The organism is Variovorax sp. 22077, from assembly GCF_052044195.1.
In the GTDB taxonomy this organism is placed as follows: Bacteria; Pseudomonadota; Gammaproteobacteria; order Burkholderiales; family Burkholderiaceae_C; genus Variovorax; species Variovorax atrisoli.
The window spans coordinates 80202-134555 of the sequence record NZ_JBQEQC010000018.1 but is presented as its reverse complement, the minus strand read 5'-3'; the positions used below and the strand labels follow the sequence as shown (position 1 = coordinate 134555).

At 68.9% G+C, this 54354-nt stretch carries 53 protein-coding genes and 1 pseudogene (2 of these 54 running past the window's edge); 25 read left to right on the top strand and 29 right to left on the bottom strand.

The annotated features are described in order from the left end of the window. The 4 genes from ACTJLF_RS24040 to ACTJLF_RS24025 form a co-directional block, all read left to right on the top strand. Window positions 1-115 carry the 3' portion of a DinB family protein gene (locus ACTJLF_RS24040; protein WP_126183553.1) on the top strand. Its footprint begins 386 nt before the window's first position, so only the last 115 of its 501 coding nucleotides appear in the window; the start codon falls outside the window, past its left edge; it ends in the stop codon at window positions 113-115. Between the two features lie 15 nt (window positions 116-130). After that, window positions 131-730 carry a cob(I)yrinic acid a,c-diamide adenosyltransferase gene (locus ACTJLF_RS24035; RefSeq protein WP_126183552.1) on the top strand — a complete coding sequence of 200 codons (600 nt, stop codon included), beginning with the start codon at window positions 131-133 and terminating at the stop codon, window positions 728-730. Beyond that, window positions 727-1086 carry a hypothetical protein gene (locus tag ACTJLF_RS24030; RefSeq protein WP_026346282.1) on the top strand — a complete coding sequence of 120 codons (360 nt, stop codon included), beginning with the start codon at window positions 727-729 and terminating at the stop codon, window positions 1084-1086. The genes ACTJLF_RS24035 and ACTJLF_RS24030 overlap by 4 nt, the downstream gene beginning before the upstream one ends. Before the next feature lie 213 nt (window positions 1087-1299). Beyond that, window positions 1300-1827 carry a class IV adenylate cyclase gene (locus tag ACTJLF_RS24025; protein WP_132755699.1) on the top strand — a complete coding sequence of 176 codons (528 nt, stop codon included), beginning with the start codon at window positions 1300-1302 and terminating at the stop codon, window positions 1825-1827. Here ACTJLF_RS24025 and ACTJLF_RS24020 read toward each other — a convergent pair. Further along, a complete protein-coding gene (locus ACTJLF_RS24020; RefSeq protein ID WP_132755701.1) occupies window positions 1805-2443 on the bottom strand; it encodes a GDSL-type esterase/lipase family protein in 639 nt (212 codons plus the stop codon). The genes ACTJLF_RS24025 and ACTJLF_RS24020 overlap by 23 nt on opposite strands. A 164-nt stretch (window positions 2444-2607) precedes the next feature. On the opposite strand from ACTJLF_RS24020, the gene ACTJLF_RS24015 reads away from it, so the two are divergent. The 6 genes from ACTJLF_RS24015 (at window position 2608) to ACTJLF_RS23990 (ending at window position 9126) form a co-directional block, all read left to right on the top strand. Further along, window positions 2608-3792 (top strand): ABC transporter substrate-binding protein, encoded by a 1185-nt coding sequence (locus tag ACTJLF_RS24015; RefSeq protein ID WP_019653596.1) that lies wholly within the window; start codon window positions 2608-2610, stop codon window positions 3790-3792. Between the two features lie 151 nt (window positions 3793-3943). Then, a complete protein-coding gene (locus ACTJLF_RS24010; RefSeq protein WP_126183549.1) occupies window positions 3944-5773 on the top strand; it encodes an ABC transporter permease in 1830 nt (609 codons plus the stop codon). Between the two features lie 157 nt (window positions 5774-5930). Beyond that, entirely contained in the window at window positions 5931-6509 is a 579-nt protein-coding gene (locus ACTJLF_RS24005) for an OsmC family protein (RefSeq protein ID WP_440884042.1), read from the top strand. After that, on the top strand, window positions 6493-7356 hold the full coding sequence (locus ACTJLF_RS24000; protein ID WP_440884041.1) for an ABC transporter ATP-binding protein: 864 nt from the start codon (window positions 6493-6495) through the stop codon (window positions 7354-7356). The genes ACTJLF_RS24005 and ACTJLF_RS24000 overlap by 17 nt, the downstream gene beginning before the upstream one ends. Beyond that, window positions 7353-8216, top strand: coding sequence for an ABC transporter ATP-binding protein (locus ACTJLF_RS23995; RefSeq protein WP_260310513.1), 864 nt, complete (start codon window positions 7353-7355; stop codon window positions 8214-8216). Before ACTJLF_RS24000 ends, ACTJLF_RS23995 begins: the two co-directional genes overlap by 4 nt. Window positions 8217-8244: 28 nt before the next feature. Continuing rightward, the gene (locus ACTJLF_RS23990; RefSeq protein ID WP_080647828.1) at window positions 8245-9126 is read left to right on the top strand and encodes a VOC family protein; all 882 of its coding nucleotides are present in this window, start codon (window positions 8245-8247) and stop codon (window positions 9124-9126) included. Window positions 9127-9184: 58 nt separating this feature from the next. On the opposite strand, the gene ACTJLF_RS23985 is transcribed toward ACTJLF_RS23990, so the two are convergent. Next, on the bottom strand, window positions 9185-9607 hold the full coding sequence (locus tag ACTJLF_RS23985) for a winged helix-turn-helix transcriptional regulator (RefSeq protein WP_440884040.1): 423 nt from the start codon (window positions 9605-9607) through the stop codon (window positions 9185-9187). Between the two features lie 142 nt (window positions 9608-9749). On the opposite strand from ACTJLF_RS23985, the gene ACTJLF_RS23980 reads away from it, so the two are divergent. Continuing rightward, window positions 9750-10346 (top strand): dihydrofolate reductase family protein, encoded by a 597-nt coding sequence (locus ACTJLF_RS23980; RefSeq protein WP_440884039.1) that lies wholly within the window; start codon window positions 9750-9752, stop codon window positions 10344-10346. Between the two features lie 123 nt (window positions 10347-10469). Continuing rightward, window positions 10470-10895 (top strand): RcnB family protein, encoded by a 426-nt coding sequence (locus ACTJLF_RS23975; protein WP_019653588.1) that lies wholly within the window; start codon window positions 10470-10472, stop codon window positions 10893-10895. 73 nt (window positions 10896-10968) lie between these two features. Here ACTJLF_RS23975 and ACTJLF_RS23970 read toward each other — a convergent pair whose 3' ends face one another. Both ACTJLF_RS23970 and ACTJLF_RS23965 read right to left on the bottom strand, forming a co-directional pair. Continuing rightward, window positions 10969-11238: a hypothetical protein gene (locus ACTJLF_RS23970; RefSeq protein ID WP_132755713.1), complete on the bottom strand. Its 270-nt coding sequence runs from the start codon at window positions 11236-11238 to the stop codon at window positions 10969-10971. Window positions 11239-11365: 127 nt separating this feature from the next. Next, window positions 11366-12310 carry a CysB family HTH-type transcriptional regulator gene (locus ACTJLF_RS23965; RefSeq protein WP_019653586.1) on the bottom strand — a complete coding sequence of 315 codons (945 nt, stop codon included), beginning with the start codon at window positions 12308-12310 and terminating at the stop codon, window positions 11366-11368. A gap of 180 nt (window positions 12311-12490) precedes the next feature. Here ACTJLF_RS23965 and ACTJLF_RS23960 point away from each other — a divergent pair, with 180 nt between their 5' ends. Further along, entirely contained in the window at window positions 12491-13093 is a 603-nt protein-coding gene (locus ACTJLF_RS23960) for a TetR/AcrR family transcriptional regulator (RefSeq protein ID WP_019653585.1), read from the top strand. A gap of 223 nt (window positions 13094-13316) precedes the next feature. Further along, a complete protein-coding gene (locus ACTJLF_RS23955) occupies window positions 13317-14231 on the top strand; it encodes an alpha/beta hydrolase (RefSeq protein ID WP_132755715.1) in 915 nt (304 codons plus the stop codon). Window positions 14232-14251: 20 nt separating this feature from the next. Here the strand turns inward: ACTJLF_RS23955 and ACTJLF_RS23950 are convergent, their stop codons facing one another. Then, window positions 14252-15187: a fatty acid desaturase gene (locus ACTJLF_RS23950; protein WP_132755717.1), complete on the bottom strand. Its 936-nt coding sequence runs from the start codon at window positions 15185-15187 to the stop codon at window positions 14252-14254. 182 nt (window positions 15188-15369) lie between these two features. Here ACTJLF_RS23950 and ACTJLF_RS23945 point away from each other — a divergent pair. Continuing rightward, window positions 15370-16349 (top strand): annotated as a pseudogene (locus ACTJLF_RS23945) (Bug family tripartite tricarboxylate transporter substrate binding protein). 28 nt (window positions 16350-16377) lie between these two features. Further along, entirely contained in the window at window positions 16378-18045 is a 1668-nt protein-coding gene (locus ACTJLF_RS23940) for a rhodanese-like domain-containing protein (protein WP_440884038.1), read from the top strand. On the opposite strand, the gene minE is transcribed toward ACTJLF_RS23940, so the two are convergent. From minE to ACTJLF_RS23915, 5 genes are all read right to left on the bottom strand, one after another. Then, complete coding sequence (gene minE / locus ACTJLF_RS23935) at window positions 18002-18280, bottom strand: cell division topological specificity factor MinE (protein WP_019653579.1); 279 nt, start codon at window positions 18278-18280, stop codon at window positions 18002-18004. The genes ACTJLF_RS23940 and minE overlap by 44 nt on opposite strands. A 3-nt stretch (window positions 18281-18283) precedes the next feature. Continuing rightward, window positions 18284-19099, bottom strand: coding sequence for a septum site-determining protein MinD (gene minD, locus ACTJLF_RS23930; protein ID WP_020723003.1), 816 nt, complete (start codon window positions 19097-19099; stop codon window positions 18284-18286). A gap of 72 nt (window positions 19100-19171) precedes the next feature. After that, window positions 19172-19930, bottom strand: coding sequence for a septum site-determining protein MinC (minC, locus tag ACTJLF_RS23925; RefSeq protein ID WP_019653577.1), 759 nt, complete (start codon window positions 19928-19930; stop codon window positions 19172-19174). Window positions 19931-20158: 228 nt separating this feature from the next. Next, window positions 20159-21442 (bottom strand): solute carrier family 23 protein, encoded by a 1284-nt coding sequence (locus ACTJLF_RS23920; RefSeq protein WP_132755721.1) that lies wholly within the window; start codon window positions 21440-21442, stop codon window positions 20159-20161. A gap of 162 nt (window positions 21443-21604) precedes the next feature. Further along, window positions 21605-22027 (bottom strand): hotdog fold thioesterase, encoded by a 423-nt coding sequence (locus ACTJLF_RS23915; protein ID WP_019653575.1) that lies wholly within the window; start codon window positions 22025-22027, stop codon window positions 21605-21607. 97 nt (window positions 22028-22124) lie between these two features. Between ACTJLF_RS23915 and ACTJLF_RS23910 the strand changes: the two genes are divergently transcribed. Further along, entirely contained in the window at window positions 22125-23495 is a 1371-nt protein-coding gene (locus ACTJLF_RS23910; protein WP_132755725.1) for a hypothetical protein, read from the top strand. Window positions 23496-23513: 18 nt separating this feature from the next. Here the strand turns inward: ACTJLF_RS23910 and ACTJLF_RS23905 are convergent, their stop codons facing one another. After that, window positions 23514-24299 (bottom strand): crotonase/enoyl-CoA hydratase family protein, encoded by a 786-nt coding sequence (locus ACTJLF_RS23905; protein WP_354423571.1) that lies wholly within the window; start codon window positions 24297-24299, stop codon window positions 23514-23516. 78 nt (window positions 24300-24377) lie between these two features. Between ACTJLF_RS23905 and ACTJLF_RS23900 the strand changes: the two genes are divergently transcribed. Further along, window positions 24378-25184: a PaaX family transcriptional regulator gene (locus ACTJLF_RS23900; protein WP_440884037.1), complete on the top strand. Its 807-nt coding sequence runs from the start codon at window positions 24378-24380 to the stop codon at window positions 25182-25184. A gap of 13 nt (window positions 25185-25197) precedes the next feature. On the opposite strand, the gene ACTJLF_RS23895 is transcribed toward ACTJLF_RS23900, so the two are convergent. From ACTJLF_RS23895 to ACTJLF_RS23880, 4 genes are all read right to left on the bottom strand, one after another. Continuing rightward, a complete protein-coding gene (locus ACTJLF_RS23895) occupies window positions 25198-27009 on the bottom strand; it encodes a feruloyl-CoA synthase (protein ID WP_440884036.1) in 1812 nt (603 codons plus the stop codon). A gap of 318 nt (window positions 27010-27327) precedes the next feature. Further along, window positions 27328-28275, bottom strand: coding sequence for a 3-hydroxyacyl-CoA dehydrogenase NAD-binding domain-containing protein (locus ACTJLF_RS23890; RefSeq protein WP_440884035.1), 948 nt, complete (start codon window positions 28273-28275; stop codon window positions 27328-27330). Then, a complete protein-coding gene (locus tag ACTJLF_RS23885) occupies window positions 28272-29486 on the bottom strand; it encodes an ABC transporter substrate-binding protein (protein WP_126183536.1) in 1215 nt (404 codons plus the stop codon). Before ACTJLF_RS23885 ends, ACTJLF_RS23890 begins: the two co-directional genes overlap by 4 nt. 38 nt (window positions 29487-29524) lie before the next feature. Continuing rightward, window positions 29525-30445, bottom strand: coding sequence for a 3-keto-5-aminohexanoate cleavage protein (locus ACTJLF_RS23880; protein WP_440884034.1), 921 nt, complete (start codon window positions 30443-30445; stop codon window positions 29525-29527). 145 nt (window positions 30446-30590) lie between these two features. Here ACTJLF_RS23880 and ACTJLF_RS23875 point away from each other — a divergent pair, with 145 nt between their 5' ends. Both ACTJLF_RS23875 and ACTJLF_RS23870 read left to right on the top strand, forming a co-directional pair. After that, window positions 30591-31298, top strand: a complete 708-nt coding sequence (locus ACTJLF_RS23875; RefSeq protein ID WP_019653567.1) for a Crp/Fnr family transcriptional regulator — start codon at window positions 30591-30593, stop codon at window positions 31296-31298. A gap of 25 nt (window positions 31299-31323) precedes the next feature. Next, window positions 31324-32220, top strand: coding sequence for an alpha/beta hydrolase fold domain-containing protein (locus tag ACTJLF_RS23870; RefSeq protein ID WP_440884033.1), 897 nt, complete (start codon window positions 31324-31326; stop codon window positions 32218-32220). 5 nt (window positions 32221-32225) lie between these two features. Here ACTJLF_RS23870 and ACTJLF_RS23865 read toward each other — a convergent pair whose 3' ends face one another. The 11 genes from ACTJLF_RS23865 to ACTJLF_RS23815 all read right to left on the bottom strand — a co-directional run bounded on the left by ACTJLF_RS23865 (window position 32226) and on the right by ACTJLF_RS23815 (window position 45760). After that, complete coding sequence (locus ACTJLF_RS23865) at window positions 32226-34028, bottom strand: NAD(P)-binding domain-containing protein (protein WP_440884032.1); 1803 nt, start codon at window positions 34026-34028, stop codon at window positions 32226-32228. A gap of 185 nt (window positions 34029-34213) precedes the next feature. Next, on the bottom strand, window positions 34214-36196 hold the full coding sequence (locus ACTJLF_RS23860) for a sigma-54-dependent Fis family transcriptional regulator (protein ID WP_440884031.1): 1983 nt from the start codon (window positions 36194-36196) through the stop codon (window positions 34214-34216). 165 nt (window positions 36197-36361) lie between these two features. Further along, window positions 36362-37063, bottom strand: a complete 702-nt coding sequence (locus tag ACTJLF_RS23855) for an ABC transporter ATP-binding protein (protein ID WP_019653561.1) — start codon at window positions 37061-37063, stop codon at window positions 36362-36364. Window positions 37064-37150: 87 nt separating this feature from the next. Beyond that, entirely contained in the window at window positions 37151-37897 is a 747-nt protein-coding gene (locus ACTJLF_RS23850) for an ABC transporter ATP-binding protein (protein ID WP_440884030.1), read from the bottom strand. Between the two features lie 124 nt (window positions 37898-38021). Further along, window positions 38022-38981 (bottom strand): branched-chain amino acid ABC transporter permease, encoded by a 960-nt coding sequence (locus ACTJLF_RS23845; RefSeq protein WP_440884029.1) that lies wholly within the window; start codon window positions 38979-38981, stop codon window positions 38022-38024. Then, complete coding sequence (locus tag ACTJLF_RS23840; protein ID WP_440884028.1) at window positions 38978-39850, bottom strand: branched-chain amino acid ABC transporter permease; 873 nt, start codon at window positions 39848-39850, stop codon at window positions 38978-38980. Before ACTJLF_RS23840 ends, ACTJLF_RS23845 begins: the two co-directional genes overlap by 4 nt. A gap of 149 nt (window positions 39851-39999) precedes the next feature. Next, window positions 40000-41172, bottom strand: coding sequence for an ABC transporter substrate-binding protein (locus ACTJLF_RS23835; protein ID WP_126183530.1), 1173 nt, complete (start codon window positions 41170-41172; stop codon window positions 40000-40002). After that, window positions 41169-41972: an alpha/beta fold hydrolase gene (locus ACTJLF_RS23830; protein ID WP_184605967.1), complete on the bottom strand. Its 804-nt coding sequence runs from the start codon at window positions 41970-41972 to the stop codon at window positions 41169-41171. The genes ACTJLF_RS23835 and ACTJLF_RS23830 overlap by 4 nt, the downstream gene beginning before the upstream one ends. A 154-nt stretch (window positions 41973-42126) precedes the next feature. Beyond that, on the bottom strand, window positions 42127-43674 hold the full coding sequence (locus ACTJLF_RS23825; RefSeq protein ID WP_126183528.1) for a benzoate-CoA ligase family protein: 1548 nt from the start codon (window positions 43672-43674) through the stop codon (window positions 42127-42129). A 44-nt stretch (window positions 43675-43718) separates the two neighbouring features. Further along, window positions 43719-45269: a 3,4-dehydroadipyl-CoA semialdehyde dehydrogenase gene (locus ACTJLF_RS23820; RefSeq protein WP_440884027.1), complete on the bottom strand. Its 1551-nt coding sequence runs from the start codon at window positions 45267-45269 to the stop codon at window positions 43719-43721. Further along, complete coding sequence (locus tag ACTJLF_RS23815) at window positions 45266-45760, bottom strand: 4-hydroxylaminobenzoate lyase (protein ID WP_132756070.1); 495 nt, start codon at window positions 45758-45760, stop codon at window positions 45266-45268. Before ACTJLF_RS23815 ends, ACTJLF_RS23820 begins: the two co-directional genes overlap by 4 nt. Window positions 45761-45923: 163 nt before the next feature. On the opposite strand from ACTJLF_RS23815, the gene ACTJLF_RS23810 reads away from it, so the two are divergent. The 5 genes from ACTJLF_RS23810 to ACTJLF_RS23790 all read left to right on the top strand — a co-directional run bounded on the left by ACTJLF_RS23810 (window position 45924) and on the right by ACTJLF_RS23790 (window position 52133). Beyond that, window positions 45924-46868, top strand: coding sequence for a helix-turn-helix transcriptional regulator (locus ACTJLF_RS23810; protein ID WP_145759423.1), 945 nt, complete (start codon window positions 45924-45926; stop codon window positions 46866-46868). A gap of 161 nt (window positions 46869-47029) precedes the next feature. Next, window positions 47030-48706 (top strand): 2,3-epoxybenzoyl-CoA dihydrolase, encoded by a 1677-nt coding sequence (gene boxC, locus ACTJLF_RS23805; protein WP_440884026.1) that lies wholly within the window; start codon window positions 47030-47032, stop codon window positions 48704-48706. Window positions 48707-48841: 135 nt separating this feature from the next. Continuing rightward, on the top strand, window positions 48842-50269 hold the full coding sequence (gene boxB, locus ACTJLF_RS23800) for a benzoyl-CoA 2,3-epoxidase subunit BoxB (protein ID WP_019653550.1): 1428 nt from the start codon (window positions 48842-48844) through the stop codon (window positions 50267-50269). Between the two features lie 129 nt (window positions 50270-50398). Continuing rightward, window positions 50399-51679 carry a benzoyl-CoA 2,3-epoxidase subunit BoxA gene (gene boxA / locus ACTJLF_RS23795; RefSeq protein WP_132756066.1) on the top strand — a complete coding sequence of 427 codons (1281 nt, stop codon included), beginning with the start codon at window positions 50399-50401 and terminating at the stop codon, window positions 51677-51679. Window positions 51680-51689: 10 nt separating this feature from the next. Next, window positions 51690-52133 carry a MaoC family dehydratase gene (locus tag ACTJLF_RS23790; protein ID WP_126183521.1) on the top strand — a complete coding sequence of 148 codons (444 nt, stop codon included), beginning with the start codon at window positions 51690-51692 and terminating at the stop codon, window positions 52131-52133. A 70-nt stretch (window positions 52134-52203) separates the two neighbouring features. Here the strand turns inward: ACTJLF_RS23790 and ACTJLF_RS23785 are convergent, their stop codons facing one another. From ACTJLF_RS23785 to ACTJLF_RS23775, 3 genes are all read right to left on the bottom strand, one after another. Continuing rightward, window positions 52204-52659, bottom strand: a complete 456-nt coding sequence (locus tag ACTJLF_RS23785; protein ID WP_440884025.1) for an adhesin — start codon at window positions 52657-52659, stop codon at window positions 52204-52206. Window positions 52660-52845: 186 nt separating this feature from the next. Next, window positions 52846-53880: an alpha/beta hydrolase family protein gene (locus ACTJLF_RS23780; protein WP_354414961.1), complete on the bottom strand. Its 1035-nt coding sequence runs from the start codon at window positions 53878-53880 to the stop codon at window positions 52846-52848. 93 nt (window positions 53881-53973) lie between these two features. Then, window positions 53974-54354, bottom strand: partial view of a helix-turn-helix domain-containing protein gene (locus ACTJLF_RS23775; protein ID WP_440884024.1) — the 3' end only. Its footprint extends 765 nt past the window's final position; 381 of the gene's 1146 nt are visible here — the last part of the coding sequence; its start codon lies off the right edge, out of view — the gene reads right to left on this strand; it ends in the stop codon at window positions 53974-53976.

The window sequence follows — 54354 nt, the reverse complement described above, 5'->3', positions numbered from 1 at the left end:
CGGCCCGCTCACGATGCGCAGTCTCATCCACTACCTCTGCAGCCACGACCAGCAGCACCTCGCCGGGCTGCAATGGCTGGCGGGCAAGATCGACGCATCGACCGTCGCGCAATAAGAAGCAGGAGCGCCCATGGGCAACCGACTTTCCCAGATCGCCACCCGCACCGGCGACGACGGCACCACCGGCCTCGGCGACAACACGCGCGTGTCGAAGGACAACCTGCGCGTGCACGCGATGGGCGACGTGGACGAACTCAACTCGCACATCGGCGTGTTGCTGTGCGAGCCCATGCCGGAGCCCGTCCGCGAGCTGCTGGTCGACGTGCAGCACCAGCTCTTCAACCTCGGTGGAGAGCTGTCGATGCCGGGCTTCACGCTGCTGAAGCCCGAGGCCCTGCTGCAGCTGGACAACGCACTGGCCGAGCACAACGCCGCGCTGCCGCGCCTGGCCGAATTCATCCTGCCCGCAGGCACGCGCGCGGCCTCGCTCGCGCATGTGTGCCGCACCGTTGCGCGCAGGGCCGAGCGCGCCGTGGTGGCGCTGGGCGCCGCCGAGCAGCTCAACGACGCGCTGCGGCAATACCTCAACCGGCTCAGCGACCTGCTCTTCGTGCTCGCGCGCGTGCTCAACCGCGTGGACGGCGGCGACGACGTCTACTGGAAGAGCGAGCGCATGGCCCGCGCTGCCGCTGTGGCAGCGGAAGAAACAGACACCAAGGAGGCTCCATGAAACTTTCCGTCCCTCTCCACGCGTCGCTTGCTGTGGCGATGTCCGCCATGCTGTGCCTGCCCGGTCTCGCGCAGGCCCAGAGTGCCGACAACCCGCCGAAGGCGCAGCGCGCCCACACGCTCAAGTCGCCCTCGCGCGGCGGCAAGGTGGTGGGCAGCGTGCAGCGCGGCACCAATGCCGCCGGCCGCAGCATCGACCGCGCCGACTCTGCCACGCGACGCGGCGTCAACAACGTGTCGGAAAAGGCCAGCCGGCCCGTGCGCAGGGTGGGCGAAGCCTTCGGGCGCAAGCTCTCGCCGGGATCGAGCGGACGTGCTGCACCGCCGTCCGTGGGCCCGCAAGGCAGCGCGCCCTGATATCGAACGCCGCTGTTCGGGGCGCGATCACGCCGACGGTGTGATCGATGTACGCAGCGCTCGTGCGGCCGGCATAAGCAGAGCGCTTGTGTGCGAATGGCACCGGGTACTCCCCGCAGCGAAATAAAGGAGTAGCTGAAGGCGGGGGACATTCGCGGAGGGGAGTACCCGATGTCATTCGCACGCATCCCGGAACATCTCTCCAAGGATCACATGGCACGAAATGTAGAGATCAAGGCCTGCATCGACAGCATCGAACGTGTCGCAGCCATCGCCACGACACTGGCCGACAAGGGCCCCGTCGAGATCGCGCAGGACGACACCTTCTTCCGCTGCACCGGCAGCTCGGATCGCCTCAAGCTGCGCACCTTCGCACCCGACCGCGCGGAGCTGATCTTCTACCGCCGCGCGGACAGCACCGGCCCGAAGGAATCGTTCTACCTGATCACGCCCTGCGCCACGCCCGACGTGCTGCGCGAATCGCTCACGCTCGCGTGGGGGCAGGCGGGCCGCGTGCGCAAGCAGCGCCGGCTGTTCCTCGCGGGCCGCACGCGCATCCACCTCGATCGCGTGGAAGGGCTCGGCGAGTTCCTCGAGCTCGAAGTGGTGCTGGCGGAGGGCGAGCCGGCCGAAGCCGGCATCGCCGAGGCGCATGCGCTCATGGCGCAGCTCGGCGTGGGTGCCGACCAGCTGGTGCAGGGCGCCTACGTCGACCTGCTCAACGCCAGCCGGCGGACTTGAACTGCTCCGCCAGGAGCTGCGCGACCTTCTCGTAGCCCCGCGCGTTCGCATGGATGCGGTCGGACCGCAGCGACGAGTCGGAGAGCACGCTCGAGTACACGTTCGCGACAAGCAGCGCCTGCTGCGACTTCGCCACCTCCTCGTAGAACGGCGCATCGCTGAGCGAGCCCACCGCTGCGCGCATCGCGTCGGGCGCGGGTGTCGCCAGCACGGCCACGTAGGGCGTGTGCGCGCGCGCCTGGGTGACGAGTTCCACGAGGTTGTCGCGCGTCGACGCGGCCGACACGCCGCGCAGCATGTCGTTGCCGCCGATGCCGATCAGGATCGCGTCGTAGCTCGCGCCGCTCAGCAGCCCGGGCAGGCGCTGCAGCGCGCCTGCGGAGGTGTCGCCGTTGACGCCTGCGTTCTCCACCTGCCAGCCCGTGAGCTCGCCCAGCTTCATTGGCCATGAGGCCTCGGGCGGCGCGCCGTAGCCGAAGGTGAGGCTGTCGCCCAGGGCCAGCACGTGCGCACCGGGCTTCAGTGCCGTGGCCGATGGCTTGCGCCTGCCGCAGGCTGCCAGCAGGCCCGCGGCAGGCAGGCCCGCCAGCAGATGGAGGAGGTGTCGTCGCTTCATGTGGCGCGCAGCTTAATCGCAGCGCGATGGCCGGCGAGGGCTTGTCCCTTTGCTCGGAAAGCGCATAAGCCTCTCCGTTTTTGTTCGTTCCACGGCGTGGAGCGCGGGCGAAGAATGACTGGCTCCCTGCACCTCTCACTCCATCACCGGACCGGAACGACACCATGCCGCTGCTCTTGAACCGCCACCGTTTCCTGCGTCATGTGGCCGCACTCTCCGTGGCCCTGCTGGCTGCGCCTTTCGCCGCGCTGGCAGCGCCTGCCACCGGCGAGCCGGTGTGGTTCGGCGTGAGCGGGCCCGTCACCGGGCAGAACGCGCAGTACGGCGCGCAGTGGAAGGCCGGCTTCGACCTCGCGCTGGAGCACATCAACGCGCAGGGCGGCATCCACGGCCGTCCGCTGGCCTACAACTTCGAGGACAGCCAGAGCGACCCGCGCCAGTCAGTGGCCATCGCGCAGAAGCTGGTGAACGACAAGCGCGTGCTCATCGAGCTCGGCGACTTCTCCAGCCCGGCCTCGATGGCCGCATCGCCGATCTACCAGCGTGCGGGCCTCGTGCAGCTGGGCTTCACCAACTCGCACCCCGACTTCACCAAGGGCGGTGACTACATCTGGAGCCCCTCCATCAGCCAGGCCGACGCGCAGCCCCTGCTGGCCGAGCTCGCGGTGAAGACGCTGGGCTTCAAGCGCCTCGCCGTGCTGTATCTCAACACCGACTGGGGCCGCACCAGCAAGGACGTGCTCGTGAAGGCCGCCCAGGAGCGCGGCGCGCAGGTCGCCATCGCCGAGGGCTACCAGCCCGACGAGAAGGACTTCCGCTCGACCCTGGTGCGCGTGCGCGATGCCAACCCCGACGGGCTGGTGCTCATCTCCTACTACCCCGACGGCGCGCTCATCGCAGGCCAGGTGCGCAGCGTGGGGCTGAAGCAGCCCATCGCCGCGGTGGGCTCGGTGTATTCGCCGAAGTTCATCGAGCTCGGGGGCGCGGCGGTGAACGGCATCTACACCAACACCGCCTTCTATCCCGACGAGCCGCGCGCCGAGGTGCAGGACTTCGTGAAGAGCTTCCGCGCGAAGTACGGCAAGGAGCCCGACGCATTCAACGCCTACGCCTACGACGCGGTGGTGTACGCAGCCGCAGCGCTGCGCCAGGCCGGCCCCAGCGCCGACCGCAAGGCGGTGCGCGATGCGTTCTACAAGATCAAGGACGTGCCCAGCGTGATCTTCGGCAAGGCCAGCTTCGATCCGCAGACGAGGCGGATCATCGGCGTGAAGAGCGTCAATCTCGTCGTCAAGGATGGCAAGTGGGCGCAGCTGGACGAGAAAGCGGCGGTGGCCGCTTCCAAGTGAGCCGTCTTCCGCGTTGTTCCCTCTCCCGCCTGCGGGAGAGGTCCAGGGTGAGGGCAGGGGCCTTCGCAAATCAGCAGTCCCTCGCATCGGCCGCTGCACCCTCAGCCCAACCCTCTCCCGCACGCGGGAGAGGGAGCAAAGCCGGCATGCCATGAGCTTCACCTCCTTCTTCGACTACACCGTCAACGGCCTGATCATCGGCAACATCTATGCGCTGCTGGCGGTGGGGCTCGCGCTGATCTTCGGCGTCTCGCATCTCATCAACTTCGCGCATGGTTCGGTGTACACGGTGGGCGCGTACATCGGCTGGGCGTCGATCACCTGGCTGCACACGCCGCTGCCCGTGACCATCGCGCTGGTGGTGATCGGCTCGGGTGCGCTGGGCATGCTGATCGAGCGCGTGGGCCTGCGGCCGCTGCAGGGCTCCGCGCGCATCGCGCCGCTGCTGGCCACCATCGGCATCAGCTTCGTGCTCGACATCCTGGTGCAGCTGGTGTTCAGCCCCGACCCGCGCTCGCTGCCCACGCAGCTGCCCGACTGGCGGCTGCAGATCGGCACCGGCACCATTGGCGCGCTCGACATCCTCATCGCCGGCATCGGCCTCGCGAGCGCGGCCGTGCTCTTCGGCTTCCTGCGTTTCACGAAGCTGGGCTGGGCCGTGCGCGCCACCGCGCAGGACCGCGATGCCGCGCAGCAGATGGGCGTGGACGTCGATCGCGTGAACCAGACCGTGTTCGCCATCGCCGCCGCGCTGGGCGGCCTCTCGGGCCTGCTGGTGGGCATGTACTACAACAACATCAGCCCCGCGATGAGCTTCCAGGCCACGCTCAAGGGAGTAGTGGCCACCGTGGTCGGCGGCGTGGGCAACGTACCGGGCGCCATCGCCGGCAGCCTGCTGCTGGGGCTGATCGAGAGCTATGGCGTGGCGATCCTCGGCACGCCGTACCGCAACCTCTTCGCCTTCGCGCTGCTGCTCGTGATCCTGCTGTGGAAGCCCAACGGACTGTTCGGGCGCAAGCGCGCATTGCCGCCCGAGCCGCTCACGGGCACCTTCATCGCGCCGAGCAAGCCGTGGCACGTGCCGCGCAGCCTGCTGCTCGCGCTGTTCGCAGCGGCGGTGGCGTTGCCTCTGTTCGACCCGTCGCCTTACCTGCTGCAGACGCTCACCAACGCATGGCTCTACGGCGCGCTCGCGCTGAGCCTCACGCTGGTGGCGGGCACCATCGGGCAGATCTCGCTGGGCCACGCGGGGCTGCTGGCCATCGGGGCCTATGCGTCGTCGCTGCTGGTGCTCGATCTTCGCCTGCCGGTGGGCACGGGCATCGTGCTCGCGGGGCTTCTCACGTCGCTGATCGGCACCGCGCTGATCTTCCCGGCCTTCAGGCTGCGCGGCCACTACGTGTCGATCGCCACGCTGGGCATCGGCGAGATCGTGGCGCTCACCATCCTCAATTGGGAAAGCCTCACGCACGGGCCCATCGGCGTGTCGGGCATTCCGCCGCTGTCGCTGTTCGGGCGCGACGCGTCGTCGAACGAGGCGCTCTACTGGGCTTCGTTCGGCGCGATGGTGCTGCTATCGCTGCTGCAGTGGCGCCTTCTGCGCTCGCACCTGGGCCGCACCTTCCGCGCGGTGCGCGAGGACGAGGTGGCCGCGCGCGCCTACGGCGTGAGCCCCGACCGCTACAAGGCGCTGGCCTTCGGCTTCGGCGGCTTCGCGGCCGGCGTGAGCGGCGCCTTCACCGCGCACATGTACTCGTACATCAACCATGAGACCTTCGGCTCGCAGATCTCGATCCTCGCGCTGACGATGGTGATCCTCGGCGGGCTCGGGAACATCAGCGGCGCGCTGTTGGGCGCGGTCGCGCTCGTGAGCCTGCCGGAGCTGTTCCGCGTGACGGCGGAGTACCGGATGCTGATCTACGGGGTGGCGCTGCTGCTGCTGATCCGGTTCCGGCCGCAGGGGTTGTTGGGCACGGTATGAGTTTCACCCCCAGGCTTCGCGCACTCCTTGTCGCTTCGCCAACCCCCGTCCGGGGTCGATACCTGCGGCTCGGCCGAGCCGGCTCCGCGGTGTCCCCCGAAGGATCGATCCCGAACCCGATGTCCGTTGTGCATCCATCACCGAGAGATACAAGACCATGAGCCACCTCAACGAATACCTCGCCGAGAAGCGCGCCGCGGTGCTGGCGCGCAACGCCGCCGTCGAAGCGGGCGCTGCGAAGCCCGTGCAGCTGAAGGCCAACGTGCGCGCCGAAGGCCGCAGCGGCGTGCGCAGGCTGCGCATCCGCGAGCACCAGGTCATCAGCGACAGCCCGCCGGATTTCGCGGGCTACGACCTCGGGCCCAGCTCCCCCGAGCTGCAGCTGGGCGTGCTGGGCACCTGCGTCACGCACATCTTCCTGATCCAGGCGGCCGAGCGGCAGGTTCCGCTAGAGAGCCTCGAGGTGGAGGTCACGGGCATCATCGATCCGCGCGGCGGCAAGCCGGGGCATGAGAAGACGCCCATCTGGCCGCACGAGATCGGCTACACGGTGCACATCGACTCGCCCGCGAGCAGCGAGGAGATCGACGCGCTGTTCGAGGCGGTGGAGCGCAACTGCCCCATCCTCAACCTGCTGCGCAATCCGCAGACCATCCGCGCGGAGGTGAAGCTGGTCGACTCGAAGGCCGGGGCTGCCAACGCGTCGCGGAAAGAGGACGATGCCGTCTCTGCTTGAGATACGCGGCCTCGTGCGCCGCTTCGGCGGGCTCACGGCCGTCAACGCGGTCGACCTGCACGTGGGCGAGGGCGAGCTGCTGAGCGTGATCGGGCCGAACGGCGCGGGCAAGACCACGCTGTTCAACCTCGTCACCGGCCTGGACCGTCCCGACGACGGGCAGGTGCTGTTCGATGGGAGCGACATCACCGGCCTGCCTGCGCAGCAGCTCGCGCAGCGCGGGCTCGCGCGCACCTTCCAGCATGGGCGCGTGTTCGCGAATCTCTCGGTGCTCGACAACGTGCTGGTCGGCGCCCACACGCGGCTGCGCGCCGTGAAACCTCGCCTGGGCGGCGTGCCCGGGCTGGGCGCCATCGCCGAGCTGGCGCTCGCGCTGGTGCAGCCCGGCGCGGTGCGCCGCGAGGAAGAGGCGCTGCGCGAGGAGGCCCGAGAGATCATCGCGCTCTTCGGCCAGCGCCTCGCGCCGCGCATCGACCACCCGGCCTACAGCCTCTCGTACGCCAACCGCCGCCGCGTGGAGATCGCCCGCGCGCTCGCGCTGAAGCCGCGCCTGCTGCTGCTGGACGAGCCCACGGCCGGCATGAACGAGAGCGAGACGGCCGAGATGCTGGAGATCATCCGCGGCCTGAAGGCGCGCGGCCAGGCGATCCTGCTGATCGAGCACAAGCTCGACCTGGTGATGCAGCTGTCGGACCGCGTGGCCGTGCTCGACGACGGCCGCAAGATCGCAGAAGGGCTGCCCGGCGAGGTGCGCCACGACCCGGCGGTGATCGAGGCGTATCTCGGCCATCGCCAGGTGGGTTCGGCGGATGTGCCGCACGAAGAGAAAGAGGCGGTGCCCGCATGATCGCCACCGTCGCCCGCACCGGCCTCGCTCCCGCGCCCCTCTGGGGAGAGGACAGGGAAGAGGGGGGGCTGCCCGAGCGCAGCACTGCGCCTGCCTCCGATGAACGGCAGCCACAACAGCAGCAGCAGCCGCTGCTGCAGCTGCGCAAGATCAACAGCTTCTATGGTCCCGTGCAGGCGCACTTCGATCTCGACATCGAGGTGCGCAGGGGCCAGATCGTCAGCCTGCTCGGCGGCAACGCCAGCGGCAAGTCGACCACGATGAAGATCGTGCTCGGGCTGCTCAAGCCGCGTTCGGGCGAGGTGCTCTTCAACGGCGAATCGACGCTCGGGCTGAGCACGCCGCAGATCGTCCGCAGGGGCATCGGCTCGGTGCCCGAGGCGCGCCGCCTGTTTCCCGCGATGACGGTGCGCGAGAACCTGCTGATGGGCGCCTATGCGCGCAGCGACCGCAAGGCCGTGGCCGAAGACCTCGAGCGCATGCTGGAGCTGTTTCCGCGCGTGGCCGAGCGCATCGAGTTCCAGGCCGGCACGCTCTCGGGCGGCGAGCAGCAGATGGTGGCGATGGCGCGCGCGCTCATGGGCCGGCCGCAGCTCATCTGCATGGACGAGCCGACCATGGGCCTGTCGCCGCTTTACGTCGACAAGGTACTGGAGCTCATCGCGCGCATCAACGCGCAGGGCGTGTCGGTGTTCATGGTCGAGCAGAACGCGAGCCTCGCGCTGCAGATCGCGCACCACGGCTACGTGCTGCAGACGGGGCGCATCGTGCTGTCGGGCCCGGCGCGCGAGCTGCTGGCCGATGCGCGCATCCGCGACGCCTATCTTGGCGGCGATGGCGCGGCGCGCACTGCATCCTGAACTCGGAACATTCACGGAGAACGCATTCATGGCACTCAGGCTCGACCACATCGTCATCGCGGTCCACGACCTCGAACGCACCATCGCCGACTACGGCGCGCTCGGATTCCATGTGCTGCGCGGCGGCGACCATCCGGGCCGCGCCACGCACAACGCGCTGGTGGTGTTCGCCGACGGCAGCTACCTGGAGCTGATCGCATGGCGCGAGCCCTCGCCCGGCGAGCGCTGGTGGCAGCTGCTGCACAAGCATGGAGAGGGCATCGTCGACTTCGCATTGCTGCCGCGCGACACCGCCGCCACCGTGGACGACGCGAAGGCGCGGGGGCTCGTGCTCGAAGGCCCGCTCGACGGTGGCCGCGTGCGGCCGGATGGCGAACGCCTGCGCTGGCAGACGGCACGCCCGCTTTCTGCAGACCTGCCCTTCCTGTGCGGCGACCTCACGCCGCGCGCCTTGCGCGTGCCCGAAGGCGACGTACGCGTGCATGCCAACGGCGTGCTGGGCGTCGCGAGCCTGGCGGTGGCTGTCGCCGACCTCGACGCGACGTTGGCGCGCTACCGCGCCCTGCTCGGCAGCAGCATCGCCGACGATGCCGACACCCACGTCGGCGAGCCCGTGGCGGTCCCCGGCAGCAACGTGCGCATGGCCGTCATCGCGCTGGGACGCAGCGTGCTGGTGCTCTCCTCGCCCCGAGAGAACGGTGGCGGAAGGCTCGGCCAGCGCCTCGCGGCGCGCGGCGAAGGCCCCTATGCGCTCGTGCTGCACACCGACAGGCCGCAGTCCACGGGCAGCTTCGACCTGGCAAAGGCGCACGGTGCATTGATCGAGCTCGACCTGCCGCCGGTCGACCGCGATCCGAGGAACGGCAGCGGCTCGCGCGTGCACCAGGCCCACAACACGGTCGGCGGCTGAGTCCTCGCTCCGCCAGCCAGGGCCGCATGCCGGCCCCTCGGCCGCCGCGTCTCGCTTTCTAGTGCGAGGCGAGATGGGCCTTGCGCAACTCGGCCCGCATCTTCTTCTGCAGGGCGGCGCCGCCTTTTTCGAGGGCCACCGAAGGCGCTGCGCTCTCCTCGGTCACAGGCCGGTACTTGCGGCCCCAGATGCCGATCTGCGTGACCACCGCCAGCAGGTCGATGCCCGTCGGCGTGAGGCTGTAGACGGCCTTCTGCTTGTGGCTGGGGTCATCGGCCTTCGAGAGCACGCCGTACTCGACCAGCTTGTTCAGCCGCTCCGCGAGGATGTTGGAGGAGATGCCTTCCTCCGACTGCAGGAACTCGCGGAAGTGGCGCTTGTCCGCGAACATCATGTCGCGAACGATCAGTAGGCTCCACCGGTCGCCGAAGACTTCGAGCGCGAGGTTGATAGGGCACGCCGACTTTTCGCTGGAGGCCATGGTTCTTCCGATCTCTTTTAAAAACTGCTTGCATTTTGATATCGGTTGATCAACACTGCAACCGCTTGCATTTGGCAAGCAGTATTTCGTATCTCGCCGAGTGCAGCGTCAGCTTGCCGGCAACGAAACCAAAGGAGTGCGCATGACCAGAAAGCTCATTCTCCAAATGCAGATGTCGGTCGACGGCTACGTGTCGCCGGCCGATGGCAACCTCGACTGGCAGCTCTGGGGCTGGGGCGATCGCTGGGGCTGGGACGACAAGCTGAAGCGCGACTTCAATGCCGTCTTCGAAGGCATCGACACCATCCTGCTGAGCCGGCTCGTCGCACAGGAGGGCTACCTCGACCACTGGGGCCGTGCCGCCAAGAGATTTCCCGCGAATCCGCACTACGCCTTCGCGCAGAAGATCGTCGACGCGCGCAAGGTCGTGCTCACCGACAAGCTCGAGTCCTCGCGATGGGAGCGCACCGTCATCGCGCGGGGCGGCATGGCGGACGAGGTGAACGCGCTGAAGCGCGAGACTGGCAAGGACATCATCACCATCGGTGGCGTGGGCTTCGCGTCGGCGCTGGTGGCGGCCGGCCTGGTCGACGAGTTCCAGTTCTTCGTGAACCCCACGGCCGTGGGCGCGGGGCGCTCTGTGTTCCACGACACGCACAAGGGCCACAGGCTGAGGCTGCTGGGCTCGACGGCCTACGAGAGCGGCATGGTGGTCAACCGCTATGCCCCGGCGGCATGAAGGACAAGGCGCCGCGCAGATACCAGCGCTTACCTGATTTCACCTGACCGCGACCTGAACGGTCCGAAGCGGACACATGCGCGGCACACAATGAACTCGTCATCAACGCATGAAGGAGTTCCGATGAAAACCAACTCGAAGATCATGGCCGTGGGAGCCGCGGCACTCGCGATGTGCATGGCCGCGGGAAGCGCCTTTGCGCAGGACCGCCGCTTCGACAACCATGGCCGCCCCGGCGACGGCCGCTACGAGCAGCGCGACCGCAATTTCGATCGCCGCGGCCCGCACGGCGACCACTACCGCGGCAACCAGGACTTCCGCGATGGCCGCCAGTTCGACCGCCGCGGCTTCCCGCAGCCGCATGCCGACTGGCGTCGCGGCGGCCGGGTGCCGCCGGAATACCGCGGCCGCAACTACGTGGTGCAGGACTGGCGCGCCTACAGGCTGCAGCAGCCGCCCCGCGGCTATCAGTGGGTGGGCGTGGGCGGCGACTTCGTGCTCGCGGCCATCGCCACGGGCGTGATCGCGAACATCATCGCCGGCCAGTAAAGGCAACCGGCAAGCGCCACGAAGCCGCCGCAGGACACTGCGGCGGCTTTTTCATTCGAGGCAACGATGACCCTCAGGCCAGGGCAGTGGGTATCGACTGGGCGCAGACGTTGCGGCCCGTGATGGTCAGGCGCAGGCCGCCGCCGTGCCACTCGAGCCAGTTGAGGCTCACGTAGGCGTCGATGTCGGCATCGTCGATGCGATCGGCCTGCCGGTTCTGCAGCAGCTCCACCGTGGCGGGGAGGCTCCGTCTCAGGCGTTCTCGCCGCTCCGCTGCATCGGCCGCCCTCTGGGAGGCCCTTGTTTGCTGTTGCTGCTGCTGCTGCGAGGTCGACGATGCCATTGCTGATCCATTTCCAGGAAGCCAAGGAATTAACCCGAATGTACGCCGCCTGTGTGAAGCTTCAGACTTCTTTTTTAACCACTCTGTCGTCCCCGGTACACACCCCCCTGCAGCTTCTGGACAAAGCCTAGATTTCGTAGTGGGAGGCCTTTTCCTGGTCTCCCAGAGCCCCTTCGACGACAGCGCGCGTCAGCGTGGGGGCGAAGGATTCGATGAAGGCATAGACGTATTTGCGCAGGTAGGTGCCCCTGCGCACGGCCAGCTTGGTGAGGTTGATGCCGAACAGCCGCCCCGCGTCGATCGCACGCAGCTGCGTGTCGCGCTCGGCCTCGTAGGCCACGCCGGCCACGATGCCGATGCCCAGGCCCAGCTGCACGTAGGTCTTGATCACGTCGGCATCCATCGCGGCGAGCACGATGTTGGGCTGCACCCCGCGCTGCTCGAAGGCCTCGTCGATGCGCGAGCGGCCGGTGAAGCCCGTGTCGTAGGTGATCAGCGGGTAGCGCGCGAGCGCCTCCAGCGTGAGCGGCGCGTCGAGCAGCGGGTGCTCCGGCGGCACGATCACCGAGTGCGTCCAGCGGTAGCAGGGCAGGGCCACCAGCTGCGGATAGTCGCCCAGCGCCTCGGTCGCGATGCCCACGTCGGCCTCGCCGTCGAGCAGCATCTGCGCGATCTGCTTGGGCGAGCCCTGGTGCAGGTGCAGCTTCACGTTCGGGAACTGCGCCCGGAATTCCTGCACCGCCACGGGCATCGCGTAGCGCGCCTGCGAGTGCGTGGCCGCCACCGAGAGCAGGCCGCTTTGCTGCGCGACGAACTCCTGGCCCGCGTGCTTGAGGTTGCTGCTTTCCATCAGCATGCGCTCGATGATCGGCAGCACGTGCCCGCCGGGCTCGGTGAGCCCCGTGAGGCGCTTGCCGGCACGCACGAAGAGTTCGATGCCGAGCTCTTCCTCGAGCTCGCGGATCTGCCGGCTCACGCCGGGCTGGGAGGTGTGAAGCGTATGGGCGACCTCGGTCAGGTTGAAGCCGCAACGAACGGCCTCGCGTACCGAGCGCAGTTGTTGGAAGTTCATCTGGCGCGGAGGAGTCATCGAAGCCCCGGATGGGGCCGACCGGCGATTCTCGGCAGAAGCGCTTATTCGGGGAACGATGCGTTTGTTGGTTTCACATGAGCAAAACATCTTTGAGCCGCTCCTGCGGAGTCCGTGACCCCGTCGCTTGCAATTTCGCACGAACGTGCTAAAGTTCGCCGCATGGACGCCAAGACCCAGAAAAGCGAACTCACCCGCGCCGCCATCGTCGGCGCGGCGATGAACCTCGCGCTGGCCGAAGGCCTGGAGGCCATCACGCTGCAGGCCGTGGCCAGCAGGCTGGGCCTGTCCAAGAGCGGCGTGTTCTCGCGCGTGGGCTCGCGCGAGGCGCTGCAGAAGGCCGTCATCGAGGAGTACGGCCGCGGCTTCCTGGCCGACGTGTTCGTGCCCGCCATGCAGAAGCCCAAGGGTCTGGCCCGGCTCAACGAGATCGTGGCGCGGTGGATCGCCCGCATGCGCGACGTCGAGATGCACACCGGCTGCCTCTACACCGCCGGTGCCTTCGAGTTCGACGACCGCGAAGGCGAGCTGCGCGAGATGCTGCTGGGCGAGATCACCCGCTGGCGCGCCGCGCTGCGCCGCACCGTGCTGCAGGCCATCGAGACCGGCGAGCTCAGGGCCGACACCGACCCGGCCCAGCTCGTGAGCGAGATCAACGGCCTGACCATGACCCAGCTGCACGACGCGCGCTTCCTGCGCGACCCGCAGGCCGCCGACCGCGCCACGCAGACCTGGCAGCGGCTCCTGTCCAGCTACCTCGCCTGAGCGAGCCCCTTCACGAAGCAGGCGGATTTCCCGCGCATCGATTTGCCAAAATTTCGCACAGTCGTGCGATAAAAAGGAGAAGCACCATGCTGATCATCGCCCTCTTCCTCGCCGCGTACGCGGCCGTCCTCGGCCTCAGGGGCCTTCGCGACACGCTGCGCGGCCTGCCCGCGAGCAACAACGACTGGGTCTGGTACTGAACACCCGCAAGGAACACCTGCCCATGACCAGCACTTCTTCCTCCGCCGGCCACGCCGCGCAGTCGAACTACTACCGGCCCAGCCGCACGATGCGCGCACTGCGCTTCGGGCTCACAGCCTCGCAGCGCCTGTGGCCCGCGCTGGCGGTGCGAGCCGCCTACCGCGTCTTCGGCACGCCGCTGCCGCCCAAGTGGCTCTATCGCGGCCAGGGCCCCGGTGCCGAGTGGCGGCGCGAGAGCTGGGCCTTCGAGGACGCGGGCGTGGGCATCTACCACCTCGCCGCGCAGGACTCGGGCGCCGAATCGGCGCCTGTGGTGCTGCTGGTGCACGGCTGGGGTGGGCATGCGGGCCAGATGCTGCCGCTCGCGCAGGCGGTGGCGGCCGCGGGGCTGCGGCCGGTGCTGCTCGAACTGCCGGCGCATGGCCGCAGCGCCGGGGTGATGAGCAACTCGCCGCAGTTCGCACGCGCCATCGCGTATGTCGCGGCGCGGCTCGCGGCGGACGGCCATGCGCTGCGCGCCGCTGTCGCACACTCGCTGGGTGCCAACGGGCTCGCGCTGGCCGCTGCGCGCGGTCTGCCGGCCGAACGCATCGTGCTGCTCGCGCCGCCGGCTTCGCCGCGCGACTACACGCGCTATTTCGCGCACACCTTCGGCCTCAGCGAAGCCACGCGGCTGGCGATGCAGCGGCTGTTCGAATCGCGCGAGGGCGTGCTGATGCAGCAGCTCGAGCCGGCGGCGGTGGGGCCGCGCATCGCGCAGCCGACGCTGATCGTGCATGACCGCGACGACCGCGTGAACCGCTTCGCAGACGCGGAGGCCTACCGCGACGCGATCGCCGGAGCACGCCTCGTCGCCACGCAGGGCTGGGGGCATCGCCGCATCCTCAAGGAAGCCGAGGTGCTGGAGCAGGTGGCGCGCTTCGTGGCGGCGGACTGACGCCGTCCGCGATCAAGTCTCTACCAGTTGGGATGGACCGGGGTGAACACCGGCTTGAAAAGGTGCCGGCGCACGATCTCCCCATAGCCCCGGTAGTAGAAGTTGCCGTTCGCCTCCAGCACCGCCGCGCGGTGCCTGCGGAAGTACACCGGGATCTCGTACCACGGCATGGTTGGCGCACGGTGATGCACGTGGTGCAGGTTGTTGAAGAGGTACAGCAGCCCGAACACGAGATTCGATTCCACGATGGCCACGCGCTCGTGCGGCGTGTCGGCCCAGCGGTGCTCGGTGAAGGTGCGCAGCGAGCCCAGCATCATCCCGGGATAGACGAAGTACAGAAGGTACTCGCCGAAGCCCATGCCGCAGACCTCGACCACGTAGTACAGCACCGGCGCCACGCTCAACGCGTGCCAGAACCACGTCGGCAGCCGCGAGAAGTCGCCCGCGAGCACGCGCCCGGCCTCGAAGCGCACCAGCTTCCACAGCCGCAGGAACGGCCCCAGCACCACGCGGAACGCGATCGTCTGGTTGGCCATGTAGATCCATCGCCACACGGGCCCATAGCTCTGCCATGCCGGCGCGGAGTGGTAGGCGCTCTCGTTGTCGCGCTCCGGATGCGTGAGATGGAAATTGACGTGGTGCGAGCTGTGGCCGCGGTTGTAGAAGGGGTACGGCAGCCAGAGGTTCAGCGGCGGCCACACCACGGCGTGGCGCAGCCACTTCGGCAGGTGGCGCATCGCATGGATGCTCTCGTGCTGCAGCGAGAAATGCAGCTGAGCGAGAAAGCCGCCCACGATGAACAGCGCCCAGCCTGGAAGCAGCGCGTGCCACCACACCAGCGCACCCCATGCGGCGTAGAGCAGGGCGGCCAGCAGAAGCGTGGGCACCTCGTAGTGCCACCACCAGTGGCGGCGCGCAGGTGCATTGCGGTGGAGGGGCAGGGCAGTCGATGTCATGGCGATGGACCGGACTGCGATGCTAGGTAGCAAGCGGACGCTTGCATGCGCGCTTTTCGCATAAGCATCGGCGCGAAACTTAGTTCGGCAGGCGCGGGGCGAGGCCTACGCTCCACGGCTTTGCTGCGCGCCCGCAGGGTGCGCCTTCACGGCAGCCGCGTGCCGGCCCTTCGCTTCCTCCCATGAAGAAACTCCTCACCCGCATCGCCCTGGCGTTGCTCGCTGCGCTGTCCGTCGACGTGCAGATCCAGGCCGCCACGCTGGACGACTATCCGGCCAGGACCATCCGCCTCGTCGTGCCCTATCCGGCCGGCGGCATCGCCGACAAGATCGCCCGCGAGGTCGCCGAGCAGCTCCAGCAGCGGCTCAGGCAGGCGGTGGTGGTCGAGAACCGCAGCGGCGCCGCAGGCAACATCGGCTTCGAGTACGTCGCGCGGCAGCCGGCCGACGGCTACACGCTGCTGCTCGCGCCGGCGTCCAACCTCACGGTGCAGCCCGCGCTGTTCAGGCAACTGAGCTACGACCTCTCGCGCGACTTCACGCCCGTGTCGCTGCTCGTGCAGACGCCGCAGGTGCTGCTGGTGAATCCAAAGCTGCCGGTGGCCAGCCCGCGCGAGCTGATCGACTATTCGAAGAAGAACCCCGGCAAGGTCAACTACGGCATCAGCGTGGGCGCGTACTCCCACCTCGCGGGCGAGCTGCTGAAGACGCAGACCGGCGCCGACTTCACCGCCATTCCCTACCAGGGCAGCGCCCCGGCCCTCAACGACCTGCTTGCGGGCAGACGCAGTTCATCTTCAACGAGGTGGTCACCGCCATACCCTTCGTGAAGGCCGGCACGCTCAAGCCGCTGGCCGTGGCCTACCGCACGCGCGCACCCTGGCTGCCCGATGTGCCCACCACTGCAGAAGCCGGCCTGCCCGATTTCGAGGTCACCTCGTGGTACGGCGTGGTGGTGCGCAGCGGCACGCCCGCGCCGCTGGTGCAGCGCCTGTCGCGCGAGCTGCGCGACATCGTGCAGACGGCCGAGTTCAGGAAGCGCTACGACGACATCGGCGCCTTCACCGTGGGCAGCTCGCCCGAAGACTTCGCGCGCTTCATCCAGTCGGAGACCGTCAAGTGGACCGCGGTGGTGAAGCAGGCCGGCATCCAGCCCAATTGATGAGCGACGGGCCCCGGAGAATGCGCGCATGAGCACGCCCCCGAAGAACACCGTCGCGCCGGCCGAACTGTGGGCCCTGCTGCTGGCGGAGCCCGCGGCCGAGCTGGCCCTGCTCGACGTGCGCGAGACGCGCTGGTTCGTGCAGCGACACCTGAACCTCGCGCGCAACGCGCCCCTCAGCGGGCTCGAGCTGCAGGTCGGCGCGCTGGTGCCGCGCCGTTCCTCGCCGGTGGTGCTCTACGACGACGATGACGCGCCCGGCGGCGCCGCGCAGGCGGCATCGGCCGTGCTCGCGCGCCTGGGCTACGGCGATGTGCGAACGCTCGATGGCGGCCTGCTGCGCTGGGTGAGCGAGGGCCTGCCCGCCATCGACGGCTACGGCACGCTGGTGAAGGCCTTCGGCGACCGCGCACGGCTGCACTACGGCACGCCGGGCCTGCCCGTGGAGGCGCTGCGCGCCCGCCTGCGCGAGGGCCGCCCGACCACGCTGGTCGATGCGCGGCCGCGCGCGGAGTTCGAATTCCTCTCGCTGCCTGGCGCGCGCAACCATCCGGGCACCGAGCTGGCGCTGCGCCGCTTCGAGCCGCCCGAGGCCGGCGGACCGCACCACCTGTGGGCCATCAACTGCTTCAGCCGCACGCGCGGCATCGTCGGCGCGACCACGCTGCGGCTGCTGGGCCGTGCGAGCGAAGCGGTGTTCGTCGAGGACGGCGTCATGGACTGGGGCCTGCACGGCGCGCCCACCGTGCAGAACGCGGCGCCCGACGACGAGCTGCCGCCCGAATCCCCGCAGGTGCTGCGCGGCCTCGCCGACGAGCTGCTCGCGCGCTTCGCGCTGCCCGTGGCCGACGAGGCCCGGCTCGCCGCCTGGCGCGACGATCGCGGGCGCACCCTCTACCTCTTCGACGTGCGGCCCGAGCCCGATCCGGCCTTCGCGGGCACCGGCCTGCGCCAGGTGCCGGGCGGCCAGCTCCTGATGCACTTCGAGAACCTCGTGGGCACGCGAGGCGCACGCATCGTGCTGGTCGATGATCCGGCCCATCGCCTGCGTGCGGCCATCACCGCTTTCTGGCTCACGCAGCTGGGCCAGGCCGAGGTCTACGTGTACGACGGCGAGTTCACCCCGCAGCAGGCCCCGCCGGACCCCTCGGCCGCCATCGACGGCGCACCGCCGCCGCTGGATGCCGAAACTCTCGCGCAATTGCACAGCGACGGCGCCGTCACCGTGATCGACGTGGGCCCCAGCCTCGACTACGAGCGCGGCCACCTGCAGGGCGCGCTCTACATGCTGCCGGCCTCGCTCGCGCCGCTGGCTCCGCACGCCGTGGCCGGCCGCAAGCTGGTCTTCACCTCGCCCGACGGCACGGCGGCCGCCCGCGTGGCGCGCGATGCGCAGAGGCGCTGGCCGGATTCGGGTGCGGAGTTCAGCTGGCTCCGGGGCGGAACGCAGGGCTGGAGGGCTTCGGGCAGGCCGCTGACCGCGGCTTGCGCGCCGGCCCAGCTGCTCACCCCCTTCGACGACGACTGGGGCTCGGTGATGCGCGTCTTCGGTCCGCGCCGCGATGCGGCCTGGGCCGACTACCTCGCGTGGGAGCGCGCACTGTCGCAACGGGTCCTGCAGGACCCGTCCGTGCGCTTCAGGTTCTTCGCGCTCAGCGCGCCGGCGTCGGAGCCGGGTCGGGCAGCTCGATCTTGATGTCGAGCACTTCGAGGTTGTCCTGGGTCTCCAGGTTGACCTTGATGTCGTCCGCGTTGATCGACACGTACTTGGAAATCACCGCCACCAGCTCGCGCTGGAGTTCGGGCAGGTAGTCGGGCCGCTTCTTGCCGCTGAGGCTCGAGCGCTCGTGGGCGAGGATGATCTGCAGCCGCTCTTTCGCGACGCTGGCAGTCTTCTTCTTTTCGCCCAGCAGGAACGAGAGGAAGGACATGGGCTACTTGCTCCCGAAGATTCGCTTGAAGAAGCCCGGCTTCTCCGCCTCGACGAAGCGCATCGGCCGTTCCTCGCCGAGGAAGCGGGCCACCACGTCGGTGTAGGCCTGCGCCACGTCGGTCTCCTTGTCGTGGATCGCCGGCACGCCCTGGTTGGAGGCGTGCAGCACGCTCTCCGACTCGGGGATCACGCCGATCAGCTTGATGCGCAGGATGTCCTGGATGTCCTCCAGCGACAGCATCTGGCCGCCCGCCACCCGGTTCGGGTTGTAGCGGGTGATCAGCAGGTGCTCCTTGATCGGCTCCCCGCCTTCCTTGGCGCGCTTGGTCTTGCTGCTGAGCATGCCCAGGATGCGGTCGGAGTCGCGCACCGAGGAGACCTCGGGGTTGGTCACCACCAGCGCCTCGTCGGCGAAGTGCATGGCCATCATCGCGCCGGTCTCGATGCCCGCGGGCGAGTCGCAGACGATGTATTCGAAGTCCATCGCGGCGAGGTCGGCCAGCACCTTCTCGACGCCTTCCTGCGTGAGCGCTTCCTTGTCGCGCGTCTGCGAGGCGGCCAGCACGAACAGGTTGTCGCACTGCTTGTCCTTGATGAGCGCCTGGCTCAGGTTGGCCTCGCCCTGGATGACGTTGATCAGGTCGTACACCACGCGGCGTTCGCAGCCCATGATCAGGTCGAGGTTGCGCAGGCCCACGTCGAAGTCGATCACAGCCGTCTTCTTGCCCGCGAGCGCGAGGCCCGACGCGAAGCTGGCGCTCGTCGTCGTCTTGCCGACGCCGCCCTTGCCCGAAGTCACCACCACAATTTTGGCCATGGCCATTCCTTCTTGTTTCGATTCAGTTGTTGCTTGTCAGGGTCGCCGCATTCCGTGATCGGGTTCGTCCGGTCAGGGAATGGGATCGATCGAGATTTTCTTGCCGTCCAGGCGCACCTGGGCCGGCTTGCCCAGCACCGTGTCGGGCAGCGGCACCTCGTTGGTCCGGTAGATGCCGGCCACGGCCACCAGCTGCGCTTCCATGCAGGTCGAGAAGATCCGCGCCTCGGTGTTGCCGCGCGCCCCGGCGATCGCCTTGCCGCGCAGCGGTGCGTACACGTGCACGTTGCCGTCGGCGATGACCTCGGCGCCGAAGCTCACCACGGCCGTCACCACCACGTCGCCGCCGCGTGCGTACACCTGCTGGCCAGAACGCAGCGGCTTGTCGATCAGCAGCGTGCCGTTGGCCGGCACCGGCACCTCGCGCACGATCTGCGGGGCTTCGGAGGCGGGGGGCTCGGCCGGCGGGGCCGGGGCGCGGGGCGCCGGGGCCGCTGGCATGGCCGCCACCGAGAGGCCAGCCGCGCGCGCGGCGGCGTGCTGGGCGTCGTTGCCGCCGCGCACCGCGATGGGCTGCGTCTGGTGGCGCGCCAGCAGGCCGCGCAGGGCGGCGAAGTCGATGTCGCCGTCGTCCTGCGCCTCCTGCAGCAGCGAGAGGTCGATCACCACCGGCTCCTGCTCGAAGAAGTCGGGCGAATCCGCAAGCTGGGCGTCGAGTGCCTCGGCCAGCACGTCCAGGTCGGACGTCTTGAGGATCACTGCGATCAGCGGCAGCGTGGCGCTCTTGAATTCGAAAACCGCCTTGGTGCGCGCGGCGGAGACATCGGCCATTGGGAAAACGTCGGTGCGAAAAGCGTTGGAGTCTAACGGGCGCGGGCCAAAGGCCGGTGAAGGCCCCCGGCTTCAGGCCCTCCGGAGAACACTTCTTTCATGAGGTTACCAAGCCAACCCCCAGGCTTGGCGGTACTTCGTACCGCTTCGCCAACCCCCTCGCAGGGGGCGATACCGGTGGCCAGGCAAAGCCGGTTCCACGGTATCCCTGGGAGGTTCGCCTTCGGCTCAGTTCTTCGAGCGGCCCAGCAGCGCGTAGAGAATGATGGCCCCGAAGGTCGCGCAGCCGATGCCGCCGAGGGCGAAGTCGCCGAACTTCAGCGTGAAGTCGCCCGTGCCGACGATCAGCGTGATGGCCGCGACGATCAGGTTCCTGTTCTGCGAGAAGTCGACCTTGTTGTCGACCCAGATCTTGGCGCCGGCAATGGCGATCAGGCCGAACACCACGATGCTCACGCCGCCCATCACCGGCAGCGGAATGGCCTGGATCAGCGCGCCGAACTTCGGGCTGAAGCCCAGCACCAGCGCGATGACGGCAGCCACCACGAACACGGCGGTGGAATAGATGCGCGTGGCCGCCATCACGCCGATGTTCTCGGCGTAGGTGGTCACGCCCGTGCCGCCCGCGGCGCCGCTCACCACCGTGGCGATGCCGTCGCCGATGAAGGCGCGACCCATGTACGGGTCGAGGTTGCGGCCGGTCATGGCCGTCACCGCCTTCAGGTGGCCGAGGTTCTCCGCCACCAGGATGATCGCCACCGGCGCGATCAGCAGCATCGCGTTGGCCGTGAACACCGGCGCGGTGAAGGTCGGCAGGCCGAACCAGGCCGCGTTGGCGATGCCGCTCAAGTCCACCGGCTTGCCCATGCCCAGCCCGTTGGTCAGCGCCGTGTAGACCAGCGTGGCCAGGATCAGACCCACCAGGATCAGCAGGCGCTGCAGCATGCCGCGCGTGAACACCGCCACCAGGCCCACGCAGAGGAAGGTCACGGCCTGCATCCAGGCGTCGAAGTTGCCGGCCGCCATGTTCTTGACCGGCACGCTCGCCAGGTTGAGCCCGATCACCGCCACCACCGCGCCGGTGACCACCGGCGGCATGAAGCGCTCGATCCAGCCCGTGCCGACCGCCTGCACGATGGCCCCGATAAGGATGTAGACCACCCCGCAGGCCACGATGCCGCCCAGCGCCACCGCGATGTTGGCGTTGGGGCCCTTGCCCGCATAGCCGCTGGCCGCGATCACCACGCCGATGAAGGCGAAGCTCGAGCCCAGGTAGCTGGGCACCTTGCCGCCGGTGACGAAATAGAAGATCAGCGTGCCGATGCCGCTCATCAGGATCGCGATGTTGGGGTTGAAGCCCATCAGGATCGGCGCCAGCACCGTGGCGCCGAACATCGCGATGACGTGCTGTACGCCCATGGCGCCGGTCTGCAGCCAGGGCAGCCGTTCGTCGGGCGCGATGACCGCGCCGTTGGCCAGCGCGGACGCGGGCCGTTCAGTCCAGTTGAACATTCTTCTATCTCCTCTTGTTGGGGTGTGTTGTGCGCGGGGGCCCGGAACGCTCCGGCTTTTCCCGGGGCGTGATTGTGGGCGATGAAAACCGCACTGAACACCGGCACGCACCCTGTGCCGGAGAAAGAAGGAAAGGGTGCGAGGGCGGCAGAGCCGCCGCGCTCAGCGCGGCTGCAGCACCGCCATCGTGATGCGCGACACGCAGGTCAGCTCGCCCGCCTCGTTGGTCAGATCGATCTGCCAGACCTGCGTGGTGCGGCCCCGGTGCACCGGCCGCGCGGTGCCGATGACCCAGCCGCTGGTGACGGAGCGGATGTGGTTGGCGTTGATGTCCAGGCCCACGGCGCGGTCGCCTTCGGGGGCGGAGTAGTGGGCGCCGCAGGAGCCCAGCGTCTCGGCCAGCACCACCGACACGCCGCCGTGCAGGATGCCGTAGGGCTGGCGGGTGCGCTCGTCCACCGGGCAGCGGGCGCGGATGAAGTCGTCGCCCACCTCCAGGAACTCGATGCCCAGCGCCGACACGACGGTGCCCACGTGGTTGCTCGTCAGGGTCTCGACGGAGACCTCCTTCTTCCAGATACGCATTCGATGCCTCTTTCTTTCTTCCGGCCTGTAACAGTGGCCAAAACTATAGCGATGGCGGCTGACAAACCGAGTCGCCTTTGCGTGCTACCTTGCGCCGATGAAGCTTCCCCTGCGCCGCTGGCTCCTCGGCATCGCTGCCGCATTGCTGCTGGGCGCGGGTGCGCTGGTGTGGGTGGTGAGCACGCGCCTGCCCACCGACGACGAGGTGGCAGCGAGGATCGCCGACACCTTCGAGAAGCGCTTCGGCGTGGCCCTGAAGGTGGGCGGCGCCCACTGGGAACTGTTCCCGGTGCCCATGCTGGTGCTGACCGACATCGCCACCGACCAGCCCAAGCCCATCACCCTGCGCCGCGTCAGCGCGCAGCTGCAACTCGCGCCCTTGCTGCGGCGCGTGATCGCCGTGGACGAGATCGAGGTCGACGGCCTGGTGCTTCCGCGCGCCTCGGTGCGGGCGTTCAGGGGCAAGGGGCCCAGGCCGCAGGAGGGCGGGGCGGGCGTCATCGCGCTGCCGGCGCCGTGGACGCTCGCGCCCGTTCCCGTGGAACAGGTGCGCTGGCGCGACGTGAGCTGGATCGACCGGCGCGACATCGCGCTGGCCTACGACGGCGACATCCGCTTCGACCCCGGCTGGCGCCCGCGCCAGGCCCGCATCGAGCGCGCCGGCACTCCTTCGCCCGTGCGCCTGCGGCTGGACCGCCAGGCCGGGCAGGACCGCTGGCGCACCCGCATCGACGTGGGCGGCGGCACCTGGAACGGCGTCTCCCGCCTGGAGACGCTGCCCGACGGCAAGCTGCAGCTTTCGGCCGACCTGGAGCCGCGCCAGATCGACATCGAGAGCCTGGTGCAGGCCTTCGGCCGCCGCACCTCGGTGGCCGGCAGGTTCTCGGGCACGACCACGCTCTCGGCGGAGGCCGCAAGCGCCGAGGAACTGGGCGCGCTGGTCCGCAGCCTGCACACCCGCACCACCTTCTCGGTGCAGCCCGCCACGCTCACGAAGCTGGACGTGGCCAAGGCTGTCACCACCGCCGGCATCAGCCGCGGCGGCACCACCAGGCTGGACGAGCTCACCGGCACCCTCGACACCCAGGGCACCGAGGACGGCGTGGTCATGCAGTACAGCAACCTCAAGGCCCGCTCGGGCGTGCTCACGGCCAGCGGCAACCTCAAGGTGTTCAACCGCAGGCTCGACGGCGAGATCGCGGTCGACCTCGTCGACGGCGTGGTCGGCGTGCCGCTGAAGCTGGGCGGCACCATGAGCGACCCCGAGCTCTCGCTGACCGGCGCTGCGCTCACCGGCGCGGCCATCGGCAGCGCGGTGCTGCCGGGTGTCGGCACGGCCATCGGCGCGCGCGTGGGCCAGCAGGTGGAAAAGCTGTTCGGTACCGACAAGCCGAAAGCGAAACCCACAAAGCCCATGAAGCCGACTGAGCCCGCCGCCGGACCGAAGCAGGTCGCGCCGCGGCATTGACGAAGGCGGCACTCCTCTTCAGGACCTGCCGAACTCGCCGTGGCGCCCCGCGCCGCCGGCAAAGCGTGCCGCGCCGGCCTGGCCCTCGGCGAAGACCACCGGCACGCCCAGCGAGCCCTCGCGGCGCAGGGCCTCGGCCAGCGGCATGTCCCACTGCTCGTAGGCGGAGCGGCGATCGGCCAGCATGCATCGCTGCGGGAAGGCAGCGAGTTCGCGTGCCAATTGCTGGGCGGCGGCCAGTGCGCCGCCAGGCGGCGTCACGCGGTTGACCAGGCCCATCGCCAGCGCCTCGGGCGCGCCCACCGCGCGGCCCGTGAGGATCATGTCGAGCGCGCGCCCCATGCCCACGATGCGCGGCAGCCGCACCGTGCCGCCGTCGATCAGCGGCACGCCCCAGCGGCGGCAGAACACGCCGAAGACGGCGTCCTCGTCGGCCACGCGCAGGTCGGCCAGCAGCGCGAGCTCGAGGCCGCCGGCCACCGCGAAGCCGTTCACCGCCGCGATCAGCGGCTTCGACAGCGCCATGCGCGTCGGCCCCATCGGACCACTGCCGCCGCCCTCGGGGTCGAGCTCGTTGCGGCGGGCCGGGTCGCCCACGGCGGAGAGGTCGGCACCCGCGCAGAAGTGGCCGCCGGCGCCGGTCAGCACCGCGACGCGCAACGCATCTTCGGCCTCGAAGCGGCCGAAGGCCTCCCGAAGTTCGGCCGCCACCAGGCCGTCGACCGCATTGCGCTTGTCGGGCCGGTTCAGGGTGATGGTGCAGACGGCGCCATCTGTGTCGTAGCTCACGTACTGCATGGCCATGCGCGCATCCTTCCGGGGCAAAATTACATGTTCGATCGCCCACGATGATCGTAGGAAATATTTCTCTCGCCCGCAAACATGGACAAAGTATGTAATGTGCCGGTCGCCGTACCCAGCGCGCCCGACCTGATCCTCGACCTGCTGGTGGCCGACGGCGGCACGCTGAGCGCCCAGGCGCTGTGCCGCGCGGGCGCACTCATGGGCATCGGCGAATCGACGCTGCGCGTGGGCCTGACCCGGCTCACGGCCGAGGGCAAGATCGCGCGCGGCGAGCGCGGCAGCTACATGCTCGACCGCAAGGGCGCGGCGCTGTCGCGCACCGTCGACGCCTGGCACAGCAGGCAGGCGCAGACCGTGGCATGGAAGGGCGACTGGCTCGCGGTGCACGACGCCGGCGTGCCGCGCGCCGACAAGACCGCGTGGCGCCACCATGCGCTCGCGCTGTCGCTGCGCGGGTTCGCCGCGCTGCACCCGGGCCTGCACGTGCGGCCCGACAACCTCTCGGGCGGTCTCGCGGCCGAGCGCAAGCAGCTGGCGGCGCTCGGCCTGTCTTCCGACGCGCTGGTGTTCCGCATCGCCGACCTCGACGGCGCGGCGCAGGCAGCGGCGCGCAAGCTCTGGAACGTGCGCGCCATGGAGGCCGACTACCGCCGCCTGCAGGCCGGCGTGGAGCGCAGCGGAAAGCGGCTCGCCACCCAGAAGCTGGAGACCGCGACGCGCGAGTCGCTGCTGCTGGGCCGCGCCGTGATCGGCCACCTCATCCGCGATCCGCTGCTGCCGGCCGAGCTCATGCCGCCCAAGCCGCGCGCCGCGCTGCTCGCCGCCACCCGGCGCTACCAGGATAAGGCGCTGTTGCTGTGGCGCAAGTGGCTGGCGCAGCCGTAGCTGCGCGCGGGCTTCAGTTTTTCGGCCGCACCACCTCTACGTCGCCCGGCGAGCGCGCGTGCAGCCGCTCGACCTCCGCCGCGCGCCGCGCGAGCACGGCGCGCTGGTTGATGTAGCCCTTGTCGGTGATCTCGCCTGCGTCGAGGCTCGGCGGCTCCGACAGCACCAGCGCGCAGGCGGGGCACTGCGAAGAACCCGCGCCCTCGTCGCGCAGCGATCGCATCACGGCGGCGATGCGCTCGCCCAGTGCCTGTGGTGCAAGCGCGGCGCCCTGGGGGCTCACGAAGACCAGCATGCCGATCTCGTCGCGGTCGTGGCCGGTGAGCACGATGTCCTGCACGTGTGGCGCGAGCATCGACACCAGCTTCACGCGCAGCGTGCCCACCGACACCCAGGTGCCGGTGGAGAGCTTGAAGTCTTCCGCCACGCGGCCGTTGAAGATCACGCCCTGCGCGGGCTGCGAAGGCTCGGCCAGGAAGCCGGCGTCGCCGATGCGGTAGTAGCCCTCTTCGTCGAAGGCCTGCGCCGTTTCGCGCGGTGCGTCGCGGTAGCCTGGAAACACGGACACGCCCTTGACGCGCATCTCCAGCTTCTCGCCGTTGGGCACGAACTTCAGCTCCAGGCCCGGCAGCGGCGCGCCGATGCAGCCGGCGCCGTCGAGCTTCCAGTGCGCGGAGGTGATGGCGGGCGATGTCTCCGTCGCGCCCCACGAGGTGGTGAGCCACAGAGGCCGCTCGGGGCGCACGCGCCGCGCCACCGCCTCGAGCCTCTGCCAGGTGGAAGGCGCGAGCGCCGCCGCCGCATAGAAGGCGAGGCGCAGCCGCGAGAACACCTCGGCCGCCAGCGCATCGTCGGCCTCGAGGAACGGCAGCAGCATGTCGAAGCCGCGCGGCACGTTGAACAGCAGCGTGGGCTTCACCTCGCGCAGGTTGCGCACCGTCTTCTCGATCAGCCCGGGCGCGGGCCGGCCCTCGTCGATGTAGAGGGCGCCGCCATGGCACAGCACCATGTGCAAGTTGTGGTTGGCGCCGAAGGTGTGGCTCCAGGGCAGCCAGTCGACCAGCACCGGCTTCTCCTGCGAAAGGAAGCGCCAGGTCTGCGCCATCATCTGCTGGTTGGCGCACAGCATGCGGTGCGTGTTGATGACGACCTTGGGCTTGCCGGTGGAGCCGGAGGTCAGCAGGTACTTGGCGTGCGTGTCGGGCAGCACGTTGGCGAAGGCCTGCATGACGGCGGGCGTTTCCTTCGCCGCGAGCAGGCTGTCGAAGGCCAGCGCCCCCGGATGTGCATCGGCGTTGCGGCTGAACACCGTGACCGCCTCGACGCCGCAGTCTGCGAGCGAGCCGCCGTACACCCTGGCGTCGGACGCATAGATCAGGGCGGGCTTCAGCGCCTGCAGCATGCCGTGCAGCCGCGACGGGTCCTTCGCCATGCGCGAGTAGGCGCTGGAGAGCGAGCACGCGGTGCGACCGACGTGCATGGCCGCGAGCATCAGCACCGCGTGGTCGATGGCGTTGTCCGACAGGATCACCACCGGCTGGTCGGGCGGCAGGTCCAGGTCGAGCAGTGCCTGCGCCACAGAGCCCACAGCCTGGCGCAGCGCGCGGTAGTCGAGCCTTCGCCAGCCATCGCCGCTCTCGTCGCGCTCCGCGAACGCCAGAGCATCGGGCGTCTCGCTCGCCCAGCGTTCGATCCATTCGCCGATGCAGCGCGCATACGGCTTCAACGTCATCGGCGAACGCAGTGCGAAGGAGCCGTCGTCGAAGTCGATGCGCACCGTGCGGGGTGGGGCGATCAGGGTTTCGTCGTGGAGGAAGTCGGTCATTTGTGTTTTCCGGGTTTGTTCTTGGGAAGTGCACAGGCCACCGGGTACTCCCCTCCGCGAATGTCCCCCGGCCTGCGGCCTCCTCCTTTATTTCGCTGCGGGGAGCACCCGGTGCCCTGTGCACAACGAGCGCGGTTCTCGTGCTGGCCGATCAACGACTGCTCTGTACAACGATCACGACGATGGGGTGCCTTGCGCAGCGAAATAAAGGAGGAGGGCGAAGCCCGGGGGACATTCGCGGAGCAAGGTACCCCGTCGGCGTGAGCGAGCCCCGAACAAGCCGCTCACAACACGACAAGAGCCAAGCAAGGCCTCGACCTATTCAAGCTTGCCGCTATCAGCCTTCGAGCGGATCAGGTTTAACAGCAGGGTGTCGCGCACAACTTCAAGGTCCGCCGTGCGGCGTTGCCCCAGCTCCTCGTCCACACCTTCCTTCACCTTCTGCTTCAGCTCCGCCGTCATCGACGGCGCCCCCAGGTCTTTCCACCAGTCCTCGATTGGCCCGCCCAGGTGCGCGAGCACATGCTCGATGCCGCCAGCGCCACCCGACAGGTGCAGATTCATGAACGGCCCCATCACCGCCCAGCGGAGGCCGGGCCCGTGCGCGATGGCTGTGTCGATGTCCGCCACGCTGGCCACGCCCTGGTCGACGAGGTGGAAGGCCTCGCGCCACAGCGCTGCCTGCAGCCGGTTCGCGATGTGGCCCTTCACCTCGCGCTTCACGTGGATCGGCCGCTTGCCGATGGCCGCATAGAAGGCCATGGTGCGCTCGATGGCCTCGGCCGAGGTCTGCTCGCCGCCGATCACCTCCACCAGCGGGATCAGGTGCGGCGGGTTGAACGGATGCCCCAGCACCACGCGCTGCGGATGCGCGCAGCCCGACTGCACGCCGCTGATCGCGAGGCCGGAGGAGCTCGATGCGAGGATCGTCTCCGGCGGCGCGGCCGCGTCCATGCGGCGGAACAGGTCGACCTTGAAGTCCATGCGCTCGGGGCCGTTCTCCTGGACGAAGTCGGCCACCGAGACGGCGTCTTCCAGGCTGTCGTGGAAGCGCAGGCGCTCGATGGAGGCACCCGCTGCGAGGCCGAAGCGCTCCAGCGTGGGCCAGTGCCGCGCCACGGCTTCGCGCAGCCGTTCTTCCGCGCCGGGCGAGGGGTCGGTCGCGTTCACGTCGAGACCGTGCGCGAGGAAGTGCGCGACCCAGCTCGCGCCGATCACGCCGGTTCCGACCACCGCCACGCGTTGGATGTCCGTGGATGTGTTCATGTCGATTTCCACCGCGCGCAGCGGCTCTCCGCCTTCGTCGTCCATGCGGCCTCGCCGCGGATCGGCTCGACCACCTTGTAGTAGTCCCAGGGCTCCTTCGACTCGGCCGGCGTCTTCACCTGCATCAGTTGCATGTCGTGCACCATCAGCCCGTCTTCGCGCAGCCAGCCGCCCTTGACGAACATGTCGTTGAACTTCGTCTTGCGCAGCTGGGCCATCACCTTGTCGGCATCGTCGCTGCCCGCGGCCTTCACCGCCTGCAGGTACTGCAGCGCGGCCGAGTAGTCGCCGGCATGGAAGGAGGAGGGCATGCGCTTGTGCCTGTCGAAGAAGCGGCGCGCCCATTCGCGCGACTCGGGGCTCTGGTTCCAGTACCAGCTGTCGGTGAGGTACATGCCCTGCGATGCCTTCAGGCCCAGCGCGTGAACGTCGTTGATGGTGATGATCATGCCGGCCAGCTTCATGTTCCTGCCGATGCCGAACTCCGCCGCCGACTTGATCGCGTTGACCGTGTCGCCGCCCGCGTTGGCCAGCGCCAGCACCTGGGCCTTCGAGCCCTGCGCCTGCAGCATGAACGACGAGAAATCGCTCGCGCCCAGCGGGTGCTTCACCGAGCCCGCCACCGTGCCGCCGGCAGCCTGCACCGTCTTCGTGGCGTCGGCCTGCAGCGCCGCGCCGAAGGCGTAGTCGGCCGTCACGAAGTACCAGCTCTTGCCGCCGGCCTTGGCCACCGCGCTCGCGGTGCCGCGCGCCATGGCCACCGTGTCGTAGGCGTAGTGCACCGTGTAGGGCGAGCAGTATTCGTTGGTGAGGCCCGAGGCGCCCGAGCCCACCACGAAGTAGGGCTTCTTCTTGTCGGCCGCCACGCCCGCCATGGCGATGGCCGCACCCGAGTTGACGCCGCCGATCAGCATGTCGACCTTCTGCACGTCGAACCACTCGCGTGCCTTGGCAGCGGCGATGTCGGGCTTGTTCTGGTGATCGGCCGTGACCAGCTCGATCTTCCTGCCGTCGATGGCGCCGCCCATGTCGGCGATGGCCATGCGGATCGCCTCCGCGCCGGCCGGGCCGTCGTAGTCGCGGTAGATGCCCGACATGTCGCTGATGAAGCCGATGCGGATCACGTCGTCCGACACCTGCGCCGAGGCGCCCGTCGCCGTGAAGGCCGCACCGAGCGCCGCTGCGAGGGCGCTGCGGGAAAGCTTGCTCATGTATCCGTCTCCGTTTCTTTTCTGCTTGTCGCCCGCCTTCAGCTCAGTGCGAACTCGGGCCTCGGCGTGCCCACCCGCGGCAGGCCCATCATCTGCCGCGCCTCGGCGGGCGTGGCCACTTCCATGTCGAGCTCGCGGATCACGCGCACGATGCGCTCGGTGAGCTGCACGTTGGTGGCCAGCTCGCCGTGGCGGAAGTAGAGGTTGTCTTCCAGGCCCACGCGCGCATGGCCGCCCAGCAGCAGCGCCGCCACGTTGGCCTCCAGCTGCGAGGGGCCGATGCCGCTCACGCAGAAGATGCTGCCCTTCGGCAGCGTGTCGACCATCATTTGCAGGAAGCGCGGCGAATACGGCATCGCGTTCTGGAAGTTGCGGTGCACGTTCATCACCAGGTTGATGAAGTAGGGCTCGTCGTCGTGGCCCTCGCCGATCAGCGTGGTCGTGTCCTGCAGGATGTGCGTGGGGCTGAAGACCTCCCACTCGGGCTTGATGCCGCGCGCCTTCATGCCGGCGGCCAGCTCGCGCCCGCGCGTGATGGGCGTGTCCATCAGGATCTGCTTGCCCTCGAAGCTCAGGTTGAGCGTGGTCGCGTCGAGCGTGCACATCTCGGCGCCGGCGTCCATGCCCTTGATGCGCTCCTCCCACGCGATCTCCCAGCGGTCGCCGGCCAGCGGCTTCACCATGTCGCCGTGCACGCCGCCGCCGGTGGAGTTGTTGATGACGATGTCGCTGCCGCCCGCGCGGATGCGGCTGTTGATGTCGCGGTACACCTCGGCGTCGCAGGTGGCGCCGTCGTCGGGCCGGCGTGCGTGGATGGCGACCACGCTGGCGCCGGCGTTCCAGCAGCGCAGCACGTCGGCCGCGATCTCTGCGGGCTGGGTGGGGAGGTGGGGGTTCTGCGACTTGTGCGCCATGCCGCCGGTGGGGGCGATGGTCACGATCACTTTGCGCTTCGACATGCTCGGGGGCTCCTGGTGTCTGTCATGGGCGCGCAATTATTTTTTTGAGCGGCGTACCCACTCAGTCATCGCGACGACATTCGGGCTCAGGGTTTACGCTGCGCCACCGGCTAAAGTCGCCCCAGCGCCATCTGCCTTCCGTCCCATGCCCACGAACAAGCCGGCCCCCAAGGCGGCCTCGCTCACGATTGCCCAGCTGCTGCAGAGCTCGGCCTGGTTCCCCCTGCTCGACGTGAGCGCGGGCGAACGCGTGCTCGACGAGATGCGCGAGGTCGAGGTGGCGCCCGGTGCCGCGCTGTGCCGGCGCGGCGACACGCCTCTGCACTGGTACGGCACGCTCGAGGGCCTGCTCAAGTGGTCGATCACGTCGAGCGACGGTCGCTCCGTGACCTTCGGCGGCCTTTCGGTCGGCAGCTGGTTCGGCGAAGGCACGCTGCTGCGCGCGCTGCCGCGCTCGGCCGACATCATCGCGCTGCGGCCCAGCCGGGTGGCGGCGCTGCCGCTGGAAACCTTCGAATGGCTGCACCGCACGCAGCGCGGCTTCGACCACTTCCTGCTGCAGCAGATCAACGAGCGGCTGCACTGGTTCATGGGCAACTACGCGGCGCATCGCCTGCTCGACGCCGACAGCCAGGTCGCCCGCGCGCTGGCGGGGCTGTTCCACCCGTGGCTGCACCCGGGCAGCGAGCCGCACCTGCAGACCTCGCAGGAAGAGATCGCGAACCTCTCGGGCGTCTCGCGCCAGCGCTGCAATGCGGCGCTGAACCGGCTGAAGGAAGCGGGCTTTCTTCGGATCGAGTACGGGGGAATCACCGTGATCGACCTCGAAGGGCTGCGGCGGTTCATCGAGTAAGGAACGAAATGCAGGAGGAGCTTTCATGACCATGCCTTGGCCCCTGTTTCTCCTGCTGCTGAAGCTCCTGGGCCGCCATCGCCGCTTCGAGAGCATCGAAGGGCTGCGCGCGGCCGTGGAGCGCGACCGCAAGACCGCGAGCGCCGAGCCACCGGCGTCGGTGCGCAAGCGATGCGCGATCGGCAGGCGCCAGGTGGGCGGCCATGATTGCTGCACCCTCGCGCCGCTTTCCGGCGCGGGACCGGTGCAGCTCCTTTACCTGCACGGCGGTGCGCACGTGGCCGAGATCTCGCCGTTCCACTGGCGCCTGCTGGCGGAATTCGCCGAGACCACGGGCTGTGTCGCGCAAGTGCCGATCTTTCCGCTCGCGCCCGAGCACACCTACCGGCCTGCCTACGCGATGGTGAACGAGATCTACCGTGGGCTGGCTGCCGCGCATGACCCCCGGCAGCTGGTGCTGATGGGCGATTCGGCGGGCGGCGGCCTCGCGCTCGCGCTGGCCCAAGGCTTTGCCGCGCTGGGCCTGCCGCAGCCGCGCGACATCGTGCTGATTTCGCCCTGGCTCGACCTCACGGTGTCGAACCCCGCGATTCCGGCACTCGAAGCCGACGATCCGTGGCTGGCCCGCCCCGGACTGGAGGAAGCGGGGCGGTGGTGGGCCGGCGGCGAAGATCCGGGCCTGCCGCACCTGAGCCCCGTGCACGGTCCGCTGCAGGGGCTGGGCAGGCTCACCGTGTTCATCGGAACGCGCGACCTGCTGCTGGCGGATTGCCGGGCGCTGCGCGATCGGGCCGCGGCGCAGGGCGTGCATGTCGAGATGCACGAGGCTCCCGGCATGGTCCATGTCTGGCCGCTGCTGCCGGTGAGGCAGGCGATGGCGGCGCGCGCCGCTATCGCGGGGATCGTGCGGGGCCGGGACTGACCCGGTCAGCGCACGTGGTGCGACGGCGCCCGCTCGTACACCGGCGTGTCGATGCCTTCCATGCGCGCCTTCAGCTGCAGCGCGAGAAACTGCGAGTAGTGCCGCGACTGGTGCAGGTTGCCGCCGTGGAACCAGAGGTTGTCGACCTGCGTCGGCTTCCACATGTTGCGCAGCTCGCCTTCCCAGGGCCCCGGGTCCTTCGGTGTCTCGGAGCCCAGTCCCCAGCACTTGCCGACCTTGTCGGCGATCTCCGGCGAGATCAGGTCGGCGAGCCAGCCGTTCATCGAGCCGTAGCCGGTGGCATAGACCAGCAGGTCGGCGGGCAGCTCGGTGCCGTCGGTCAGCGTGACCGAGCGCTCGTTCACCCGCTCGATGTTCACGCCGCTCTTCAGGTGGATGCTGCCGTCGGCCACTAGCTCCGAGGCGCCCACGTCGATGTAGTAGCCCGAGCCGCGCCGCAGGTACTTCATGAAGAGGCCCGAGCCGTCGGCGCCGAAGTCGAGCATGAAGCCCGCCTTCTCCAGCCGCGCGTACAGGTCGGCGTCGCGTTTCTTCATCTCCTCGTACACCGGGATGTGGAAGGTGTGCATGATCTTGTAGGGCACCGACGCGAAGATCAGGTCGGCCTTGTGGTGGTCGATGCCGTTCTTCATCGCCTGCTCGGAGTAGAGCCCGCCCAGCGCCAGTTCCATCAGCGACTGCGAGGGCGCGATGTGCGTCGACGAGCGCTGGATCATCGTCACGTCGGCGCCGTGCTCCCACAGGGCGGCGCAGATGTCGTGCGCCGAGTTGTTGGAGCCCAGCACCACGCACTTCTTGCCGGCATAGGCCTCGGGCCCGGGGTGCTGGCTGGAGTGGTGCTGCTCGCCCTTGAAGTTCTCCGCGCCCGCGATCTTCGGCACGTTCGGATAGCCCGACACGCCCAGCGCGAACACCAGCTGCCTCGGCCGCAGCACCACCGGCTTGCCCTCGCGCTCCACCGTCACCTCCCAGCGCTGCGAGGCCTCGTCGAAGCGCGCCTTCTTCGCGGTGGTGGAGCTCCAGTAGTTGAGCTCCATGATCTTCGTGTACATCTCCAGCCAGTCGCCGATCTTGTCCTTGGGTGCGAACACCGGCCAGTCGTCGGGGAAGGGCATGTAGGGCAGGTGGTCGTACCAGACCGGGTCGTGCAGGCACAGCGACTTGTAGCGCCTGCGCCAGGAGTCGCCGGCCTTCGCATTGCGCTCCACGATGATCGCCGGCACGCCCAGCCGCCGCAGCCGCGCACCCAGCGCGATGCCGCCCTGGCCGCCGCCGATGATCACCACCTCGGGCTGCTCGGTGTAGCCCAGCGTGGACTCCTCATCGCGGCGCCTCTCCAGCCAGGTCTTGCGGCCCTTGTGCACGCCGTGCTCCGCGCCCTTGATGCGGTTCTCGCCCGTCTTCTCCTCGAAGCCCTTCAGCTCGGTCATGGTGGTGAGCAGCGTCCAGGCCTTGCCGTTGCGCAGCCGCAGATGGCCCCGGCCGCGCGCCACGCGCGTCTCGAAGGTGAACCACGCGTCGACCACGCCGTCGGCCTCGGTCGCCTCGCCTTCCACCGCGAAGGCCGTGGGCTGCACGTCGGCCAGCCGCGCCTGCAGCATCGCGCGGATGGCATCGGGGCCTTCCTGCGTGCGGATGTTCCAGGTGAAGGCGACGAGGTCGCGCCAGAAGCTGTCGGCCTCGAACAGCGAGACGGCCGCGTCGATGTCGTTGCGTGCAAGCGCGGCGGCGAAGTCGGCGAGCCATTGGGCCGCGGCCCGGGTGGGGGCGGTGGTGGGGTCTGTCATCGCGTGTCTCCGTTGCGTCGTTGATGGATGCGCGGCGCCTTGGGGGCGGCGCGGCATGCGTTGCGCAGCTTTCGTGCCGCGCGCGGGGCGACGATGGATCAATGACTTGCGCGGGCTTTTGTCGCAGCGGAAGCGTTTGTCGCACGCCGCATGCGACGAAGGCGAGACAACTGTCGCAGCGCGCCTCAGTCGTCCGCCAACGGCCGGCTGCGCGGCGGCGCGATGCCGTGGCGCTTCATGTGCCGGTAAACCGTGGCACGGCTCAAGCCAAGCTCGTCGGCCGCGCGTGCCACGTGCCATCTGTGGCGCCTGAGCAGTTCGATCAGCTCGGCGGCGGGGATGCCATCTGCGTCGGCGGGCGAAGAGGCTGCAACATGCGCCACGGTGGCCGGGGCGACGTTGCCCGACCGTGCGGGCAGCTGGAGCTGGATGTCTTCCACGCCGACCCGGCCGTCGCTGCACAGCGCCAACGCCAGCCTCAGCACATTGCGCAGCTCCCGCAGATTCCCCGGCCAGTCATGCGCCAGCAGTCTCCGCATCGCCTCTTCCGACAGCCGCGCCGGCGAAGACATCGCCGCGGCTTCCTCGTTGAACATGCCCTCGATCAGGTAGCGCATGTCGCCGCGCTCGCGCAGCGGCGGCAGCTTCAGCACCGCGCCGCACAGGCGGTAGTAGAGGTCCTCGCGAAAACGCCCCGAGGCCACCAGCCCGGGCAGGTGCCGGTGCGTGGCCGCCACCACCGCAATGTCGACCCGCTGCGGCGACTCGGCTCCGAGAGGCAGCACCTCGCCTTCAGCCAGCACGCGCAGCAGCCGCGTCTGCAGCGCCATCGGCATGTCGCCGATCTCGTCGAGGAACAGCGTGCCCCGGTCGGCCTGCGCGATCAGGCCCTTCATGCCCTTGGCGCGGCCGCCGGTGAAGCTGCCGGGCGTGTAGCCGAACAGCTCGCTCTCGATGAGCGAATCGGGGATGGCCGCGCAGTTCACCGCCACGAAGGGCATCGCCGCGCGGCTGCTCGCGCCGTGCAGCGCGCGGGCCAGTACCTCTTTGCCGCTGCCGGTCTCGCCCTCGACCAGCACGTGGATGCCGCGGTCCACCAGCCGGCGTGCCTGCGCGAGCAGCTTCTGCATCTGCGGATCGTCGCCCGCGATGCGTTCCAGCGGCGGCAGCCGATCGCCCGGACGTGCCGACGGCGATGCCGGCGCGACAGCCGCTGCGGCCGTCGCCGCCGGCCTGCGCACCCGCGGCGCCAGCAGCGACGCGTGGTACTCGCCGCCGCCCGGCAGCAGCACCGTGTGCGCGAAGGGCATGGCCGATGCGCCGCCGTTGCCGATGCGCCAGATGGCATCCATCGGCATGTGCAGCCATTCGGATATCGCACCGCCCAGCGCGCGTCCGGCAAAGGCCTGCCGCGCGCCGCCGTTCGCGCCCACCACGGTGCCGCCCTCGTCGAAGGCCAGCATCACCTCGCCCGCCACATCGACGAGGCCGAAGGCGCTGCCCAGTCGCAGGATCCAGTGGCCGCGGAAGCTGCGCAGGAAGTCGGCGTCCTCGATCATCCGTGCGTAGATGGCCACCAGGTGCCGCACGAGATGCTGGCTCTCCCTGGCCTCCGGCGAGCGCAGCGCCGACACGTCGAGGATCGCCGTGAGCTTGCCGCTGTGGTCGAACAGCGGCGCGGTGGTGCAGGTCAGCGCGATGTGCGTGGCGTCGAAGTGCTCGGTCTGGTGGCAGGTCATCGGCTGGCGCTCCACCAGGCAGGTGCCCACGCCGCAGGTGCCAGCATGCGCCTCGTTCCAGTCCGCGCCCAGGTAGAGGCCGGCCTTGCGCAGCTGGTCGTCCCACGCGGGGTTGCCGATGTAGTCGACGGTGATGCCTTCGGCGTCCGTCAGCAGCACCATGTAGCCCAGGTCGGCCACGCGGCGGTAGATGTCTTCCATGCCCGCGCGCGCGGCGCGCAGGAAGTGCTCCAGCTGCTGCTGGTGCGCACGCACCTCCTGCGCCGGCAGAATGCGCGCCGGCGTCGGCTTCGACGGATCGAGCCCATGGTCGCGCACGCAGCGCGCCCACGACTTGTGGACCAGGCTCTGCGCCGGATCGGCCACCAGCGCGGTACCGGTGGCGATGGAGTAGACGTTGTCGATGTGGCGCGATTGCAGGGACGTCATGCGCAGCCTCGCGAGTGGAGGGGAATGGGGTGCGCACGGCCAGGCCGGGGCCGTGCAGCCGTCCATCATTCGGCTGTCGCGCTGTCGCAGGACAGAGGTGAAACCCGGTGGAACGGACGTGTTACTCCCGCTCACAGCGGCGGTACGCGCCTGCCTTTGGGTCGCTCAGACGCCCAGCAACTCCTCCAGCGCATGCGGCTCGGCGAGCAGGTCCGCCGAGGCACCGTGCCGCACGATCTGGCCCTTCTCCATCACCACCGCGAGATCGGTGTTCGCGAGCACCTTGCGGTAGTCGCGGTCGACGATCAGCGTGGCGATGCCTGTCGCGCGGATCTCGCCGATCACGCGCCAGATCTCGGCCACGATCAGCGGTGCGAGGCCTTCGGTGGCCTCGTCGAGGATCAGCAGGCGCGGGTTGGTCATGAGCGCGCGGCCGATCGAGAGCATCTGCTGCTCGCCGCCCGAGAGTTGCTGGCCGCCGTTCGACAGGCGTTCGGACAGGCGCGGGAAGGTCGCCATCACGCGGTCGAAGGTCCATTCGCGACGGCCGTCGATGCCGGCTCGCTCGCTCATCACGAGGTTCTCGCGCACCGACAGGTTGGGGAAGATGCCGCGCCCCTCGGGCACGTAGCCGATGCCCAGGCGCGCCATCTTCTCGGGCGGCAGGCCGGTGACGGTGCGGCCGTCGACCTGCACTTCGCCCGACGCGGGGCGCACGTAGCCCATCATGGTGCGGATCAGCGTGGTCTTGCCCATGCCGTTGCGCCCGAGCAGGCCGACCGAGGTGGCCGCCGGAACGCCCGCATGCACGCCGCGCAGGATGTGGCTGTTGCCGTAGTAGGTGTTGAGGTCTCGGACGATGAGCATGTCAGTGGCCTCCCGCCGGGCCGCCCCAAGGGAGGCCGGCGCCCCCTCGGAGGGCAGCGAATACACGAAGTGATGAGCGTGGGGGCATCAGTGGTCTTCTCCGAGGTAGGCGGTGCGGACTTCGGGGTTCTCGCGGATCTCCGCCGGGTTGCCGGTCGCGATGACGGTGCCGTTCACCATCACCGTGATGCGGTCGGCGATGCGGAAGACTGCGTCCATGTCGTGCTCCACCAGCAGGATCGCGTGCGTGGCCTTCAGCCGCGCGAGCAGCGTGAGCATGCGGTCGGTTTCCTCGGCGCCCATGCCGGCGAGGGGCTCGTCCAGCAGCAGCACGCGCGGATTGGTGGCCAGGCACATCGCCACCTCGAGCTGTCGCTGCGCGCCGTGGCTCATGGTGCCGGCGATGCGCTGTGCCTCGTGCGCGAGGCCGGCGGCTTCGAGCGCCGCGTCGGCCGATGCGCTGCTGGTGGCGCAGCCGCGCGACGACTGCCAGAAGGCCCAGGGCCTGGGCGTCGCGGCCTGTGCGGCCAGCCGGCAGTTCTCGTGCACGCTGAACTCCGGGAAGATGGTCGTGCGCTGGTAGCTGCGGCCCACGCCGTCGCGCGCGCGCTTCCATTGCGCGCGGCCGGTGATGTCCACGCCGTCGAGCGCGATGCGGCCTTCGCTCGCCTCGATCTCGCCCGAGAGCATGTTGATCAGCGTCGACTTGCCGGCGCCGTTGGTGCCGATCACGGCGTGCACCTCGCCCACGTGCAGGTCGAGCGTGACGGCGTTGACCGCGGTGAGGCCGCCGAAGCGACGGGTGAGCTTGTCGACGGAGAGAAGTACGGTCATGGTCTTGCTCCTTCCCACTTTTGGGGAAGGTGGGGATGGGGGCAGGCAGGGCGCTCGATGGAGGCGCCGCGTGCCCCCACCCCGGCCCTCCCCCAGCGGGGGCGGGAGGAAGTCGGCGTGCAAGTCATGCAGCCCCCTTCGGCGACAGGCGTTGGACGAGACCGATCAGGCCCTTGGGCAGCAGCGCCACGAACACGATGATCGTGAGCCCCAGCGTCAGCTGCCAGTGGTCGGCCAGCGGGCCCATCACCGCGTGCGTGGAGAAGATCTCCTTGAGCAGCGTGAACGCCACCGCGCCGATCACCGCGCCGCGCAGGTGTCCCAGGCCGCCCAGGATCACCATCAGCAGCACCTCGCCCGAGTTGTGCCAGGCCATCAGCTCCGGGTTGACCACGCCGTCGCGCGAGGCCAGCAGGAAGCCCGCGAGCCCGGCCAGCGCGCCGGCCAGCACGAAGGCCGCGAGCTTGTAGCCGTACACCGCGAAGCCGGCGGCGCGCATGCGCTGCTCGTTCACGCGGATGCCCGCGAGCGCCGCGCCGAAGCGCGAGCGCCGGATGAGCGCCAGCAGCGCGTAGGTGAACACCAGCGACGCCAGCACCACGTAGAACAGCACCGTGCGGTTCTCCATGTCGAGCGCGCCGATGACGGGCCGCACATACATGTAGATGCCGTCGCTGCCGCCGCCGACCTTGGTGTCGTGGAAGACGAAGAAGGCCATCTGCGCGAAGGCCAGCGTCACCATGATGAAGTACACGCCGCGCGTGCGCAGGCTCAACGCGCCGACGAAAAGCGCGTAGAGCGCGGCCGCGCCCATGGACAGCGGCAGCAGCAGTGCGAAGTTGCCGCCCTCGTTGCCCGAGGCCAGCACGGTGACGTATGCGCCGATGCCGTAGAACGCCGCGTGGCCCAGGCTCACGAGGCCGGTCATGCCCACCAGCAGCTCCAGGCTCAGCGCGAAGATCGAGAGGATCATCACCTTCACGATGAAGTCCGATGCGTAGTTGCCCATGAACGGGCCGGCGACGCCGATGGCGACCGCGCAGGCCACGGGCAGCAGGAATGCGCCGCGCTTCATGGCTGTCATGGCCGCCTCCCCATCAGCCCCTCGGGCTTCCAGATCAGCACGACGGCCATCAGCAGGTAGATGCCGATGCCGGCGAGGTCGGCGAAGAACACCTTGCCGAAGGTGTCGACGAAGCCCACCAGCAGCGAGGCCACCAGCGCACCGGTGATCGAGCCGATGCCGCCGATCACCACCAGCACGAAGCAGATGATGAGCACGCTCGCGCCCATGTTGGGATACACGGAAGACATCGGCGCGGCGATCATGCCGGCCAGCGCCGCGAGCGCCACGCCGGCGGCGAACACGATGCGGTAGAGCCGCTTCACGTCGATGCCCAGGCCGCGCACCATGTCGCGGTTGCTCGCGCCGGCGCGGATCATCATGCCCAGCCGCGTGCGGTTCACCACCCAGTACAGGCCCACGGCCAGCACGATGCAGGCGGCCGATGCGAAGAGGCGGTACCACGGATAGCTCATCACGCTGCCCAGCGCGAAGCTGCCGTCGAGCCACGCGGGCACCTTCACGCCGTGCACGTCGTTGCCCACCAGGATGGAGCGCAGCTCCTCGAACACCAGGATCAGGCCGTAGGTCATCAGCACCTGCTGCAGGTGGTCGCGCTGGTAGAGGTAGCTGAAGAAGGCCCATTCGAGCAGGTAGCCGAACACGGCCGCCAGCACCACGCCGGCCACCAGCATCGGCAAGAACTGGTCGCCGAACAGCGGCGCGAGCGAGAACGCCATGTACGCGCCGATCATGTAGAAGCTCCCGTGGGCAAGGTTGATGACGCCCATGATCCCGAAGATCAGCGTCAGCCCCGAGGCCACGAGGAAGAGAAGCAGTCCGTACTGAACCGAGTTCAGGCACTGGACCAGGAAGGTTCCGAAATCCACGAGGAGGTTCTCTCTGGGCGGGATCGTTGTTCAATGGGAGTGCACTGCGCGGGACACCGCGGAACCGGCTTCGCCGGGCCGCAGGTGTCGCCCCCTGCAAGGGGGTTGGCGCAGCACACGAAGTGAGCGAAGCCTGGGGGTGTACCTATCTACATCCTGCAGCCGCGAGCGGGGTCGGCCAGGCCCTTGATCGCGGTGCTCACCAGCTTGTTCTCCTTGCCCTCCACCTTGCGCAGATAGATGTCCTGCACCGGGTTGTGGGCCTTGCTCACGGTGAAGGTGCCGCGCGGGCTGTCGATCTTCGCCTTCTCGACGGCGGCCGCGAACTCGGCCTTCTTCGAGATGTCGCCCTTGGTCGCGTTCAGGCCCACGCCCAGCATCTGCGCCGCGTCGTAGCCCTGCACCGCGTACACGTCGGGCTGCAGCTTGAACGACTTGGCGTACGCCACGCGGAAGGCGTTGTCGCGTGCGGTGTTCAGGCCGTCGGCGTAGTGCAGCGTGGTGAGCATGCCCTGGGCCGATTCGCCCTGCGCGTCGAGCGTGCCGTCGGTCAGGAAGCCGGGGCCGTACAACGGAATGGTCTTGTTCAGGCCCGCGGCCTGGTAGTCCTTGACGAACTTCACCGCGCCGCCGCCGGCGAAGAAGGCGTACACCGCATCGGGCTTGGCCGCCGCGATCTCGGTCAGCAGCGCCTGGAACTCCACGTTGGGGAAGGGCAGGGTGAGCTGCTTCTCGACCTTGCCGCCGTTCTTCTCGAAGCCTTCCTTGAAGCCGTTGACCGACTCGTCGCCCGCCGCGTACTTCCAGGTGATGGTCATCGCCTTCTTCTTGCCCTGCTGCTTGGCCGCCACCTCGCCCATGGCGTAGGCCGGCTGCCAGTTGCTGAACGAGCTGCGGAAGATATTGGGCGCGCACATCGGGCCGGTGACGGCGTCGGCGCCGGCGTTGGGCACGATCAGCACGGTGCCGCTTTCCTTGGCGGCCTTGGCCATGGCCATCGCTACGCCCGAATGCACCGTGCCGACGATCACGTCGACGTTGTCGCGTTTGATGAGCTTGTTGACGTTGTCGGTGGCCTTGGCCGGGTCAGATTCGTCGTCGACCTTGAAGTACTCGATCTCGCGGCCGGCGAGCTTGCCGCCCTGCTCGTCGACGTAGAGCTTGAAGCCGTTCTCGATGGCCACGCCCAGTGCGGTGTAGGTGCCGCTGTAGGGCAGCATCAGGCCGACCTTGAGCTTGCCTGTGCCTTGGGCGCCTGCAGCCGACGCGAGCGCGGCGAAGGCGATGGCCGTAAGGGCCAGGCGGGCGGTGCGGATTGTCATGGTGTCTGTCTCCTGTTTTTGGTGATGAAGGAAGTGGCCGCGACGATGACACGATCCGGCTGATCGCGATGCGGGGAATGCCCGCATTCAGGGATTTCGAGCAGCTCGCAACCACCGACGCGCGCGGCGATGCCGCGGATCTGCGCGAGGGTGCCGTACTCGTCGTCGATGCCCTGCACGGCGAGCACGGGGCAGCGGATGGTGTCGAGTTCGCGCTCGATGTTCCAGTCGCGAAATGGCGGATGCAGCCAGATGCGGTTCCAGCCCCAGAAGGCCGAGTCGGCGCTGTCGTGGTAGCGGCCCAGCTTCTGCGGCAGGTCGGTGTCGAGGTAGGCGGTGCGCGCGTTCTCGATGTTCGCCACCGTCACGTCCTCCACGAAGATGTGCGGCGCCAGCACCACGAGGCCCGCCACCTTGTCCGGAAAGCGCGAGGCGTACAGCAGCGAGATCGAACCGCCGTCGCTGTGGCCGAAGAGCCAGGGCTTGCGGTCGCCGAGGCCGAGCGCGGCGAAGAGCGCTGGCAGCACCTCGTGCGCCTGGCGGTGCATGAAGTCGACGTCCCAGATCTCGTCGTTCGCGCGCGGCGTCGAGCGGCCGTAGCCGGGGCGCGAGAACACGAGGCCGCTCACGCCGGCGGCTTCGCACAGCCGCGCGGGGAAGTCCTTCCACATCGCGACGGAGCCCAGGCCCTCGTGCAGGAAGACGACGAGCGGGGCGTCGGTGCGTTCGGGGGCGATCCACTGGCATTCGATGCGCACCTCGCGGTTGCGCCAGATGATGTCTGCGAACTCCGTGCTCATGAGGTCGCTGCCGGCTGTTGCTCCTTCCCCCTCTGGGGGAAGGCTGGGATGGGGGCAAGCGGCGCTCGCAGGGGCCGTGTCTGCGTGGAGGCCGATGCCCCCACCCCGGCCCTCCCCCAGCGGGGGAGGGGGAAAGACGGAGACGGCGCGCGCATCACGATTGCCTTTCCTTCTCACGCAACCTGAACCGCTGGATCTTCCCGGTCGCCGTCTTCGGCAGCTCGGCCACGAACTCCAGGAAGCGCGGGTACTTGTAGGGTGCCAGCCGCTCCTTGACGAAGGCCTTGAGCTCGTCCTCGGTGGCCGCGCCGCCGTCCTTCAGCACGACGAAGGCCTTGGTCTTGGTCAGGCCGTCGGCGTCTTCCTTGCCGATCACCGCCGCCTCGAGCACGGCCGGGTGCTGCATCAGCGTGGCCTCGACCTCGAAGGGCGAGACGTAGATGCCGCTGACCTTGAGCATGTCGTCGCTGCGCCCGGCATAGGTGTAGTAGCCGTCGGCGTCGCGGGTGTACTTGTCGCCGCTCTTGGTCCAGCCGCCCTGGAAGGTCTCGCGCGACTTCTCGCGGTTGGCCCAGTACATCAGCGCCGAGCTCGGGCCGCGGATGTAGAGGTCGCCCACCTCGCCGTCGGGCACGGGGCGGCCGTCCTCGCCGCGCAGCTCGACCTCGTAGCCTTCCACCGGCCGGCCGGTGGTGCCGTAGCGCACGTCGCCGGGGCGGTTGGAGATGAAGATGTGCAGCATCTCCGTCGAGCCGATGCCGTCGATGATCTCGCAGCCGAAGTGCGTCCTGAAGCGTTGCGCGATCTCGCCGGGCAGCGCCTCGCCGGCCGACGAACACATGCGCAGCGCCACCGCCTCGCGTGCGGGCAGCTTCGGCGACGCGAGCATGCCGGCAAAGCCCGTTGGCGCGCCGAAGAACACGGTCGGTCTGTGCTCCGTCCAGCGGCGGAAGGTGGCATCGGGCGTGGGGCGCTCGGCCATCAGCACCACGGTGGCGCCCACCGAGAGCGGGAAGGTCAGCGCATTGCCCAGCCCGTACGCGAAGTACATCTTGGCGGCGGAGAAGCAGACGTCGTCTTCGGTGAGGCCGAGCACCGGCTTGCCATAGAGCTCGGCCGTCCACCACAGGTTGGCGTGCGTGTGGACCGTGCCCTTGGGCTTGCCGGTGGAGCCGGAGGAATACAGCCAGAAGCCCGGGTCGTCCGATGCGGTGGTCACGGGCGATGCCAGCGGTTCGACGGCGGCGAGTGCGGCGTCGAACTCCTGCGCGCCTTCGGGCAGGGCGCCGGTGGGTTGCGAGACGAAGAGAGCGCGCACCTCGTGCCCGCCGCGCGACATCGCCTCCTGCAGCGTCGGCAGCAGCGCGCCCGAGACCAGCACCGCCTGAGCGCGGCTGTGGTCGAGCATGTAGGCGTAGTCGTCGGGCGTGAGCAGCGTGTTCACTGCCACCGGCACCACGCCGGCATAGAGGCTGCCGAGGAAACTCACGGGCCAGTCGTTGCCGTCGAGCATCAGCAGCAGCACGCGCTCCTCGCGCCGGATGCCGGCGGCCCGCAGCGCGGCGGCCAGGCGGCGCGAACGCTCCTCGAGCTGGCCGTAGCTCATGGTGCCGCGGTCGTCGATGTAGGCGGTGCGCGCGGCGCGTTCGCGGTTGAGCTCGAACAGGTGTCCGGCGAAGTTGAATCGTGGGGGCAGGGTCATGGTCTTGTCTCCTTCAGCCTTGCGTGTTCTTGTTTTTTCTTCTTCTAAAGGCCGAGTGCGGCGAGGACGCCGGGGCTTGCCTGTACCGCCGCGCGGCGGTGATAGAAATCGAGCGCGCGCAGCCCGCCCAGCTCGGCGCCGCCGCCTGCGCGGCCGGGGCCGCCGTGCAGCGACATCGGCATCACGTTGCCGTGGCCGGTGTGGGCCTGCGCCACCTCGGGCGTGATGACGTGCACGCGGCCGTGGCTCGGCGCGACGGCCAGCGCGGCCTGCGCCAGCGCCGCGTCGTCGCTGCCATAGATGGAGGTGACGAGCGAGCCCTGGCCGCGATGCGCGAGCGCGATGCCGTGCGCGAGGTCGCGGTAGGGCAGCAGCGTGGCGACCGGTCCGAACACTTCCACGTCGTGCACCAGCTGCGCCGCGTCGGCATCGCGTGCGCCCAGCAGCACGGGGCCGATGCAGGCGGCGACGGCCGGGTCGGCGTCGACCAGGGGCTTGTTGCGGCCGTCGTGCAGCACGGTGGTCTGCTTGGCCAGTGTGTCGAGGCCTTCGCGCACCGCGTCCAGCTGGGCGCGGCTCACGAGCGAGCCCATCCGCACGCTCTCGTCGCGCGGATTGCCGACCGTGGTGCCCGCGAGCTTCGCGCCGATGGCCTCGGCCACTGCGTCGTACGACTCCGCCGGCACCAGGATGCGGCGGATGGCGGTGCACTTCTGGCCCGACTTCACCGTCATCTCGCGCACCACTTCGCGCACGAGCAGGTTGAAGGCGTCGCTGCCGGCAGCGGCCCCGGGCAGCAGCAGGGCGCTGTTGAGGCTGTCGGCCTCGATGTTCACGCGCACCGAGCGCTGCGCCACCGCCGGGTGCGAGCGGATCACCGCGGCGGTCTCGGCCGAGCCGGTGAAGGAAGCCACGTCGAAGGGCTGCAGCGCATCCATCAAACCGGCCGAGCTGCCGCAGACGATGGAAAGCGCGCCGGCTGGCAGCACGCCCGCATCGACCACGTCCTTCACCATGCGCTGCGTGAGCCAGGCGGTGGCGGTGGCCGGCTTCACGATCACCGGCACGCCCGACAGCAGCGCGGGCGCGGCCTTCTCCCACAGGCCCCACGAGGGGAAGTTGAAGGCGTTGATGAAGAGCGCCACACCCTGCGTCGGCACCTGCAGGTGCTGCGACTGGAACACCGGCTCCTTGCCGAGCTTGACCGCATCACCGTCGCGCAGCGCGCGCACGTCGCCGAGCGCATCGCCCCACTTCGCGTACTGGCCCAGCGTGAAGATCGCGCCGTCGATGTCCACGGCCGAGTCGTTCTTCACCGTGCCCGAGTTGGCGGTGGCGATCTCGTAGTAGGCCTCGCGGTTGGCCTGCAGCACCTTCACGATGGCCGCGAGCAATGCGGCCCGCTGGCGGTAGGTGAGGGCGCGCAACGCATTGCCGCCCTGCTCGCGTGCAAAGGCGAATGCGGCGGGCAGGTCGAGGCCGGTGGCATCGACGCGCGCGAGCTCGGTGCCCAGCACCGGGTCGAACAGCGGCGTGCCGACGCCCGATCCGCTTTGCCAGCGGCCGGCGACGTAGTTGGAAAGAAGCTCGGTCATTGGGTGAACTTGATCTGCCCCTCGGGCAGTAGATAAAGGACGAGCGCGCGGCCGCTGGCCACGGTCGGGCGGTGCGCGGTGCCGGGCCCGTAGACGCACCAGCCCGCGGGCCGTCCGTCGAAGGTGGCCGGGTGGTCGTCGAGCGGCATGATCAGGTCGATCTCGCCGTTGGGATGCGTGTGGTGAGGACCGGCGATGTCCTGCATGTCGACCACGTCGACCGAGAAGCGGTGCAGGGCGTCTTCGGCCTTGAAGACTCGGCCGTACCTGATGCCGCCGCCCTCGCGCTCGCAGAGCCAGCCTTCGGCGACGCCGCCGATGCAGGCCTGGCGCAGCTGCTCGAAGCTGGCGCTGCCGGCGCCGTGGTGGGCGTTGAGCCACCGGTCCAGCTCGCCATCGAGCGGCTTGCCGGCGATCTGGGCGGTCAGGCCGGCGATCAGCTGGTGGAATGCTTCCTTGCCGGTGGCGGGAGTGCTGCTGGTGTCGGACATCGTGGGGCCTCGAACTTTGGAACTACCTTGCAGGATCACTGCGCGTGCAGTATCTTGCGTGTGGCCGAACGATAAGCAGCGAGACAAAGGGTGTCAAGCAATATAGTGCATCTATGGTGTTTACCCTGAGCGAGCACAATCCCGGCGAAGAACGAGGAATTGCATGAACGAGCATGTAGACGCGGCGCTGGCCGCCGCGGCTGAAGGCGGCGACAGCGCGCCGGGCCAGGCCGTCGCCGGGGAGGCGAAGAATCCGCTGCTGTCGGCGCTTGGCGACCGCGTGCGCAACCTGCGCGCGCAGCGCGGCCTCACCCGCAAGGCGGTGGCCATCGCGGCCGACGTGTCTGAGCGCCACCTGGCCAATCTCGAATACGGCATCGGCAACGCGTCGATCCTGGTGCTGCAGCAGGTGGCCGGCGCGCTGCACTGCTCGCTGGCCGAGCTGGTGGGCGACGTCACGACAAGTTCGCCCGAGTGGCTGCTGATCCGCGAGCTGCTCGAGAACCGCAGCGAGGCCGATCTGCGCCGCGTGCGCGTGGCGATCGGCGAGCTGCTGGGCACCGCCTCGGTCGATCCGGCGCGGCACCGCCGCATCGCGCTCGTGGGCCTGCGCGGGGCGGGCAAGTCCACGCTGGGCCAGATGCTGGCGGAAGACCTGGAGATTCCCTTCATCGAGCTCAGCCGCGAGATCGAGAAGCTCGCCGGCTGCAGCGTGCGCGAGATCCATGACCTGTACGGCACCAATGCCTACCGCCGCTACGAGCGCCGCGCGCTGGAAGAGGCGGTGCAGATCTACAGCGAGGTGGTGATCGCCACGCCCGGTGGCATCGTCTCCGACCCGGCCACCTTCAACGAGCTGCTCGCGCACTGCACCACCGTGTGGCTCCAGGCCGCGCCCGAGGAGCACATGGGCCGCGTGGCCGCGCAGGGCGACACCCGCCCGATGGCAGCCAGCAAGGAGGCGATGGAGGACCTGCGCCGCATCCTCAATGGCCGCGCCGCCTTCTATTCGAAGGCCGACCTGTCGGTGGACACCAGCGGCAAGACGCTGCCGCAGAGCTTCCAGGCCCTGCGCGCGGCCGTACGCCAGTCCATGGGACTGGTCTAGTCGCCCTCGGGGCTTCCAAAATCTGAAAAAAAGTGCAGCAGGCATTGACTTGCCTGTGTGCATGCAGCATGATGCATGTCATCGGACAAGAAAGTGCATTATCTTTCCTGTTCCCGGTTTCCGAATACTGCCCCACAGCTGCCCCCACAGGAGACTTCCGCATGACCGACACCACCACGCCCCAGGCGCCCCAGCGCGTCGACTACCGCACCGATCCGAGCCAGTACCGTCACTGGTCGCTGAGCTTCGACGGCGCCATCGCGCGCCTCGTGCTCGACATCGCGGAAGACGGCGGCATCCGCCCCGGCTACAAGCTCAAGCTCAACAGCTACGACCTGGGCGTGGACGTGGAACTCAACGACGCGCTCAACCGCGTGCGCTTCGAGCACCCCGAGGTGCGCAGCGTGATCGTCACCAGCGGCAAGGACCGCATCTTCTGCTCGGGCGCCAACATCTTCATGCTCGGCGTCTCCAGCCACGCATGGAAGGTGAACTTCTGCAAGTTCACCAACGAGACGCGCAACGGCATCGAAGACTCCTCGAAGCACTCGGGCCTGAAGTTCCTCGCGGCCGTCAACGGCGCCTGCGCGGGCGGCGGCTACGAGCTGGCGCTGGCCTGCGACGAGATCCTGCTGGTGGACGACCGCTCCTCCGCCGTGTCGCTGCCCGAAGTGCCGCTCCTGGGCGTGCTGCCCGGCACCGGCGGCCTGACCCGCGTGACCGACAAGCGCCACGTGCGCCATGACCTCGCCGACATCTTCTGCACCAGCGTCGAAGGCGTGCGCGGCCAGCGCGCGGTCGAGTGGCGCCTGGTCGACGCGGTCGCCAAGCCCGCTCAGTTCGCCGCCGCCGTGCAGGAACGCGCCTCGCAGCTCGCCGCCGGCAGCGACCGCCCCGCGAATGCCAAGGGCGTGGCGCTCACGCGCATCGAGCGCACCGACAGCGCCGACGGCATCTCGTACGCGAACGTCAATGTGCAGATCGACCGCAGCAGGCGCACCGCCACCATCACCGTGAAGGCGCCCATCGGCGCGCAGCCCTCGGACATCGCCGCCATCGAGGCGGCCGGCGCCGCATGGTGGCCGCTCGCGATGTGCCGTGAGCTCGACGACGCCATCCTGAACCTGCGCACCAACGAGCTCGACATCGGCACCTGGCTGCTCAAGACGGAAGGCGATGCCGCCGCCGTGCTCGCGTCGGACGCGGTGATGCTCGCCAACAAGGACCACTGGCTGGTGCGCGAGACCATCGGCGCGCTGCGCCGCACCCTGGGCCGCCTGGATGTTTCCTCGCGCAGCCTGTTCGCGCTGATCGAAGCCGGCTCGTGCTTCGCCGGCACGCTGGCCGAGCTGGCCTTCGCGGCCGACCGCGCCTACATGCTCGCGCTGCCCGACGATGCCGAACGCGCGCCGAAGCTCACGCTGGACGAATTCAACTTCGGCTTCTTCCCGATGGTGAACGACCAGAGCCGACTGCAGCGCCGCTTCTATGAGGAAGCCGCGCCGCTGGAAGCAGCGCGTGCCGCCGCGGGCAAGCCGCTCGACGCCGACGAGGCCCTGAAGCTGGGCCTTGTGACCGCCGCCCCCGACGACATCGACTGGGACGACGAGATCCGCATCGCCATCGAGGAACGCGCCGCGATGTCGCCCGACTCGCTCACTGGCCTGGAAGCCAACCTGCGCTTCGCGAGCAAGGAGAACATGGTCACCCGCATCTTCGGCCGCCTCTCGGCCTGGCAGAACTGGATCTTCAACCGCCCCAACGCCGTCGGCGAGAAGGGTGCGCTGAAGGTCTACGGCACCGGGCAGAAGGCCGGCTTCGACCTGAATCGGGTATGACCCCCAGGCTTCGCGCACTTCGTGTCGCTTCGCCGACCCCCTTCCAGGGGGCAACGCTAGCGGCCCGGCAAAGCCGGTTCCGCAGCGTTTCTTGAACAGACATCTCTCCAGCAACCACTCGATAAAGGTTTCGCCATGAGCACGATCAACTACAGCGAGAAGATCCCCAACAACGTCAACCTCGGCGAAGACCGCACGCTGCAGCGCGCGCTCGAAGGCTGGCAGCCGAACTTCATCAACTGGTGGGACGACGTGGGCCCCGAGGGCTCCACCAACCACGAGGTCTACCTGCGCACGGCCGTGAGCGTCGATCCGCAGGGCTGGGCCCAGTTCGGCCACGTGAAGATGCGCGACTACCGCTGGGGCATCTTCCTGAACCCCGGCGACTCCAACCGCGAGATCCACTTCGGCGACCACAAGGGCGAGAAGGCCTGGCAGGACGTGCCGGGCGAGCACCGCGCCAACCTGCGCCGCATCATCGTGACTCAGGGCGACACCGAGCCCGCGTCGGTGGAGCAGCAGCGCCACCTGGGCCTGACCGCGCCCAGCATGTACGACCTGCGCAACCTGTTCCAGATCAACGTGGAAGAGGGCCGCCACCTGTGGGCCATGGTCTACCTGCTGCACAAGCACTTCGGCCGCGACGGCCGCGAAGAGGCCGAGGCCCTGCTGCAGCGCACCTCGGGCGACGAGAACAACCCGCGCATCCTGGGCGCCTTCAACGAGCGCACGCCCGACTGGCTCGCGTTCTTCATGTTCACGTACTTCACCGACCGCGACGGCAAGTTCCAGCTGTCGGCGCTGGCCGAGAGCGCCTTCGACCCGCTGGCGCGCACCACGAAGTTCATGCTGACCGAGGAAGCGCACCACATGTTCGTGGGCGAGAGCGGCGTGTCGCGCGTCATCGCACGCACCGCGCAGGTCATGAACGAGCTCAAGACCGACGACCCGCAGAAGGTGCGTGCCGCCGGCGCCATCGACCTGGGGACCATCCAGCGCTACCTGAACTTCCACTACAGCGTGACCATCGACCTGTTCGGCGCCGACCAGTCGAGCAACGCCGCCACCTTCTACAGTTCGGGCCTGAAGGGCCGCTACGAAGAGGGCAAGCGCACCGACGACCACGTGCTCAAGGGCCAGACCTACAAGGTGCTCGAGGTGCAGAACGGCCAGCTCGTCGAGAAGGACGTGCCGATGCTCAACGCGCTCAACGAAGTGCTGCGCGACGACTTCATCAAGGACTCGGTGGCCGGCGTGGGCCGCTGGAACAAGGTGCTGGAGAAGGCCGGCATCCCGACGCGTCTGGTGGTGCCGCACAAGGCGTTCAACCGCCAGATCGGCGCGCTCGCCGGCATCAAGATGTCGCCGGAAGGCCGCGTGGTGAACGACATGGAATGGGCCGCCAAGCGCGACGAGTGGTTGCCCAGTGCCGAAGACTTCGCTTTCGTGGCATCGTTGATGGGCCGCGTGGTGGAGCCGGGCAAGTTCGCCGGCTGGATCTCGCCGCCGGTGATGGGCATCAACCGCCAGCCGGTGGATTTCGAGTACGTCCGCTTCGGCTGATTGGTATCTGGGTATCGCTCCTTCCCCCTCTGGGGAAGGCAGGGATGGGGGCAAGCAGCGCGACCACGACAAGCGCCGCGTGCCCCCACCCAACCCTCCCCCGGAGGGGGAGGGCTCTAGGAGAACAACATGGACATGGCCGTCGAAGCCGGAGTCATCAAGCAGCACCTGATCGACCCCGAGATCTGCATCCGCTGCAACACCTGCGAGGCCACCTGCCCCGTCAACGCGATCACGCACGACGACAACAACTACGTCGTGCGTGCAGACGTCTGCAACGGCTGCATGGCCTGCATCTCGCCGTGCCCCACGGGCTCGATCGACAACTGGCGCACCATGCCGCTGGTACGCGCGTATTCCATCGAGGAGCAGTTCACGTGGGAATCGCTGCCCGCAGAGCTCTCGCCGGAGGAGCTCGAAGCGGCCGGCGTCGCGGCGGGTGCCGAAGCTGCCGTGCCCGCCCAGACGCAGGCGCAGGCCCAGGCCGCGGTCGAAACGATAGAGCCGGCCTTCAATTCCGCGCAGTACGGCGCCACCGTGCCGCCCTGGTCGGCCGCGCATGCCTACACCAACCTCTTTCCGCCGAAGACGCCGACCACCGCCACCGTGGTGGGCAACTTCAACTGCACCGAGGCCGGCTTCGACAGCGAGACGCACCACATCGTGCTCGACTTCGGCGTGGTGCCTTTCCCGGTGCTCGAGGGCCAGTCGATCGGCATCGTGCCGCCAGGCACCGACGCCACGGGCAAGCGCCACCATGCACGCCAGTACTCGGTGGCCAGCCCGCGCAACGGCGAGCGGCCCGGCTACAACAACGTCTCGCTCACCGTGAAGCGCGTCACCGAAGACCACGACGGCACGCCCGTGCGCGGCGTGTGCTCGAACTACGTGTGCGACCTGAAGGTGGGCGACACGGTGCAGGTGGTGGGGCCCTTCGGCTCCTCGTTCCTGATGCCGAACCATCCCAAGTCGCACATCGTGATGATCTGCACCGGTACCGGCAGCGCGCCCATGCGCGCCATGACCGAGTGGCGGCGCCGGCTGCGCAAGAGCGGCAAGTTCGAGGGCGGCAAGCTGCTGCTGTTCTTCGGCGCGCGCACGCAGCAGGAGCTGCCGTACTTCGGTCCGCTGCAGTCGCTGCCCAAGGACTTCATCGACATCAACCTCGCGTTCTCGCGCACGCCCGGGCAACCCAAGCGCTACGTGCAGGACCTGATGCGCGAGCGCGCCGCCGACCTGGCCGCGCTGCTGAAGGACGGCGCCAGCCACTTCTACGTGTGCGGCCTCAAGAGCATGGAAGAAGGCGTGGTGCTCGCACTGCGCGACGTGGCGAAGGACGCCGGGCTCGACTGGGACACGGTGGGCGCCGCGCTGAAGCGCGAAGGTCGCCTGCACCTCGAGACCTACTGAGCCGCGGCGAATGAAGTTCGCCGACTTCCACGCGGGCCAGGTCATCGAGGCCGGGCCCTATGTGCTCTCCGAGGCCGAACTCCTGCAGTTCGCGCAGGCCTACGATCCGCAGTGGTTCCATGTCGATGCGCAAGCCGCTGCGGAAAGCCCCTTCGGCGGGCTCATCGCCAGCGGGTGGCACACCTGCTCCATCGCCATGAAGCTGGTGGTGGAGGCTGCGCTCGCCGGTTCGGAATCCTTCGCGTCGCCGGGCCTGGAGCATGTGCGCTGGCCCAACCCTGTACGCCCCGGCGATGCATTGCGGCTGGTGGCCGACGTGATCGAGGTGCGCCGCTCCGAGAAGCGGCCGACGCTCGGCATCCTGCGCTGGCGCTGGCGGCTCTTCAACCAGCGCGAACTGATGGTGCTCGACGCCGAGGTCACGAGCCTGTTCAAGCTCCAGCCTCCCTGCTGATCGAGGCGACGTGAAAAAGGCCCGCGGCGCTCCGGCACCGCGGGCCTTTCTCATCGGGCTGAAGTCGCGGTTACTTCTTGATGTCGACCGCGCCCGAGCCCTGTGCCCGGCCCTGGGCCTTGGCGCCCACGGCAGGCGCCTTCACCGCGCCGCCGGCCGATCCGACCGCACCGGTCGCGCCCTGGAGCGTGCCGCCCACCGTGTTGGTCACGCCGCCCACGGCATTCGTCGCTCCGCCGACGGCACCCGTGGCGCCGCCCAGCACGCCGCCGACCGTATTTCCGACGCTACCCGTGGCGCCGCTCGCCGCGCTGCCTGCATTCGTGTTCGCGCTGGCCCCGGCATTGGCGCCGGTTGCCGCACCCGCACCGCCGCGTGTGCCTGCGGTGGAGCCCGAGGCATTCACGTCGGCATTGACCCCGACGCCGACCCCGACGCCTTGCGCCTGGGCGACGCCGCCGACGGCCAGCAGGCCTGCGAGCAGGGTGCCGAGGACGATGCGCTTGTGTTGATGCTGTTGCTTCATGGGTGACTGTTCCTTTCGTTGCATGGTCACGTTTCACGGACCGACCGGGTTCGATCGATCCGGGTGCAACCATCGCCGCGCCGGGATCTGTCGCCATGTGCGCCAGGTTCGCCTGCGCGCGTGGGAACCGGCCGTCGGCGGAAATGGGGGGTCGTGCGTTAGGGCGCCAGATCAACGTTCCGTCCATCAAGGCAGAAGATGAGTGCGGAAGAAGGCCGTTGTCTTCTTGTTCACGTCTTGCAACACATTCGGGCGGTCAAAGCCCGGCGGGTCATCGAGCATGTCGCCGATGAGGCCTGACAGCCCCGGCGGTGGCGGCGACAGCAGAGCACCGTGGCCGCCGGTAGGCATTTCGGCGATCAGCTCACAGCGTGGCAGGCAGGCCGCGAGCACGCGGTCGCTGTGGAAGCGCGGAATCAGCCAGCGGTCTTGCCGGGCGGTGATGAGGCCCAGCGGCACGCGCGGATCGGCCAGCGAGCCCATGTCGAAATCGGCCGACGAGGGCACACCTGCCACGATGGCCGCGATGCGCGGGTCGGTGTGCTCGCGCGCCACGGCGTCGTCGCCGAAGCGGCGGCGGATTACGAAAAGCGCTGCCCATTTCTTGATGTCGTCCAGCGGGCCGCCGGTCAGCCGCGTGACGAGGCCGACGCAGGACTGGAAGTCGTCCACCAGGTTTGCCTCGCAGTGCCGGGCGAACGCGGCCGGAGACCAGCGCCCGCCCGCGAGGCTCAGTGCGGTGTGCCCGCCCGCCGACATGCCGTACATGCCGACCTTGTCCAGCCGCAGCAGCGGCGCGAAGCGCGGGTCGCGAACCACCGCGTCGATGGCACGCGACACCTCGGCCGGCCGCATGGTCCAGCTGTCGGGCCCGGGATCGCTGTCGTCCTTGTAGTTGTCGGCCTTGTGTTCCGGCATGGCGACGACAAAGCCAGCCTCGACCAGGCTGCGCGCGATGTCGGCGTGCACCCACGGCGCGCCGCCCGAGCCGTGCGAGATGACCACCAGCCGGCCGTTGCCGGGCACTGGTGTGCCCTCAGCCGCCACTTCGAGCGTGAACCGGGCGCGGCGGGTCGGCTGGGCAGCATCGGACGATGGGTAGAACACCGTGACCGGGCCGTCCCCGGGGGCGGCGGGAAGCTCCGCCAGGCCCATCGAGGCCTGTGCCCAGCTGCAGAAAAACGCGAGAAACAGGAAGAAGAAAGAAGAAGAGCGTCGCATCGTTGGTTCCTTGCCTTTGGAGCCCGCACGATGCCGGGGTGCTGCCGCCCGGTCTTGCCGAAAGCCGCAAGCGCCGGTTTTCGGCCAGAGATTTCAGGATTCGGCCAGCTTCTTCCTGCGGAACTCGGTGGGAGTCAGGCCCGTGGCGGCCTTGAAGGCGCGGTTGAAGGGACCGATCGACTGGAAGCCCGCAGTCAGTGCAATGGTCAGCACCGGCAACTCGCGTTTGGAGGAATCGGCCAGCGCCGCCGTGGCCTCGGCCAGCCGGAAGCCGTTGATGAAGGCGTTGAAATTGCGGTGGCCCAGCCGCTGGTTGATGAGGCGCCGCAGGCGGTACTCGGGCACCGAAAGTCGGGCGGCGAGGGTGGCGATGCTGAGATCTTCGCTGCGGTAGGCGTGCTCGACCGCCATGGCGTGCTGCAGGGATGCGGCGAGGCGGTCTTCGGCGGGGTCAGGGGCTGGCTCGGTAGCGGG

Bases quoted from the DNA above. Each gene is read 5' to 3' on its own strand.
- ACTJLF_RS24035 (WP_126183552.1), top strand. From the start codon at position 131: ATGGGCAACCGACTTTCCCAGATCGCCACCCGCACCGGCGACGACGGC.
- ACTJLF_RS24030 (WP_026346282.1), top strand. From the start codon at position 727: ATGAAACTTTCCGTCCCTCTCCACGCGTCGCTTGCTGTGGCGATGTCC.
- ACTJLF_RS24025 (WP_132755699.1), top strand. From the start codon at position 1,300: ATGGCACGAAATGTAGAGATCAAGGCCTGCATCGACAGCATCGAACGT.
- ACTJLF_RS24020 (WP_132755701.1), bottom strand. From the start codon at position 2,443: ATGAAGCGACGACACCTCCTCCATCTGCTGGCGGGCCTGCCTGCCGCG.
- ACTJLF_RS24015 (WP_019653596.1), top strand. From the start codon at position 2,608: ATGCCGCTGCTCTTGAACCGCCACCGTTTCCTGCGTCATGTGGCCGCA.
- ACTJLF_RS24010 (WP_126183549.1), top strand. From the start codon at position 3,944: ATGAGCTTCACCTCCTTCTTCGACTACACCGTCAACGGCCTGATCATC.
- ACTJLF_RS24005 (WP_440884042.1), top strand. From the start codon at position 5,931: ATGAGCCACCTCAACGAATACCTCGCCGAGAAGCGCGCCGCGGTGCTG.
- ACTJLF_RS24000 (WP_440884041.1), top strand. From the start codon at position 6,493: ATGCCGTCTCTGCTTGAGATACGCGGCCTCGTGCGCCGCTTCGGCGGG.
- ACTJLF_RS23995 (WP_260310513.1), top strand. From the start codon at position 7,353: ATGATCGCCACCGTCGCCCGCACCGGCCTCGCTCCCGCGCCCCTCTGG.
- ACTJLF_RS23990 (WP_080647828.1), top strand. From the start codon at position 8,245: ATGGCACTCAGGCTCGACCACATCGTCATCGCGGTCCACGACCTCGAA.
- ACTJLF_RS23985 (WP_440884040.1), bottom strand. From the start codon at position 9,607: ATGGCCTCCAGCGAAAAGTCGGCGTGCCCTATCAACCTCGCGCTCGAA.
- ACTJLF_RS23980 (WP_440884039.1), top strand. From the start codon at position 9,750: ATGACCAGAAAGCTCATTCTCCAAATGCAGATGTCGGTCGACGGCTAC.
- ACTJLF_RS23975 (WP_019653588.1), top strand. From the start codon at position 10,470: ATGAAAACCAACTCGAAGATCATGGCCGTGGGAGCCGCGGCACTCGCG.
- ACTJLF_RS23970 (WP_132755713.1), bottom strand. From the start codon at position 11,238: ATGGCATCGTCGACCTCGCAGCAGCAGCAGCAACAGCAAACAAGGGCC.
- ACTJLF_RS23965 (WP_019653586.1), bottom strand. From the start codon at position 12,310: ATGAACTTCCAACAACTGCGCTCGGTACGCGAGGCCGTTCGTTGCGGC.
- ACTJLF_RS23960 (WP_019653585.1), top strand. From the start codon at position 12,491: ATGGACGCCAAGACCCAGAAAAGCGAACTCACCCGCGCCGCCATCGTC.
- ACTJLF_RS23955 (WP_132755715.1), top strand. From the start codon at position 13,317: ATGACCAGCACTTCTTCCTCCGCCGGCCACGCCGCGCAGTCGAACTAC.
- ACTJLF_RS23950 (WP_132755717.1), bottom strand. From the start codon at position 15,187: ATGACATCGACTGCCCTGCCCCTCCACCGCAATGCACCTGCGCGCCGC.
- ACTJLF_RS23940 (WP_440884038.1), top strand. From the start codon at position 16,378: ATGAGCACGCCCCCGAAGAACACCGTCGCGCCGGCCGAACTGTGGGCC.
- minE (WP_019653579.1), bottom strand. From the start codon at position 18,280: ATGTCCTTCCTCTCGTTCCTGCTGGGCGAAAAGAAGAAGACTGCCAGC.
- minD (WP_020723003.1), bottom strand. From the start codon at position 19,099: ATGGCCAAAATTGTGGTGGTGACTTCGGGCAAGGGCGGCGTCGGCAAG.
- minC (WP_019653577.1), bottom strand. From the start codon at position 19,930: ATGGCCGATGTCTCCGCCGCGCGCACCAAGGCGGTTTTCGAATTCAAG.
- ACTJLF_RS23920 (WP_132755721.1), bottom strand. From the start codon at position 21,442: ATGTTCAACTGGACTGAACGGCCCGCGTCCGCGCTGGCCAACGGCGCG.
- ACTJLF_RS23915 (WP_019653575.1), bottom strand. From the start codon at position 22,027: ATGCGTATCTGGAAGAAGGAGGTCTCCGTCGAGACCCTGACGAGCAAC.
- ACTJLF_RS23910 (WP_132755725.1), top strand. From the start codon at position 22,125: ATGAAGCTTCCCCTGCGCCGCTGGCTCCTCGGCATCGCTGCCGCATTG.
- ACTJLF_RS23905 (WP_354423571.1), bottom strand. From the start codon at position 24,299: ATGGCCATGCAGTACGTGAGCTACGACACAGATGGCGCCGTCTGCACC.
- ACTJLF_RS23900 (WP_440884037.1), top strand. From the start codon at position 24,378: ATGGACAAAGTATGTAATGTGCCGGTCGCCGTACCCAGCGCGCCCGAC.
- ACTJLF_RS23895 (WP_440884036.1), bottom strand. From the start codon at position 27,009: ATGACCGACTTCCTCCACGACGAAACCCTGATCGCCCCACCCCGCACG.
- ACTJLF_RS23890 (WP_440884035.1), bottom strand. From the start codon at position 28,275: ATGAACACATCCACGGACATCCAACGCGTGGCGGTGGTCGGAACCGGC.
- ACTJLF_RS23885 (WP_126183536.1), bottom strand. From the start codon at position 29,486: ATGAGCAAGCTTTCCCGCAGCGCCCTCGCAGCGGCGCTCGGTGCGGCC.
- ACTJLF_RS23880 (WP_440884034.1), bottom strand. From the start codon at position 30,445: ATGTCGAAGCGCAAAGTGATCGTGACCATCGCCCCCACCGGCGGCATG.
- ACTJLF_RS23875 (WP_019653567.1), top strand. From the start codon at position 30,591: ATGCCCACGAACAAGCCGGCCCCCAAGGCGGCCTCGCTCACGATTGCC.
- ACTJLF_RS23870 (WP_440884033.1), top strand. From the start codon at position 31,324: ATGACCATGCCTTGGCCCCTGTTTCTCCTGCTGCTGAAGCTCCTGGGC.
- ACTJLF_RS23865 (WP_440884032.1), bottom strand. From the start codon at position 34,028: ATGACAGACCCCACCACCGCCCCCACCCGGGCCGCGGCCCAATGGCTC.
- ACTJLF_RS23860 (WP_440884031.1), bottom strand. From the start codon at position 36,196: ATGACGTCCCTGCAATCGCGCCACATCGACAACGTCTACTCCATCGCC.
- ACTJLF_RS23855 (WP_019653561.1), bottom strand. From the start codon at position 37,063: ATGCTCATCGTCCGAGACCTCAACACCTACTACGGCAACAGCCACATC.
- ACTJLF_RS23850 (WP_440884030.1), bottom strand. From the start codon at position 37,897: ATGACCGTACTTCTCTCCGTCGACAAGCTCACCCGTCGCTTCGGCGGC.
- ACTJLF_RS23845 (WP_440884029.1), bottom strand. From the start codon at position 38,981: ATGACAGCCATGAAGCGCGGCGCATTCCTGCTGCCCGTGGCCTGCGCG.
- ACTJLF_RS23835 (WP_126183530.1), bottom strand. From the start codon at position 41,172: ATGACAATCCGCACCGCCCGCCTGGCCCTTACGGCCATCGCCTTCGCC.
- ACTJLF_RS23830 (WP_184605967.1), bottom strand. From the start codon at position 41,972: ATGAGCACGGAGTTCGCAGACATCATCTGGCGCAACCGCGAGGTGCGC.
- ACTJLF_RS23825 (WP_126183528.1), bottom strand. From the start codon at position 43,674: ATGACCCTGCCCCCACGATTCAACTTCGCCGGACACCTGTTCGAGCTC.
- ACTJLF_RS23820 (WP_440884027.1), bottom strand. From the start codon at position 45,269: ATGACCGAGCTTCTTTCCAACTACGTCGCCGGCCGCTGGCAAAGCGGA.
- ACTJLF_RS23815 (WP_132756070.1), bottom strand. From the start codon at position 45,760: ATGTCCGACACCAGCAGCACTCCCGCCACCGGCAAGGAAGCATTCCAC.
- ACTJLF_RS23810 (WP_145759423.1), top strand. From the start codon at position 45,924: ATGAACGAGCATGTAGACGCGGCGCTGGCCGCCGCGGCTGAAGGCGGC.
- boxC (WP_440884026.1), top strand. From the start codon at position 47,030: ATGACCGACACCACCACGCCCCAGGCGCCCCAGCGCGTCGACTACCGC.
- boxB (WP_019653550.1), top strand. From the start codon at position 48,842: ATGAGCACGATCAACTACAGCGAGAAGATCCCCAACAACGTCAACCTC.
- boxA (WP_132756066.1), top strand. From the start codon at position 50,399: ATGGACATGGCCGTCGAAGCCGGAGTCATCAAGCAGCACCTGATCGAC.
- ACTJLF_RS23790 (WP_126183521.1), top strand. From the start codon at position 51,690: ATGAAGTTCGCCGACTTCCACGCGGGCCAGGTCATCGAGGCCGGGCCC.
- ACTJLF_RS23785 (WP_440884025.1), bottom strand. From the start codon at position 52,659: ATGAAGCAACAGCATCAACACAAGCGCATCGTCCTCGGCACCCTGCTC.
- ACTJLF_RS23780 (WP_354414961.1), bottom strand. From the start codon at position 53,880: ATGCGACGCTCTTCTTCTTTCTTCTTCCTGTTTCTCGCGTTTTTCTGC.